This window comes from Streptococcus sp. HMSC074F05 (assembly GCF_001808725.1).
GTDB lineage: Bacteria > Bacillota > Bacilli > Lactobacillales > Streptococcaceae > Streptococcus > Streptococcus parasanguinis_I.
This window is the reverse complement of record NZ_KV794411.1, coordinates 580,968-631,335: the sequence shown is the minus strand read 5'-3', so window position 1 is coordinate 631,335 and position 50,368 is coordinate 580,968. Positions and strand designations below refer to the sequence as shown.

Here is a 50,368-nt window from a genome sequence, read left to right as displayed (position 1 = left end):
CTAGGACTTTTGTCCCAGCCTCTTTTTTCGTCTAAAAAAGCATCTAGCAAAATTGCTAGATGCTTCAAAAACCACTATTTTTTAAACGTTTAGAACCTTATCCAAGAATTCTTTCAAACGTGGGTGTTGTGGGTTGTCGAAGATTTGGTCTGGTTTGCCGTCTTCGAGGAATTCACCGTCTGCGGTGAAGATGACGCGGTTGGCTACTTGGCGGGCAAATCCCATCTCATGGGTAACGATGATCATGGTCATGCCTTGCTCTGCCAACTCTTTCATAACGTTCAATACATCTCCTACCATCTCAGGGTCAAGGGCAGAAGTAGGTTCGTCAAAGAGCATAATATCTGGATTCATGGCAAGTCCACGTGCGATAGCCACACGTTGTTTTTGACCACCGGAAAGGCTGTTCGGATTGGCATCGGCTTTATCTGCGAGTCCAACTTTTTCCAACAATTCCATCCCGACTTTTTGAGCTTCTTCACGGGTCATCAGTTTGTGCTCTACTGGCGCAAACATAATATTTTCAAGGACGCTCATGTGAGGGAAGAGGTTGAAGTGTTGGAAAACCATCCCGATATTTTCACGGACTAGATCAACATTAGTTTTTGGATCGGTTAGATCATATCCATTAACTGTAATTTGACCTTTTGTAACTTCTTCGAGGAGATTGAGACTACGAAGGAAGGTCGATTTACCTGAACCGGATGGTCCGATAATACAAACCACATCTCCTTCATAGAATTTTGTTGAAATTCCTTTTAGGACCTCATTTTCACCATAGTATTTGTGGAGGTCATGGACATCAATTTTTAATTTAGCCATTAGTTAACCTTCTTTTCTAATTTTTTTGCAAATCGTGTTAGCAAGGTGATAATCACGAGGTAGAAGACGGCAAGGATCGCATACATCTTGAAACTTTGGTAGTTTCGAGCGATGATGATCTTACCAGTTTGGAAGAGTTCTACCAATCCGATCGCAGAAACGATAGTCGTATCTTTCAGGGCAATGACGAATTGGTTAACAAAGTTTGGAAGCATGAGTTTGGTTGCTTGTGGCAAGATGATCTTGCGCATGGTCTTGCCATAAGAGATCCCAAGGCTTCGGCTGGCTTCCATCTGTCCAATCGGTACAGCTTGGATCCCCCCACGAACAATTTCTGCAATATAGGCAGCAGCATTGAGGGAGAGGGCGATGGTACCTGCAACAAAGTCGTTGATTGGGGATTGATGACCTGTGACCGATTCAATCAAGTTTGGAATTCCCCAGAAGATGAAGGCGGCGAGGATCATGAGTGGGATCCCACGAATAACATCGACAAAGATCTCAGCAGTCCAGCGAAGCCATTTATAAGGGCTAACACTAAACATCCCAAAGATAACACCGATCACCATAGCAATGGCAAAAGAGAGAAGTGCAAGGGCAAGAGTGACACCCAAACCACTTAACAATTGTTTGTAGTTATTTTGAAGCAAGCCCAAGATCGTTGTTTCATCTACGGCTGTACTTGAAGTACTTGATTTGCTATCTGCTTTAAGATATTTATCGAGAATCTTTTGGTATTGACCACTTTTCTTCAAGTTTGCAAGACCGTTATTGAACATTTCGATCAATTCAGGATTTTCACCTTTTTTAACGGCAAATGCTAGTTGACCACTTGGAGTTCCTTCGATAGGTGTTTTGAATTTGCGTCCTTGTTTAATAGCGTATTTGATAACAGGTTCGTCATCCATGATCGCTGCAACAGAACCAGAATTCAAACTATCATACATAGAAGCTCCGTCAGAGAACGTTTTGATCTTGTAACCATATTTCTTTTGGTTTTCTTCAAGGAAGTTTTGTGAGGAAGTCCCGTTTTTAACGCCGACTGTCTTTCCTTTTAGGTCATCATATGAATCAATCTTGCTACTTTCTTGAACGGCTAGAATAGAATTGGCCGTGTAGTATGGTTCAGAAAAATCAAATGTTTCTTTCCGAGCATCTGTCACAGTCATCCCTGCGATCATTCCTTGCGCATGGCCGGATTGAACATCACTTACCGCAGCATCAAATCCAGGATTGTCAATCTCGATGGTAAATCCTTGGTCTTTGGCAATCGCCTTGATCAAGTCCATATCGATTCCTGTGTATTTGTTTTTTCCATTTTGGAAGACAAATGGTGCAAAAGATGAGTCACTTGAAATTACATATTTTGATTTTTTAGGAGTTGCTTTTTGACCAGCAGGAGTAGTTGTTTCTGGAACGGTACTGTTACTTGATGATTGGCTTTCACCTGTCCATTTCTTGATGATCTCATCAAGTGTTCCATCAGCTTTCATTTGAGCGAGGGCCTTGTTAAATTCAGTGATCAACTTTTCATGCTTACCGCCTTTTTTTACACCAAAGGCAAAGCCACCGACTGCTTCCCCGTCCATATTGATAGCTAGGTCCTGCCCCTTTTGGATGGCGTATTGAATAACAGGTTGGTCATCCATCACCGCATCGACCGCACCAGCTGATAAACTGTTGTACATGAGATCACCAGTATCAAAAGTCTTGATCTTGTAGCCGTACTTGTCCTTGTTTTTATCGAGGAAGCGTTGGGCTGCAGTTCCGTTTTTGACACCGACTGTCTTCCCTTTTAATTGGCTGTACTTCGTGATTTTATCGGCTTTCGTAGTCGCGATGACAACTTTTGTATCGTAGTAAGTATCAGACATGGTGAAGACTTTTTCACGTTCTGTTGTTTTGGTCATCCCTGCCATGATGGCATCCGCTTGACCAGCTTGAACTGCATTGACCGCTGCATCAAATCCCGGGAAGGATTTGTCCAAATTCCAGCCATTGATTTCAGCGACCTTGTCCAAGATCTCTACGTCAATTCCTTTATAGGTTTGATCTGAATCCTTAAATTCAAACGGTGCATATGCTGTGTCGAAAACGACCTTGATCGTTTCAGCATGAGCATGACCAGCGAATGCAACGAATGGAAATAAGAACAGCAAACATGCTAGTAATTTTTTCTTCATTTCTGTCTCCTTTTAATTCTTTTCTCTTTGGGTATTTGACCCATGAGCACATTGACCAAAGGATGGCCTAAAAAAAACAAATCATTCATACCAAAACGAGTATGAATGGTCTTATGTTTTTCTACAAAAGCTATTATATCAGAAAATAGTCTGCTTTGCAAGAAAAATCGGGTTTTCATGTTAGGTTTTCTAACATAAAACGATATTGCAGCTCTAGATTTTCTTTGCTACAATGGAACTATCAGATAAATGGAGGTTGATCATGAAGAAAGGAAAGATGATTCAGGATATAAAAACTAACACCTCATGGCCAGTTCTTATTTCTACACTATTTTATATATTTTTAGCCTCCTTCTTTATTGAAGGAGGCCTTTGGATTGGTAGTGAACTTGTGGGGCCATTTTCCTTAGTTATAGGTTTTCTAGTGGAGTTCTTTTCGCCAGGAAATGGGACAGCAAGTATTCAAGAATTTTTCTACCATTATTTTCTCTATTATGAGCTTTTCAGTTTTGTAATCATTCTGTTACTCTTTATGTTTTGGGTGAAGGTCATAGAGAAGAATGCCTTATCAAGCTTAGGCTTTGTAAAAAGAAATTGGCTCAAGTATCTAGGCTGGGGGATCATGATTTCACTTGTTCAAATGGGAGTGATCGCGCTTGTCTACCAAGTAAGTGGCATCGGGTCTTTTGTGTTAAATGAGCTCAGTTTAGAGCCCTTGTTTTTTATCCTAGGATTATTTCCATTTTGGCTTCTGCAAGGGGGGACGGAAGAAGTAGCGACGCGAGGTTGGCTTCTGACTCGGATTGCTGCAAGAACTAATCTGCCTTTAGCAATCGCGATTTCTAGTAGTCTCTTTGGCATTCTGCATATGGGAAATGCAGGAGTGACCTTCTTATCCGTTCTGAATATCATCCTCGATGGAGTGCTGGCTGGTCTGCTTTTTATCTATACGGATAGTATCTGGCTAGTGGTCGCCCAACACGGCACTTGGAACTATGTACAAGGAAATCTCCTTGGTTTTCAAGTCAGTGGCACAGGCGCAGATGCGTCTATCTTTAGCTTTACCATGGGATCTGGACCCGACTGGTTGACCGGAGGGACATTTGGAGCAGAAGGATCAATCATTACCACTTTGGTTCTTCTTGTATCCCTAGTGATTGTTTATCGCTTAGGGGAAAGGAAAGAAAGAGTTGATAATGAACAAGTGTATCATGATTGACTAGAATTGATGATAAAAATGAAGACCGGGACTTGAGCCCGGTCTTTTTCTATGTGAGGATTCTATCCCCAAAAGTCAGTGAAATATTGTCTATTGTGGTAAAATAAGGGAAGTATAATCAAAGGAAGAAAGTATGATTAATCGAGTAACAGATAACAAATTTAAACTAGTATCGAAATACCAACCGTCTGGGGATCAACCGCAGGCCATTGAGCAACTGGTGGATAACATCGAGGGTGGTGAGAAGGCGCAAATCCTGATGGGAGCGACTGGTACGGGGAAGACCTATACCATGAGCCAGGTTATTGCCCAGGTCAATAAACCGACCCTGGTTATCGCCCATAATAAAACGCTAGCGGGCCAGCTCTATGGGGAGTTCAAGGAATTTTTCCCTGAAAATGCGGTCGAGTACTTCGTATCTTACTACGATTACTACCAGCCAGAAGCCTATGTGCCATCGAGCGACACCTATATCGAAAAGGATAGCTCGGTCAATGATGAGATTGATAAACTTCGTCACTCCGCAACCTCAGCTTTGTTGGAGCGTAACGATGTCATCGTTGTAGCTTCCGTCTCTTGTATTTATGGTTTGGGTTCGCCGAAGGAATATGCCGATAGCGTGGTGAGTCTGCGTCCAGGTCTGGAGATTTCTCGTGATAAACTGCTCAATGACCTGGTGGATATCCAGTTTGAGCGCAATGATATCGACTTTCAACGGGGGAAATTCCGTGTTCGTGGAGATGTGGTCGAGATTTTCCCAGCTTCGCGTGATGAACATGCCTTCCGAGTGGAGTTTTTCGGGGACGAGATTGAGCGGATTCGGGAGATTGAAGCTTTGACAGGCCAAGTTCTGGGAGATGTGGACCACTTAGCAATTTTCCCAGCTACTCACTTCGTGACCAATGATGACCATATGGAAGTGGCCATTGCCAAGATTCAGGCGGAACTAGAAGAGCAGTTGAAAGTCTTTGAAAAAGAAGGCAAGCTCTTAGAAGCCCAACGTCTAAAACAACGGACCGAGTATGATATTGAAATGCTGCGGGAGATGGGCTACACCAATGGGGTCGAAAACTACTCTCGTCACATGGATGGCCGGAGTGAAGGTGAGCCTCCTTACACTCTCCTTGACTTCTTTCCAGAAGATTTCCTCATCATGATCGATGAAAGCCACATGACTATGGGACAGATCAAGGGCATGTACAATGGAGACCGCTCGCGCAAGGAAATGCTGGTCAACTATGGTTTCCGTTTGCCGTCTGCTCTGGATAACCGGCCACTGCGTCGTGAGGAGTTTGAAAGCCATGTCCATCAGATTGTCTATGTGTCTGCGACACCAGGCGACTATGAGATGGAACAAACCGATACCATCATCGAGCAGATCATTCGTCCGACAGGTCTTCTCGATCCTGAGGTGGAAGTGCGTCCGACCATGGGTCAAATGGACGACCTCTTAGGTGAGATCAATGCGCGTGTAGAACGTGGAGAGCGGACCTTTGTCACCACCCTGACCAAGAAGATGGCAGAAGACTTGACCGACTATTTCAAGGAAATGGGTGTCAAGGTCAAATACATGCACTCGGACATTAAGACCTTGGAGCGGACGGAGATTATTCGAGATTTGCGTTTGGGTGTCTTTGATGTCTTGGTCGGGATTAACCTCCTTCGCGAAGGGATAGATGTACCGGAAGTAAGCTTAGTTGCCATCCTTGATGCGGATAAGGAAGGATTCCTCCGTAATGAACGCGGCCTCATTCAAACCATTGGTCGTGCAGCCCGTAATAGTGAGGGTCACGTGATCATGTATGCGGACACCATGACCCAGTCAATGCAAAAAGCCATCGATGAAACAGCCCGTCGTCGGAAAATCCAGATGGCTTATAATGAAGAGCATGGTATTGTACCACAAACCATCAAGAAGGAAATCCGTGACCTGATCTCTGTTACCAAGGCGGTGGCCAAAGAAGAGGACAAGGAAGTAGATATCACCAGTCTCAACCGCCAAGAGCGCAAGGAACTGGTCAAGAAACTGCAAGGTCAAATGCAAGAAGCTGTCGAAGTGCTTGATTTCGAGTTGGCAGCGCAAATCCGCGATATGATGTTGGAAGTCAAGGCTTTGGATTAAGGAGGTGATAGAAATGAATGAAGCTTCATTAACAACAATTATAAGTGTATTAATTCCTAGTATAATTTCAATTGTAGGTTTTAGGGTAACTTATTACTCAATGAAACAAAGTTTTCAAAATGAACTTAAGCGTAATAGGGATACTTTAGCTTTGGATAATATGTCAAAAATACCGTATAGAGTTTTGTCGCTTTTTGATGAGATGATTGAAAATAATTCTTTAAAAAATACTAAGGATAAAGAAAGAAAACAAGAAGAAAATTTGAAAAACTTTAAAGAGATAATGAATATAATATACTCATACGGTTCAAAAGAGTCTATTAAGATTGTTTCGTTAATGCAAAAAGAAAACTATGAGGCCGCAGTTACACAAATTAATCAAAACGAATATCGAACGATGGCGATTTTTGTGTTACTTGCCACACAAATTAAATATGATGTTACTTCTGTTGCAGTTAGCCCTAGATATTGGTTTATAATGAAGTTGAAAGATTTTGACTCACAACAAAATAGACTTTCAGAAGCAACAAATAAATTAATAGGGGAGCTAGGGTTAGATGACAACTTTAGGATGTGAAAATTTTAAAAGGGGCATCAAAGATTTACGTATTTCACTTGGCAATGTTATTGTTGGCCGGGATGTGAACACCGCTAGCATGCGAGAACAGCATCTCCAGAAGGTAGCAGCAGAAGTGAAGAGACTTTGATCAGAGATGGGTTACTACTGATAAGTTAGTGTCTTTAGTTGTATTTTGAATAGGTTTTAGTTAAACTATTAATATTATCTGTAAAACATAGGAATGATTCAATATGCTACTTTTTATCTATATGATCTATGTCATTTTTTCACTATCAAAAATGAAAAGAGAAGGGAAAAGAGTCTCAATTCTTACGAAGATTGTCGTCTTTGGTTTATTGGTTTTATCATTGATTATGATGTATTTCAGTTTTTTGGCATTTTTATTTTCTCCTTTGCCATTTTTTGGCTTTCTAGCCTCTCTTGTTCTTGGCGGCATGATGCTATCTCTGAAAATTGTTATTGCCCTTGCATTACTATTGTTATCACTAAGTCTATTATTAGACAGCAAAAAAAGTGATCCGGATACGCCTCTAATTGATCATTGGCTACGGTTGGCAGTCCATATTCTGTTGATCATAATCTAAGATAAGAAGATTACTGTTTTTTTAAGCTTTGAACCAATGTTTACATAGGAGAGCTCAATTATGGGAAAGTATTTGTACCTGTTTAGGATCCTGTATCTTATTCTTTTACTTTTCATGCTAGCTAATTTTCTTTTAGGATTCTTTGGCTACGCATTTACTCCACTTCTTTGGAATCCCTGGCTGTATCTTGGAGCAGTGACGGCTATTAGTCACATTTGGTATCGTTTCTATCGAAAACATACTCCAAATTGGAAGAACCTTGTTAGTGTTCTTTTGAGTCTCTTTGCTATGGTGATTCTAGTATATTTCATTGAGTTGTTCTTTACCTTTGATGTCCATGGTCCGGTGACGATTCACTCGGAATATTATTTAAAAGAGAAGTCAATTGTCTTTCATAGAGGCTCCCTTTTAGATGCCTTCGATGAATACCATGAGCTGGTGAATCCCTTTGTCATGAAAGAAGAGATACAAAAGAATGTTTATGTTGATTAATTGTTAATATCATAGAAAGGAAATTTATGTCACGCGAAACATCTACCATTTTAACAAATCTATGTCTGATTGAAGACTGTTCAACGAATAAAGTAGTCCTCCAATACCGCTCACCTGAAAAGACTCACTGGGCTGGCTATGCTTTTCCAGGTGGCCATATCGAAGAAGGAGAAAGCCTTGTAGAATCCGTCATTCGTGAAATCTACGAAGAGACAGGACTTACAATTACAAATCCAAAACTGGTCGCAGTCAAAGACTGGCCACAAGATGAGGGCGGCCGCTACATCGTCTTTTGCTACAAAGCGACAGAATTTACAGGCCAGCTAAGATCGTCTGAAGAAGGAGAAGTTTATTGGGTTGAGAAGGATCAATTAGAAAAGTTGGACTTGTCCTACGATATGCTTCCTCTGCTGGAAGTGATGGAAGACCCGGACTTGTCTGAGTTCTATTATCGCAAACGGACAGACGATGATTGGGAAAAATTAAGATTTTAAGCAAAGGGCTAGAGGTATCTAGCTTTTTTGCTTGCAAGGTAAAAGAAGTAAGAATATTCCATTCGTGCTTGAATCTGCTTAAAAAAAGTACTATAGTATAAGCATAAAATACAATTGTAATCTTTCATACTGTGAATAGAAAGAAGGCAAGATATGAAATTACAATTTAGAATCCTTATAGGAATTTGCTTCTTGATCGGTGCCTTAGTCTTTGCCTTTCAAAAGGAATGGTTATACGCTTTGCTGTTGCTTTTGGTTGGGGCTTCTTACCTTTATAAAGGAGTGCGTCGATGAAGAGTGATTGTTTAAACATCAAGGGGCTAAACGTTTGGTATAAAAAAGGCAAGCCCATTATAAAAGATACGAATTTGCTTGTACCCAATCATTCTGTAGTCGGGTTGATTGGTCGAAATGGAGCAGGGAAGACAACCTTGCTAAAAGCTTTAAGTAGTGTCTTTGATCATCGGCAGTATGCAGTTGAGACTGTTACCATAGAAGACAAGGCGACCTCTTTTCATACGAATTTCTATAAGAGCCGTACCTATACAGTTTTTACTGAAAACAATAGTTTTTTAAACTGGGATTTTGTTCACTATTTTAATTTTGTCTGTCGTTTGTATCATCGAAAGAGAGATGAAAAGGTATTGCAGGACCTGATTTCAGGTTTTCATTTTGAAGAATTTCTCAACACCGATATCGGTAGTTTGTCAACGGGAAATAAGAAGAAAGTCTTCTTGATCACAGCTTTTTATCTCAAACCTCCCCTCCTTATTTTGGACGAACCATTTGATGGCCTTGATTTTGATGCGACAGAATTTCTATATGGTTTACTATTGCAGTATAAAGAAGAAGGCGCTATTCTGATGAGTTCGCATATCGCAGAGAGTATTGTTCGGGTGTGTGATACAGCTTATACTATTGAAGATGGTCACCTAGACGCGATCAAATCGAATTTAGAAGATTGGTTTCATGACGTCAATCGTCAGAGGGGGTAGAGCATGCTACTAGCTATTTTTAGAGATTTGGTTTCCAAAAATCGGCTCTTCTTGTTCTTGACTTCCTTAGCCTTTGCTCTTTATTACCATGTTGTTGGGGGCAAATTTTCTACGAGCTTTCAAGTCTTATTGATCAGTACGGCTATTGTCACTGCTCTATCAACCTTTCAATTGTTGTATTCCTACTTTTCGATGGACAGGGTCCAGGCCTATTACCAGCTTCCGTTGTCTCTCAATCGTTTCAAAGGTTCTTTTCTGACGGTAACCTTTCTTCTCAATTTGTTAGAGCGCGTGCTGTTATTGATCCTCTTTTTGGGAGTCCAGTTAGACCTGCCACAATCCTTTAAGCTTGTCCTCCTATCTTTACTGGTGGTATTGAGTGTGTTTTATGTCTTTATCCAGTTCAATACAAGGCCCAGTTTTCTAGGAGGGGTGCTCATTTTTGTAACGACTGCTCTTACAGTCTCTTCTTTATGGGTCCAACAAGTGTCCTATATGATCTTACTGTCAGCCCTCCTTGCTGTCTTGATTTTTAAAAATGAGGACCTGGTCGCGATTTCAAAAAATGATCAGTTGCTCGTCGCAAAGAGAAGAAGTGGCAATTATTTTTGGATTTCCTTGTTTCAAGAGCGCTATTTTTCCATCAATTTTGTCTTTACTCTCATCTTCCTCCTTCTCATTCTGATACAGGATTACGAGGCTCCATTAAAAATCATCATCCTTTTAACAATTGCTTCTGTCAATACGCCATTAACCACTCTCATTTCTGCGGATAAAGATTTGATTGATCATGTTAAGTCTCTTCCTAAGAGTCGGTTCTTTTACCTGATGTATTACCGTGTATTGCTGACTTATTTCTTATCTGTTAATCTATTTGTTGCTCTTTTATTAAAAATGGTGGTCATGCCTGACTTGGGGATCCTATTTTTACTAGGTATGATGATTCTAGCAGTGGTTGAAGCTGTTTTGCACTTACTGATTGAAATCTATTTTCCTTTAAGAAAATGGAATTTAAAGAGAGAATGTTGGAAGCACCCAAGAAAATACATTGTTCCTAGTATCGTCTTCTTACTTAGTTGGAGTCTCCTTTTCTGCTTCTAAGGAATTGCCCCTTTGCTTGTATCTGCTTCTTAATTGTAGTATGATAGAGGAGTTGAAAAGATGCTAGAAAAGGTGACAAGTATATGAAAGATTTTCACTTTGATGCAATTGCTGCATTTGAAAATTACGAAATCGAAAAGATGAGAGATGGCCATGTAGTGGTGACAACCAAGGTCGTGGAATCATCGCTCAATTATTATGGAAATGCGCATGGAGGCTATCTCTTTACCCTGTGTGACCAAGTCAGTGGTTTGGTCGTGGTTTCTCAGGGGGTCGATGGTGTGACCTTGCAATCCTCTATCAATTACTTGAAAGCAGGGCGTCTGGGTGACGTCCTCACGATCCATGGCGAATGTGTCCACAGTGGACGGACGACTCGCGTTGTGGATGTGGATATTACCAATCAAGACGGTGTCAATGTCTGCAAGGCAACCTTTACCATGTTTGTTACGGGAGTGAGAGATGAATCCGCACAAGTACGCATTTAAAAATTATATTTTTGATTTTTATGGAACCTTGGTTGAGATCGAAACCGATGAGTCAAGTCCAGTTTTATGGGATACCATGGCTCAGATTTACCAATCCTACGGGGCAAGTTACACAGGAGAAGGTCTGCGCCTGCGTTATAGAGAGTTGGTGCAACAAGCTGAAGAAGACTTGGCCAAGAAAAAACAAGTTGCCCATCCTGAGATTGATCTGACGGTCATTTTTGTGCAATTGTATTTAGAAAATCATCCTAGTGGAAACAGTGTTGCCCACCTCAAAGAGTGGGGACGTTTGATTGCACGGACTTTCCGTGTCCTTTCTCGCAAACGATTGGAGCTTTATCCTCACACGAAAGAAGTGTTAGAGGATATGAAAGCTGCAGGTTGCCGGATCTATCTCTTATCCAATGCCCAAGCAGATTTTACCGATCCTGAGATTGATTTAGTAGGCTTGGGAGAACTTTTCCATGCCATTTACTTGTCATCAGATGCAGGTATTCGCAAACCTCAGCCAGAGTTCCTCTTGGAAGTCATCAAAGAGCACCAGTTGAACCCTGAGAAAACGGTTATGGTGGGGAATGATTTTACAACAGATGTTGCTGTTGCCCAAAGTATCGGGATGGAGAGTATCTTGATCAATACCTTCCCATACTCTGATGCTGAACTGCGCGAGAAGAATCAAGCAGGCGTGCGCGTGATTCAAGACATTCAAGAATTGCAGGAAGATTGAAAGATATCATCTATGTAAGGAGACCAAGTTGCCTCCTTTTTTTGAAAATCCTACAGTCGAACAGGATTTGTCAAATTTTTGCTTTCATGGTATACTATGAAAGTTAATTTGAATAAGGAGATAAAAATGAATAACTTACCAAACTGTCCAAAATGTAACTCTGAATATGTCTATGAAGATGGAGCACTCTTGGTGTGTCCAGAGTGTGCTTATGAATGGAACCCAGCTGAGGTCGAAGAAGAAGAGGGTGTCGTAGCGATTGACGCCAACGGAAACAAATTGGCTGATGGCGATACGGTAACCTTGATCAAAGATTTGAAAGTCAAGGGTGCACCGAAGGATTTGAAACAAGGAACGCGCGTGAAAAACATCCGTATCGTAGAAGGCGATCATAACATCGATTGTAAGATTGATGGCTTTGGCGCAATGAAACTCAAATCAGAATTTGTGAAGAAGATCTAAAGAACAGTACACAAATTAATAGAGTTGTTTAAGTTTATAATGGAACTTTCCGCTGTGAGAGAAGTACTTGAAACAGTATTGATTCAAGTACTCGGGAGTTTTGAAACTTTAGGTTCAAAACTAATTGAACACGGGCTACGGATTCTGTCAAAAAGATAAGTTCTCCTAGAATCGAAAGATTCTGCGTCAAACTTCCTATTTTGACTTTATCCGTATACGCCCTTTGTATCTTAATAAGTCATGGAACTTCGAAGAAGTTCGCTGACGTCCGTCTTCACTTAAGGAAAGTTCCTGATAAAACTGAAGGGCCTAGCCCCTTTTCTTTCAGGAGAATACTATGAAATTCAAACTATTGTTTAGCTATCGTTTTCTATTGTTTATCTTAAGTGTGCTCGGCGTTTATCTGCAACTGACCAAGCATGGTGGCTTTGGTATGATGCTTTATTACACCATTTTATCCAACATGTTGGTCATGTTCTTCATGGGAGATATGGTTTGGCGCATGCTTCGTGGTCGTTCGACCCAGACCCAAAGCTACCTTCGCATGAAGGGGGCAGTGACCATGGCTATTATGATTACCTTTGTCATCTACCACTTTATGTTGGCGCCTCTTGCGACACCTGAGAAGTTTTACCGCTTGGAAAACTTCCTCTGTCACTACATTGTTCCCTTGATGTTCTTCTTTGACACCCTGGTGATTGATAAACCAAAACAATACCATAAGTCGGATCCATTAGCTTGGACCCTGCTTCCCTTGCTCTATATGGTCTTTGCTCTTCTCAACGGTTTGGTCCTTAAGTGGCCAGTTCCAGGTGCCAAAGACAGTCCTTTCCCTTATTTCTTTATCAATGTCAACAAATACGGTTGGGCTTTTGTGGGCAAATGGGTGGTGATCATTTTTATTGCTTACCTCTTGGCTGGCTATGTGCTCTATGGGATCAAAAATATCAAGCGAAAATCGGCTGTTTCTTAGTAAAAACCGAACGTTATTCGGACGAAAAGTCATGTTTTTAAATTTTTTTGAAAAATGTTGAGTTTTTTCTTGCATGTCGTTTGAAACTGTGATATAGTTATCTCAATTAAATAAATCCTTTAATCCTGTCCCGTGAGGCAGGCAAGGAGACTGTGAAAAACAATGGCTAGGACCATAGGGCGAGACTCTATCCTCTTAGACCATTCATTTGCTGAACCTCCTTGAAAAAGGAGGTTTTTCTTTTACAACTAAGGAGGACTGAATGAAAACCAAAGAAGTCGTTGATGATTTGACGATGAAGCGGGCCATTACCCGCATCACCTACGAAATCATTGAACGAAACAAAGATTTAAGCCAGATTGTGCTGGTGGGAATCAAGACGCGCGGTGTTTACATTGCTCGCCGGATCCAAGAACGCCTCTCCCAGCTGGAACAAATTGATGTCCCTGTTGCAGAACTCGATACCAAGCCTTTCCGAGATGATATGAAGGCGACAGAAGATACAACGGTGTTACCAGTTGATATCGCTCATAGAGAGGTCATCTTGATCGATGATGTCCTCTATACAGGTCGCACGATTCGCGCTGCCATTGATAATCTGGTCAGTCACGGTCGTCCTGCTCGAGTAAGTCTTGCAGTTCTAGTCGACCGTGGGCATCGGGAGTTGCCGATTCGTCCGGACTTTGTTGGGAAAAATATCCCGACCAGTAAGTCAGAGGAAATCATTGTCGAGATGGTGGAGCTAGACGGCCAAGACCGCGTCCTCATCAAAGAAGCTTAAATAAATAGTAAACCATTCACATTATAAAAGGAGAATCAACATGTCTGAAAATCAAATCGCTCTTAAAAACCTTGTCTCAATGGAAACTCTTACCAATGAAGAAGTAATGGCTTTGATCAAGCGTGGGATTGAGTTCAAAAACGGAGCTAAAGCATCCTACGAAGACCAACACATCATCTCAAACCTTTTCTTTGAACCTTCAACTCGTACCCACAAAGCCTTTGAAGTGGCAGAGTTGAAATTGGGATGTGATCTCCTTGACTTTGATGTAAAGACAAGCTCTGTGAACAAAGGGGAAACACTTTACGATACAATCTTAACCATGTCAGCTCTTGGAGTGGATGTCTGTGTCATCCGTCACCCTGAAGTGGACTACTACAAAGAATTGGTTGAAAGTCCAACGATCACTGCCTCTATCGTCAATGGTGGGGACGGTTCAGGTCAACACCCAAGCCAAAGCTTGCTTGATTTGATGACCATCTACCAAGAATTCGGTCACTTTGATGGCTTGAAAGTTTGTATCGCTGGGGACTTGGATCACTCACGTGTGGCAAAATCAAACATGCAAATCTTGAAACGTTTGGGAGCAACTCTTTACTTTGCAGGTCCAGACGAATGGAGAAGTGCGGAATTTGAAGACTATGGAACCTTCGTCACTATCGATGAAGTCATTGAAGAAGTGGATGTGATGATGTTCTTGCGTGTGCAACACGAACGTCATGATTACGAATCACTCTTCTCTAAAGAAAACTACCACCGTCTTCATGGTTTGACACAAGAACGTTATGATCGTATGAAAGATACAGCCATCTTGATGCACCCAGCACCAGTCAACCGTGACGTTGAAATTGCGGACCACTTGGTAGAAGCTCCTAAATCACGCATCGTAGAACAAATGACCAATGGTGTCTTTGTCCGTATGGCCATCATTGAAGCCGTCCTTAAAGGTCGCGGAGCAAAATAAGATAACTGATAATTCATTGAAAGGAAAGAAAGAGGACAGAGTAGATCACTACATGGAATCTGACTTTCCTTTTTTTGAGGAACTATGATAAAATTGGACTAGAGTAAAAGAAGGGAGGGGTTCGATGAAACGATTATTGGTCCTAGAGGATGGGACTGTATTTGAAGGAGAAGCCTTTGGTGCAGATCTATATGTGACTGGTGAGTTGGTTTTTACCACAGCCATGACAGGTTATCAAGAATTGCTCACGGATCAGGCTTTTAGTGGCCAGATTCTCTCCTTTACCTTCCCGGTTATTGGCGCAGCAGGGATCAATCGGGATGATTCTGAATCCATTACACCCACTTGTTTAGCGGTAGTGGTTCAGCATCTGGTGGAGATGCCGAGCAATTGGCGGCAGCAGATGACCTTGGATGAATTCTTGAAGCGAAAAAAAATCCCTGGTATTGTAGGGATTGATACCCGACAGGTGGCAAAAATTGTCCGCAAGTATGGACGGATGAAGGCAACTGTTATTAACAAGGGGGATTCGATCGAGCATATCTTGGATCAGTTGCGAGCGACAGTGCTTCCAAAAGACCAAGTGCGTCAAGTCTCGACCAAAACGGCCTATGCTGTACCTGGTTTTGGAAAGAGTATTGCCTTGATTGATCTAGGGGTCAAGCACTCTGTTTTACGTCAGCTGAGTCAAAGGGACTGTAATGTGACAGTCTATCCCTATGATATCTCTTATGATGAACTGATGGAGCAGCAACCAGATGGGGTTATTTTATCCAGTGGGCCAGGCGATCCCCATCAGGTGAAAAAACTATGCCGCTTGATCAAAAAGCTCAATGGTCAGATTCCGATCTGGGGTATGGGCTTGGGAGCTCAGTTGTTGGCACAAGCTTACGGCGCTGATCTGGCCCCTATGGAAGTCGGACATTTTGGCTTGAACATACCTGTGCGTGAAATTGCGACAGGAAAAATCGAAATAACCAGTCAAAATCACCTGTATAGTATAGCACGCGATAGCCTGCCCCATGATTTATTGGTCACGCATGAAAACGTCAATGACCATAGTATTGAAGCTTTTCGTCATCGTTACCAACCGATTTTAGGGGTTCAATTCCAAGTGGATGCGAGTCCAGGTCCAAGGGAAAATCTCTATTTTTACGATGAATTTTTAGAGTTGATTGATGCCAAAATTCACGAAAGTAGAAGGGAGAAGGAATGATGAAACAAAACCAGAAATTGCTTCTCCTGTGTGGAGATTCTTATCAGGATTTTAGCCTTTTGGCTGCGGTAAATGAAGCACAAAAACTCAATGCTAAGGATGGGAATGCTCTTGTCCTTTACTTGGGCGAAGAAAATGCTATCACCCAAGAAGCTGCAGATATAGTTGTAGTTAGTAAGCTCAAGCTGGATGCTCTTAGGACGACTCTTCTTTCTTATACTGGATCTCGCTTGCTCTTAGCTTTCGCGGACAAACAGATTTTGAATCTCTTGTTTCGTTTGGAAGAAACTGGATTTTTCAAAGAAGCATCGATCTTGATTGTCGGGACAAGTCTCCAACGCTACCGTAATTTTTACCAACAGGCAGATCAACGACGTCTCTTTCAAGAGCTGGGCTATCAGGTACCTGCTTCAGCACTGGTTAGTTCGGTTCGAGAAGCTATCGAGTTTTCTGAAGGCATTCAATTTCCTATTATGATCTGGCCAGTAGCGAGTAAGCAAGGGCAAGGGCGAAAGATTGCTCATAACCTGGATGATTTATGCGAAGCTGTAGAAATGGGACTTTCGGTCTCTCCAAGTCAGCAGTGTTTGCTAGAATTTTCGACTTATGGCTTTAAGGAACTGGATTTTGTAGTCATGCGGGATCGCGAAGACAATCACTACCTGGCTGCCTCTATTGAAAGCATTGATCCTGTTGGGATCCACTCCAGTGACTCTTACCAATTCATGCCAGCGGTCACTCTGACTGACCGTGAGTTTCAAAATCTTCGTGAAGCGGCGATCCACATTAGTCGCTATCTGAAGCTGACAGGAGCCATTTCCATTAAGTTTGCCTTGGATCCGACGAGCTACGCTTTTTATATCTTAGAGGTTAATCCATTTGCTTCAGATAGCATCTCGATGGCCTCTATGGGCTTAGGCTATTCCTTGTTTGAGCAAGGAGTAGAGTTGCAATTAGGGTGGTCTCTCGAGCATTTGCCTCATCCCTTATTAAAGGATTTAAAGGCTGTTTATGAACCGAGTTTGGACTATATCTTCTTTAAGATCCCGATTTTTTCTGATGCTGCTAAAAATGCCCGTCTCAATACCCAAATTCACTCTTATGGCGCAGTTTATGGATTTGGGAAGAGAATTGATGAGGCTTATCAACAAGCCCTAGAAACCATTAAAGACAAGAACTTGCTGACCATCCTTCCTGAAGAAATGAGCGATGATGAATTAATCCAGAAAATTGCTCGTCATATGCCCCACCGGCTCTTCTATATCTTAGAAGCCTTGAAACGTGGTTTTGAGTTTGAGGAACTCTTGGATTTGAGTAAATTAGCACCTGTCTATTTGCAGGTTCTAGCCAATCTTGTAGCGATGGACAAAGAAGAAGTTGCAACAAGCCCAGCCTTTCTTCCGGTTGAGCCATCAGCTGGCTTATATGAGGTACGAGCGGGTGCAGCCTATTATCTGACCCAGAATGGAACCAATGAATCATTGGGTTTGGACGCTGCTTGTGTCTTGGTGGATGATTTAGAAATCTGCGATGAGCGTTTTTACCAAAAGGTGAGAAAGCAAGTGAAAGAGCTGAAAGAAAAAGGACAACAGGTGATCTTACTCACGAATCGTCCTTTTACAGAATCTTTGGCAGATAAAGTCTATTATCTTCCTATTAATGAGACAAACCTTCACCTGATTCAGAATATTGATCAGGTCAAAGATATTGTCAAGCTCTCTAATAGATAATAAAGGATCCGGACAATCTATCCGAATCCTTTTTTGTTTCTTATTTTTTGGTCACAATACCGATAATGGTATCAACTGCGCGTTCCATGGTTTGGAGACTTACGTATTCAAAGCGACCATGCATGTTTTCGCCACCGGCAAAGATATTAGGTGTTGGAATCCCCATAAAGGAAATTTTAGAGCCATCTGTACCACCGCGGATCGGTTCAATGATTGGAGTGATTCCAAGATCTTCCATGACTTCCTTAGCAAGGGTGATTGGTGTCATATCTTTTTCAATCACTTGCTTCATGTTGTAATACTGATCTTTGAGGGTGAGGAGAACGCGTTCGCTACCGAGCTCCGCATTCATCTGATCGGCAATAGATTTCATAAGGTCTTTGCGTTTCTCAAAGCTTTCTGTTTCAAAGTCCCGAATGATATAGCTAGCACTTGCTTCCTCGACAGTTCCATCGATGTTCATCAAGTGGTAGAAGCCTTCATAGCCTTCGGTTAATTCTGGACGTGCTCCTTCAGGGAGTTTGTTATGGAAATCAATGGCCAATTGAAGAGCGTTGATCATTTGACCTTTGGCTGTACCTGGGTGGACATTGCGTCCTTTGAAGGTGATTTCAGCCCCAGCTGCTGAGAAGGTTTCGTATTGAAGCTCTCCGAGAGGACCACCATCAACAGTATAGGCAAAGTCTACATCAAAATCCTCTGCATCAAATTGATCTGCACCGACTCCGATTTCTTCATCTGGACCAAAGCCGACACGGATTTCTCCATGTTTGATTTCAGGATGAGCTGTCAGGTATTCAATAGCTGTCATGATTTCAGCGATACCTGACTTATCGTCTGCACCCAGAAGAGTAGTACCATCCGTTGTGATCAAGGTTTGTCCCTTGTAGTTGTTCAAATGAGCAAAATCAGCTGGATCGAGTGTGAAACCAGAGTCACCAAGGGTAATGACACCGCCATCATAATTCTCAACAATTTGTGGATTGACATTTTCGGCATTGAAGTCAGCGGTATCCATGTGAGAGATAAATCCAATCTTGCGAGTAAAGCTTGGATCGTTAGCTGGAAGTGTTCCAATAGCATAGCCGTTTGGCAAATAGTAGACGTTTTGAAGACCCACGCGTTTCATTTCAGGGATCAAGACGTTTGTTGCAAAATCAACTTGTGATTGGGTACTTGGAGTGGTTGTAGAATTTTCGTCTGAACGTGTGTTAACCTTTACATAGGTAATAAAACGGTCCAACAAATTTTGGTATTTCATGATCATTCTCCTTTTTCAGTTTCAATTAATTTGTGAATAGCATGGGCCACGCCATCCTCATCATTGGTCAGGGTGATGAAATCTGCGATTTCCTTGACAGCAGCATTGCCATTTCCCATAGCGACGCTGTAACCAGCAAAACGTAGCATTTCAAGGTCATTGTTTGCATCTCCAAGAGCCATGACCTGGTCTCTCCTGTAGCCTAATGTTTGGCTTAATGCTTGAAGAGCAGAAGCTTTGCTCGCACCTTTTGGCAAGATTTCAAACAAGATATCCTGTGAACGAACAGTGTTAAACTCGGCCTCTAATGCAGCCTCGTTCTGAGCTTGGAAGGCATCAATAGCAGAAGGATCTCCTACGTACATGGCTTGAAAAATAGGAACAAGGTTGGGCAGATCCTCTTCAGAGACAAGTGTCGGTTTAGAATTAACAATGCCCGCATCCATCGTGACAAGTTCACTGGCTTCAGGTGCGACCACTAGGTAGTGATCTATGTCAAATAAGGTTAGCTGGACATCTGTATCTTCCGTCAAAACATGCAACCGGTGCATGTCCTCAAGGCTCAATTCTTCCTTGCCAATGATTTCCCAATTCTTAGTAGACAAGGTTGTACACCCGTTATTGATAATCATATAGTAGTTGCCATCAGGGAGTCCAATCTCTTCAAAGATAGGCCGTACACCCGCTAAGGGGCGCCCCGTACAGATCACAATATCATAGCCGGCTTCATGGGCCCGGTGAAGAGCTTCAATATTGCCTTTAGATAGAGTCTTATCCTCATGCAAAAGAGTTCCGTCCAAGTCAATCGCGATTAATTGAATCATTTGATTTCCTCCAAATCAAGAGGAACAAAGCCATCAATCACTTTTCCAATCACCCCAGGTTCCTCATCTAGTGGAATGATTTGATCACTATATTTCTTATTGAGGGAAACCAGTCGAATACCGTTGGCCTCGCGAAATACCCGTTTGATCAACGTTTGCCCATCAAAATCAATGGCATAAATAGCCCCTGCCTGATCGTAGTAGGTTTGCTTGATTAACACAACGGCCCCTTTTTCGTATTTAGGCTCGAGGGAATCCGTATGAATCCAAAAAGCCAAATCGTAAGGAATCTTTTGATCAAACCACACGATATCAGCTTGCTTCTGATTTTGGTATGCTGCAAAAGAATCATAGACAGAATAAGAGTGGTATTGCTTTTCAATCTTCTGTCTTTCTTTTTGATGGGTCAAGAGACTTTTTCCATAAGAGAGAAGATTTTCTTGATTTCCTTCATCGAGCTGTTTATATAATCGTTCAATCTCTGAATCAATGACTACAAAATCATTGCGCAATCGAGGGTCAATATCAGCAACTGCTACCTGGAAAAAGGCTGCAATCTTCTCTAAATTTTCGGGAACGGGAAGAGAAGTTCCTTTTACATATCCAGTCAGGGTACTTGCAGGGATTCCAGTAATACGAGATAATTCGATCTGCTTTTTCCCTTGTTCTTTCAGTAATTCTCTAATCTTTTCCGATATAATCCGTAATGCCTCTTTGTCTTGAGGGCTTGCTTTTCCACGACCTCTGGCCAACGTACTCACCTCCTTGTATTTACCCTTACTATTATAATGAATTAAATCGAAAAAGTAAATAGAAATCCCTGAAAAATGCGAAAAAAGATGAATTTGATCTAAATCGGATTTTCATTTTGAATTTTATCAGATATTCCTTTACTTTTTGAGGAAAATGATCTAAGATAATACCATAGGGTTCATGGAGGTGAAGGTATGATTCGTACTGTTCAAGTCAAAGATGCAGGTCAAATTAGAGATTTATGTCACCAAGCATTGGGGTATGATTCGACCCTGGAGAAAGTGGCAGCTCAGATTGATAAATTTAATTCGCCAGATTCGGATCATTTTTGCTTTGTTTATGAAGAGGACCAAACAGGCCATATTCTTGCCTATGTGGAGGCAGAAGTCTATGAAAGTCTCTATAGTGACGCTGGTCTAAATATTTTGGGTCTAGCGGTTTTTCCATCTGCTCAAGGACGTGGGATTGGTCGCCAATTGATGGAGAGAGTTGAAGAACTTGCCAAAAGCAAGCATTATGCTTTTATCCGTTTAAATTCCGCCTCTCATCGAAAAGAAGCCCATCTCTTTTACGAACGAATAGGTTATGAGGGAAATAAAACGCAGAAGCGATTTTTGAAAATAATGAATTAAGATAGGCAAAGGCCTATCTTTTTTGTTATAATGAAGAGTACGATTAAATTTACTAGGAAGATGATTATGCCAAACTTTGAAGAATTAAAAAAACGACAAGAGAAGATTCGGAACTTCTCGATCATCGCCCATATTGACCATGGAAAGTCAACCTTGGCCGATCGAATTTTAGAAAAAACCGAAACCGTGTCTAGTCGGGAAATGCAAGCCCAACTTTTAGATAGTATGGACTTGGAACGGGAACGTGGGATTACCATCAAGCTGAATGCCATCGAGTTGAACTACACGGCTAAAGATGGGGAAACCTATATCTTCCACTTGATTGACACACCAGGACACGTGGACTTTACCTATGAGGTTTCGCGGTCGCTTGCTGCCTGTGAGGGAGCCATTCTTGTGGTGGATGCCGCTCAAGGGATTGAAGCTCAGACCCTGGCCAACGTTTACTTAGCACTGGACAATGATTTGGAAATCCTTCCAGTCATTAATAAGATTGACTTGCCAGCTGCAGATCCAGAACGTGTGCGCACAGAAGTAGAAGATGTCATCGGCTTGGATGCTAGCGAGGCAGTCCTAGCCTCTGCCAAGGCTGGTATTGGGATTGAAGAGATTTTGGAGCAGATCGTTGAGAAAGTTCCAGCACCGACGGGTGATGTTGAAGCCCCTCTTCAAGCCTTGATCTTTGACTCCGTTTATGATGCCTATCGTGGGGTAATCCTTCAGGTCCGAGTGGTCAATGGAATGGTTAAACCAGGCGATAAGATCCAGCTCATGAGCAATGGCAAGACCTTTGATGTCACAGAAGTTGGGATCTTTACTCCTAAAGCAGTCGGCCGTGATTTCCTTGCGACTGGAGACGTTGGCTATATTGCGGCCTCTATCAAGACCGTTGCGGATACCCGTGTCGGGGATACGGTAACCCTAGCGACCAATCCAGCAAATGAGCCACTACATGGATACAAGCAAATGAATCCAATGGTATTTGCTGGTCTTTACCCGATTGAATCCAACAAATACAATGACCTTCGTGAAGCCTTGGAAAAATTGCAATTGAATGACGCCAGTCTTCAATTTGAACCGGAAACTTCTCAGGCCCTCGGTTTTGGTTTCCGTTGTGGTTTCTTGGGTCTCCTTCATATGGACGTTATCCAGGAGCGTTTGGAGCGTGAGTTCAATATTGACTTGATTATGACGGCACCGTCTGTTATCTACAAGGTTAATTTGACAGATGGAGAAGCACTGGATGTCTCCAACCCATCTGAGTTCCCAGATCCAACCAAGATCGCTTCGATCGAAGAACCGTATGTCAAAGCCCAAATCATGGTGCCACAAGAGTTTGTTGGGGCTGTCATGGAATTAGCCCAACGCAAACGTGGGGACTTTGTGACCATGGACTACATCGATGAAAATCGGGTGAATGTCATCTATCAAATCCCACTAGCTGAAATTGTCTTTGATTTCTTTGATAAATTGAAATCCTCTACTCGTGGCTATGCGAGCTTTGACTATGAGTTGTCTGAATACCGACCTTCTAAATTGGTTAAAATGGATATCCTTCTCAATGGCGATACTGTCGATGCCCTCAGCTTTATCGTTCACAAGGACTTTGCCTATGAACGTGGTAAGTTGATCGTTGAGAAACTCAAGAAGATTATCCCTCGTCAACAGTTTGAAGTGCCTATCCAAGCGGCGATCGGTCATAAGATCGTGGCCCGTACAGATATCAAGGCCCTTCGTAAGAACGTCTTGGCTAAGTGTTATGGTGGGGACGTCTCACGGAAACGTAAGCTTCTTGAAAAACAAAAAGCTGGTAAGAAACGGATGAAGGCAATTGGATCTGTAGAAGTACCACAGGAAGCCTTCTTATCTGTCTTGTCAATGGATGAAGAATAACAATGAGAGAGTGGGACAGAAATCGGTAATTCGTTAGAATTCGATTTCGTCGTCCCACCTCCGCACAGTTGAGTAGGACTGTAAAAGCTGATGAAAGCAGCGTAGTAGAGCCCACTCAACCACTGCGTCTTGCTCGACAATCCAAAAATAATTGAGAGGCTAGGACTTTTGTCCCAGCCTTTTGTTTTAGGTTCAAAAGAAATAGACTGAATGAGAAAGGTTCCATCAGATGTGACACTTATCCTATTTTAAAATACCCACTTTCATGGTAGACTAGAAGAAAGAAAACGTTATCAAGGAGGTTGAGCATGAAACACAAATTATTGACCGCATCACTGACGATTCTTTCTATCTGCACACTAATGGCTTGTAGTCACACCACTCAAAAGGACACAGCAGCTTCTTCTACAAAAGAAAGTAGCAGCAAAGTCGAAAAGCAAACAAGCAGCTCTTCGTCAAAGGATACTGCTTCTACAAAGAAAACCACTTCCAGTCAAGAAACCAAGCGGATTGGAAATGCAGATTATGGATACATCGATATTCCAAGTAAATGGTTCAAGTTCACGGATATCGATGGGACAGAAGCTGTCCAGTATACGGATGGGAGCGGCTATAATATTGTCACCTTGAATAGCTTTACGCGGGAAAAGGCCAAAGTTCCTGCGGATATCGAGTTTAATGCAGAATTTCTAGCTAAGAAACTGGCCGTAATGTGGCAAGATAACCAGGATGTTGATAAGATGACGGGAGCGCGGACTAAAGTCGCAGGTCTGGACGCTTACCAGCTTCAAATTATCATGAAATCTGGTCAATACCTGATTACTTGGGTCTTCCAGAAGGGTGAAAAAGTGTATACCATTTCTTTTGAAGGGGATGCAGAAACCTTGAAAACCTTTATCCCATACATTGAAGACACTTGGAGCCTAGATGGAACAGGCGCTGTAACGGATTGATGAAGAGAGGCTAGAATCATTTCTAGTCTCTTTATGCTATAGAAATCGCACTTTCAAATCCTAGAAAATCATGGTAGACTAGAGGAAAGTAAATACATCATTGAGGAGAGAATATGAAAAATAAGTTCCTACTCGCGTCTGTTACGTTTTTGTCTGTTGTAAGCCTTTCTGCTTGTACTAGTCCAAAGAAAGCGTCTAGTAAATCATCGGTAGCATCTAGTTCCGCTAATGTGGTGAGAGAGACAACAAATTCAAGTAGTAATGTAGAGAAAAAAATTCCAGATAGTGATAAGGGGAATGTGAAAACGAAACGAATTGGATCAGCAGATTATGGCTATGTCAATATTCCAAGTGACTGGAAAAAGAATGATAGTATCCAAGTCGGAGATAATATTCAGTATACAGATAAAAACGCCTTCAATATTATTGTTTTAAATGCTGCCACTAGAGAAAAAGCAAATGTCCCTGAAGGAGTGGAATTTAATGCAGAGCTAATAGCTCAAAGATTGGAGAGTAGGTGGAATGATTATAAAATTGTTGAGAAAATGACAAAATCTACGACGACTGTTGGAGGAAATGAGTCGCTTAAAATACATATTTTTCTCAAGTCAGGCCTGCAGGTTGCTGGTTGGGTATTCCAAAAAGATGATAAGGTTTATTTGATTGTTGTTGAAGGATTTGAGAAAACAATAACTCAATTTACTCCTTATGTCGAAAACACTTGGAGCCTAGATGGAACAGGTGCTGTAACCGATTAATTAAGTGAGATAGATCGCAAGATCTATCTTTTTTCACAGTCTTTGTGGTATAATGCTTCTATTGTTTAGAAGAGGAAATAGAGGATGACACAGGAAATTGATATTGAAAAATACCATCAGTTAGCTCTCCAAAAGCAAAAGGAGCACCGCAAGGTATTGGCGAATCTCAAGAAGAAGCCACCTAAGAATTTAGATAAAATAGCGCAAGAAATCCACGATGAAGTTTTCCAAGAAATCGATTGTACGGCTTGTGCTAATTGCTGCAAAACCTTAGGGCCCGATTTTAAGGAAGCGGATATCACGCGGATCGCCAAATATTTCAAGATGAAGCTTCCTGCCTTTGAGGCAGAATTTCTTCAAGTTGACGAAGATGGGGACAAGGTTTTTAAATCCATGCCTTGCCCCTTTCTTGGTGGGGACAATCTCTGTTCCATTTATGATGTACGCCCAAAAGCTTGTCGGGAATTCCCTCACACCGATCGCAAGAAGATCTATCAGATCAACCATCTGACCATCAAAAATACGCTCACTTGCCCAGCTGCTTATTTATTTGTAGAAAAATTGAAAGATCGTTTGTAATGGCATATAAATTTTTACTTTTTGATTTGGACCATACCTTGTTGGACTTTGAATCTGCTGAAGAAACAGCCTTGACGCAGATGTTAGAAGACATGAATTTTTCAGATGTAGAGGCCTTTAAAGATTACTACAAACCTATGAACCAAGGGCTCTGGAAGGATTTAGAACAAAAGAAGCTCACCAAACAAGAACTCGTGGATAGTCGGTTTGCGATTGGGTTTGCCCACTTTGGGATCACGGTTGATGGGGCCGAGATGGCTCTTCGCTACCAAGATTACATCAGTCTTCAAGGGAAGTCATTCCCAGGGGCGGAGGACTTACTGGCACGACTTGAAAAAGCAGGTTACCAGCTCTATGGTGCAACGAACGGAGTGACTGCCATTCAAGAAGGACGCTTAGCTCATTCTTCCATCGCGCCTTATTTTAAAGAGGTCTTTATCTCTGAACAGCTTCATACTCAGAAACCAGAACCTGCATTTTTTGACAAAGTAGGCCAACTGATTCCAGATTTTAGCAAGGAAGAGACCCTCATGATCGGTGATTCTTTGACAGCTGATATCGCAGGAGGGAATGCTGCGGGGATTGCTACCGTTTGGTATAATCCAGATCACAAGGAAAATACCAGCCAAGTAGTGCCAACTTATGAAGTTAGCACCTATCAAGAAATCGTCGATTTACTGATAAAATAAAAAATTTTAAATACTGTCAAGTTTTTTTCTTGACAGGTCTATGAAATGTGTTATAATAGATCATGTGCTAAATAGCTTGTCTATTTCACCGAAAATTAAAATATAGAAAAGAGACTTATAAAAATGGCAGTTAAAATTCGTTTGACTCGTATGGGTTCTAAGAAAAAACCTTACTACCGTATCAACGTAGCAGATTCACGTTCACCACGTGATGGTCGTTTCATCGAAACAGTTGGAACTTACAATCCACTTGTTGAAGAAAACCAAGTAACTTTGAAAGAAGACCGCGTTCTTGCATGGTTGGCTGATGGAGCTCAACCTTCAGATACAGTTCGTAACATCCTTTCAAAAGAAGGTGTTTTGAAGAAATTCCACGATTCTAAATTCTCAAAATAATCATAAAGTAGGTTGATGTATGGATACGATTGAAAATCTTATTATTGCAATTGTGAAACCCTTGATTTCACAACCGGATGCCTTAACCATCAAGATCGAAGATACTCCGGAATTCTTGGAGTACCACCTTGACCTTGATCCTAGCGATGTTGGTCGTGTAATCGGTCGAAAAGGTCGCACCATTTCTGCGATAAGAACGATTGTCTACTCTGTCCCAACTGAAGATAAAAAAGTAAGAATCGTTATTGACGAAAAATAAAAAGGCGGGACAAGGTCTCGCTTTTTTTTGCAAGGAGAAGGAATGAGAGATTTAACAGTCAGACAACTAGAGGAATACTTACTTGATCATTATCAACAATCTAGAACAGAAGAAGGACTTTTTATCAAACTAGTAGAAGAAGTTGGAGAAGTCGCTGAGGTTTTAAATGGACGTTCAGGTAGAAAAGAGGGGGTCCAAGATTCAAACGAGGAATTGGCAAAGGAGTTGGCAGATATCATTCACTACACAGTGGCAATTGCAGCTATTAACCATATCGACCTAACGAAGACCATTTTTGAAAAAGACAAGAAGGCAGCCATCAAGTATCAGCATGAACAAGATTTGGAGCAGTTTCTAGCAGAAAAGAGCATTTGAGAAAATCCCTTGAACGTGATAAAATAAAACCTAAGAATGTTAAGTGAATGGTTGTTCAGAAGGAGTTATTTTGATATGAACCGATTTGAAGTATCTACAAAGATTGGTTGTCTATCTGTTACTTATAAAAAGGGAAATAAAATACTAGTTTGTTTAAATGGTGCTGGTTTGATACCAAGTTATGAAAATTTCCTACCAATACTTGAAAAACTTCCTTCCTCAATAGGTTACTTAACGATTGATTTTCCGAATACAGGTAGGAGTCCGATTCATAGTCAAACAGGACTTAATTTGGATAATCTTGTTGAAGCGGTATACGAAATCCTGAAGGGATTGGAAATTTCCAATTATATACTTTGTGTTCATAGTTTAAGTGGTGTTTTGGCTTTAAAGTTAATGAGTAAACCAATTAAGTGTCAAGCTTTGATAGCAATTGAACCGACAACAAAAAATATAATGTTTGCTGATTTTAAAAAAAATCCTTATCCAGAAATGGAAGAGCAAATGAGAATGATCGAAGAATGTGGTCCGGAAAATTATTTTAAGGGGCTAACTCAAGCAACATTTGAACCTGAAACTGAAAGACTGATTTGGGAATTGATGGAAGAAAAGGGCTTAGAATTGGAAAAGCAAGTTCCTGGATTTCAGATATCTGTAAATATTACCGCTGAAGATTTTGATAGTTTGTCCTTACCAGATAATATTCCTGTTTTCGTATTTTGTCAGGCGTATAGAGAAAAAGAGTACAGAGATTCAGAATATTGGAATTCTAATACAAAACTCATTCTAGGTGGAAACCACCACTATCTACACTGGTCAGAATCGGAAAAAATTGTAACTCTTATTAGAGAACTGTAAAGATAAATTAATTAAAAGAGGAATGTAGTGAAATCATGAATTACTTTAATGTTGGGAAAATTGTCAATACCCAAGGCTTACAAGGAGAGATGCGGGTCTTGTCTGTGACAGACTTTGCGGAAGAGCGTTTTAAAAAAGGAGCAGAGTTAGCTCTCTTTGATGAAAAGGATCGTTTTGTCCAAACGGTGACCATTGCCAGTCACCGCAAGCACAAGAACTTCGACATCATCAAGTTTAAGGATATGTACCATATCAATGCCATCGAGAAATTCAAAGGCTTTAGCCTCAAGGTTGCTGAAGAAGACTTGACGGATTTGGAGGATGGCGAGTTTTATTACCATGAGATCATCGGCCTTGATGTTTACGAAAATGACCAACTGATCGGTCAGATCAAGGAGATCCTGCAACCAGGTGCCAATGATGTCTGGGTGGTCAAACGCAAAGGAAAACGTGACCTTCTCTTGCCTTATATCCCACCAGTGGTGCTCAATATCGATATCCCAGGAAATCGGGTGGATGTAGACATCTTAGAAGGGTTAGATGATGAAGATTGATATTTTAACCCTCTTTCCAGAGATGTTTTCGCCTTTGGAGCACTCGATTGTCGGCAAGGCGCGTGAAAAGGGACTTCTCGAGATCAACTACCATAATTTCCGTGAGAATGCGGAGAAAGCGCGCCATGTGGACGATGAACCCTATGGGGGCGGGCAAGGCATGCTTCTACGAGCGCAGCCGATCTTTGATGCCTTTGACGCCATTGAGAAAAAGAATCCGCGCGTGATCTTGCTGGATCCTGCTGGTCGGACCTTTGACCAAGACTATGCTGAAGAGTTGGCTCAGGAAGAAGAATTGATCTTTATCTGTGGTCACTATGAGGGCTACGATGAGCGGATCAAGACCTTGGTGACAGATGAGATTTCTCTTGGAGATTATGTTTTGACAGGTGGCGAGCTAGCGGCCATGACTATGATTGATGCGACGGTGCGCTTGATTCCGGAGGTGATTGGAAAAGAGTCCAGTCACCAGGATGACAGTTTCTCCTCTGGTCTTCTAGAATATCCTCAATACACACGGCCATATGAATACAGAGGAATGACGGTTCCCGATGTCCTCATGAGTGGTCACCATGAAAATATCCGTCAATGGCGCCTCTATCAGAGTTTGAAAAAAACCTTAGAACGTCGTCCAGACTTGCTAGAAAACTATGAGTTGACAGCAGAAGAAGAGAAGATGTTGGAACAAATTAAACAAGAAGACTAACAGCGTCAGCTGTTTTTCTTTTGCCTCAAAAATTTATGAAAAAAACTTTTTAAACCTACTAGTTATTGGTAACAAAATGTGGTATGCTAAGGGGTAGAGAAACTTCAAGAAAATGATTAAGTTTTGGGGGTGAGTTTAATGGGAAAGAAATTAGGAAAATCGGTTTTCACGACAGGGATTGCAGCAACAACAGTCCTATCTGGTATGTTTCATCACAAGGCTAGTGCCGAAGAGGTGAAGCAAAATGAAAATGCAGAAACCAACAGCACGGAAGTAGTCGAGAAACCAATTACAGTTGATGAGTTGAAGCAAATCACAGCTCAAAAAGGCCAAGTGGTGAAAGATGTCCACTACCAAGAACAAAAAGTGATCGATGCTCAAACGGAAGTCAAGGCTGCTGGACAAGAACTGGAAGAAAAGAAAGCAGAAGTGACGGATGCGGAAAACCTCATCGCAACAACTTCGGATGCCCAAGTTCAGAATGCAGAAAATGGCGTCAAGGTAGCTCAAGCCTATGTGACCATCGAAGAAAATAAGGTTCGAGAAGCAGAAGCTGCCCATGACCAAGTCGTAGAAGCTGTTCGTCAACAGGAAAATCAAGTTACTGCTCAGGAATCTTTGGTCGATGTAGCACAAAATGAATTGAACCAAGCCAAGGCACCGATTTCAAATGATGAGAATGTGCTCAACCAAGCTTTGTTGGAGCAAAGTCAAGTCGAGCAAAGTATCCGAGAATCTCAGAATTACCTCGCGACCTTGCAAGCGAGTCAGCAAACTGGCTCAGATACAGTGGCTCAAATTGAGAGCGATATTCAACTGGCTCAAACACGTCTGACAGATTTGAAAGCGGTCATCGCAACCAAGGAAGCAGAATTGGCTGCCATAGAACAAGCGGCAGCGAACAGCCCTGTTCAGTTGAGTCAAGCGACTTATGAAGGTTATTTGCAACACTTAGCTGACAATGGCAATGAAGCTGCAGCAAGTGCTTTAGCCCTCTACAAGCGTGGTCGGGAAGAAGACGGCTTAACAGTTGGAGAGTCTGGATCTTTGCAAGCCAACCTCCGAGCACTTGAAATTGCGGATGCTATTAATAGCTATCGTCGCAACGCCGGCTTGCCTGAATTGGAGCTGGATCCTTATTCCCTTCCTGCCAGCCAAGTACAGTTAGAATACTTCAAGAAAGCTAACTGGCATATGTTTAAGTATTTGCCAAACGAGAACATTGCATATGGCTTCTCACCTGCTGGTGCGGTTGACTTTTGGTACAATGAAAAAGCGGCTTATCAAGAAGTTGCGGCTCAATATGGTCTACCAACTGACGAAACTCAAATCGATGCCAACGATATCTATATGAAGATTGGTGCTGAGGCCTTTGCTAAGGTTGGTCACTATCTCCAAATGGTAGACAACAAAGCGACAGCTTTATCAGTCGCTTATGACCCAAGTAATGCCATGTCAGAAGCAGCTTTCTTACACCGCCCTGTCAATTCAGCAGTGTCAACCAGTGCACTCGCTTACCAATTGCGTCAGGGGGCTGGAGCTACGACGACAAGATCAGATGTGAAAGCAAAATCTGATGAAGTCGCTAATCTCAAGCTGGACAAGGCCAATCAAGAGTCCCAAATCATTATCTTGCAAGGCAAATTAGAAGATGCCCGTCATACTAATTCGAATGTGGCAGTAGAGATGGCCAATGTCCAAAAGACCATCCAAAATTACAAAATTCTTCTTGTCAGCAAGGACCATGCAGTTGAAAAAGCAAAAGCGACTCTTGATGTATCTCGAGGTCGGATTGAAGCAGCTATCCAACCAAAAGAAGCAGCGCTTCAAAAAGCGAAAGATTTGTTAGCAGCTGCGCGTGAGAAATTAGATCTTTTAAAAGCAGAAGAAGCAGAAAAAGCCCAAGTCGTTCAAGAAGCGCATGAGGGCTTGAAGGCAGCGCAAGAACGCTTGGTTGCTGCTGAAAAACGTCTTTCTGACTTTAAAAATGCTCCAGAATTATTGGTCAAAGCCCAATCAGTTTTATCAGCTGCGGTGGCTAATTTAGAAAATAAAAAAGAAAAATTAGAAGCCGAATTCACTACTCTTCAATCTTATCACAGTGTCGTGGAACTGTTGAATTCTCAATATGAAGATCTAGCGTCACGAATGGATCCAGCTATTTTAGAAGCAGCAGATATGCCAATGGATATCCGCTCAAGCAATCCAACCACTTTTTCGGATAGACCAACAGTTCTTCCAACAGGTACCAATAGTCCGCAAGTGCAAGCACCAAAAGCTACTCCAGCTCCGAAACAAGAAGCCAAAGTAGAAGAAATCAAACCCAAAAAAGAAAACAGCCAAGCTGTGGCAAGTGCAGATTCTTCCAAATATGCAGTAGCAACAACAGGTGTAGTCGTTGGGCTACTTGCTGGATTGTTTGGTTTCAAGAAAAAGAAACAATCTTCAAATAATGATTAAGACATACTGAGAATAGAGTGGATGCATAGACACTTTATTGCTTAAAATCTTTAAAGGAAATTTATGAGGGTGGGACAAGAACTCATTTAACAAAATGAGTTCTTTCCTGCTTTTTTTATACACTTTTGATTTTTTTGAAAGAAAATGATAGAAAATGATAAAAATTGTTGACATTTTTTGAAGAAAGAGTATAATGGTTTTTGTAATCGATTGCAAAAGGAGGAGAAATGCTCAAATCTGAACGAAAACAATTTATCCTCGAAAAGGTATTAAAGGAAAAATTTGTTTCCTTAGAAATCCTTGTGCAAGAGCTGGGAACGTCTGAATCAACCGTTCGTCGAGACTTGGATGAGCTAGAAGCTGAAAGCAAACTTCGCCGGGTTCACGGCGGTGCGGAAAGCCTGCATTTTCTTCAAGAGGAAGAAAGTAATAAAGAAAAATCTATCAAAAACATTCAAGTCAAGTCAAAAATTGCGGTAAAAGCAGCAGAGTTGATCAAAGATCATGATGTCATCTTTATCGATGCTGGGACGACTAATGAACTCTTGGTACAAGAAATTGTCAATCCAACGGTAACTGTGGTGACCAATTCGATTCACCATGCGACTAAGTTGGTCGAGCGAAATGTTCCGACGGTCATCATCGGTGGGAAGGTAAAATCTTCTACAGATGCTAGTATCGGAGGGATCGCGCTCAATCAAATCGGTCAGTTGAATTTTGACAAGGCCTTTCTTGGAATGAATGGAATCGATGATGAATTTTACAGCACTCCAGACCTGGAAGAAGGATCTGTCAAGCGTGCGATTATCGAAAATGCAAAAAAAACCTATATCCTAGCGGATAATTCGAAAATTGGGGTGACATGCTTTGTCAAAGTGGCTCCGATCAAGCGCGCCATGATTATCACCAATCAATGTGAACCGCAACGATTAAAGGTTTTAAAAGAAAAAACGGAGGTTATAGAGGTTTGATTTATACAGTAACACTGAATCCAGCCATTGACTATATTGTTCGTCTCGATCATGTAGAGACCGGGGCCGTCAACCGGATGGCTTCGGAAGATAAATTCGCCGGTGGTAAGGGGATCAATGTTAGTCGTGTCTTGAAGCGGCTCGATATTGAGAACACAGCGACAGGGTTTATCGGTGGTTTCACAGGACGCTTCATTGAAGATGTACTGACTAGTGAAGCCATTTCAACCAACTTTGTGACAGTGGATCAGGATACCCGGATCAATGTCAAGATCAAAGCTGATCAAGAAACAGAGATCAACGGGAACGGTCCAGAAGTGACAGAAACTCAGTTGCAAGAATTACTCAGCATCCTATCAAGCTTAACAGTAGATGATGTGGTAGTCTTTGCAGGATCTGCCCCATCTTCACTTGGAAATGCTGTTTACAAAGAATTGATCGCAGCAACTCGTGCGACAGGTGCACAAGTCGTTTGCGACTTTGAAGGGCAAACCTTGATTGATTCCTTGGAGTTTAATCCGCAATTGGTTAAACCAAACAACCATGAGTTGGGTGATATTTTTGGCGTTACCTTGACGGAATTGCCAGAAATCGAACGCTATGCCAAAGAAATCTTGGCCAAAGGAGCACAAAACGTCATTATTTCCATGGCGGGTGATGGTGCTCTCCTTGTCAGTCCAAGCGGCACTTACTTCGCAAAACCAATCAAAGGGCAAGTGAAGAATTCAGTCGGAGCTGGAGATTCTATGGTAGCAGGCTTCACTGGTAAGCTCGCAACGACAGGAGATGTCATCGATGCCTTCAAATGGGGAGTGGCTTGTGGAACAGCGACCACTTTCTCAGATGATTTAGCGACAGCTGACTATATTAAAGAAACTTATGAAAAAGTAGAGGTAGAAAAACTATGAAAATTCAAGACGTTTTAAATAAAAACGTGATGTTGTTTGATCTTCAGGCAACAGATAAAGAGGGCGTGATCAATGAGATGGTCCAATCGCTCGTTGATAATGGTGTGGTGACAGATTTTGAAACCTTCAAAACTGGTATCATGAACCGTGAAGCACAAACTTCAACTGGTTTGGGTGACGGAATTGCTATGCCGCACAGCAAAAATGAAGCTGTCAAGGAAGCAACAGTCTTGTTTGCAAAATCAAACAAGGGTGTTGATTACGCCTCTCTGGATGGTCAACCAACAGACTTGTTCTTCATGATCGCAGCTCCAGAAGGAGCAAACGACACTCACTTGGCGGCCCTTGCTGAACTGTCTAAGTACTTGATGAAACCAGGATTTGCGGATAAACTTCGCCAAGCAAGCACACCTGAGCAAGTGATCGCAGCCTTTGATGCGGAAGAGCAAGTAGCTGCAGCAGAAGAAGCGAAAAAAGCAGAAGCAGTCAAAGAAGCAGCTTCATCTGACAAACCTCTTATTGTTGCTGTTACAGCATGTACAACTGGTATCGCCCACACTTACATGGCAGAAGAAGCCCTCATCAAAAAAGGTGAAGAAATGGGTGTTACGGTCCGTGTTGAAACCAACGGGGCATCTGGTGTCGGCAACCGCTTGACAGCTGAAGAAATCGCCAAAGCTGAAGGGGTCATCATTGCGGCAGATAAAGCGGTTGAAACCGCTCGTTTCGATGGCAAAAAATTGATCTCTAAACCAGTCGCAGCTGGTATCCGTCAGACAGAAGAATTGATCCAAACCATCTTGGACGGCAAAGCAGATGTCTTCCACGCTGAAAATGCTGCCCAAGCTAGCGCTAGCCAAGAAAAATTGAGCTTGGGTGGAGCCTTCTACAAACACTTGATGAGTGGGGTTTCTCAAATGCTTCCATTCGTTATCGGTGGTGGTATCTTGATCGCCCTAGCCTTCTTGATTGACCAAGTTCTTGGTGTTCCTCAAGATCAATTGTCTAGTCTTGGTTCTTATCATGTATTAGCAGCACAATTTAAAACAATTGGTGGTGTAGCCTTTGGCTTCATGCTTCCTGTACTTGCAGGTTACATTGGATTCTCAATCGCTGAAAAACCTGGTTTTGTAGCAGGGTTTATCGCTGGATCTATTGCTAGCTCAGGGTCAGCATTTGGAAATATCGCCTACGGTGCTGCTAAAGGTGAATTACCAGCAGCCGTATCATCAGGTTTCCTTGGAGCTTTGGTAGGTGGTTTCCTTGCAGGTGGAGTTGTTCTCTTACTTCGCAAAGCCCTTGCAGGTCTTCCACGTTCACTCGATGGTATCCGTTCAATCCTTCTCTTGCCATTGCTTGGTGTTGGTTTGACAGGATTCTTGATGTTCCTCATCAATATTCCAATGGCTGCTATTAATACTGGTCTTAACAACTTCCTTTCAAGCTTGTCAGGTAGCTCAGCTGTCCTTCTTGGACTTCTCGTCGGCGGTATGATGGCTGTAGATATGGGTGGACCAGTTAACAAAGCCGCTTATGTCTTCGCTACAGGTACACTTGCTGAATCTGTTGCTTCAGGTGGTTCTATTGTTATGGCAGCTGTTATGGCAGCTGGTATGGTTCCTCCATTGGCAGTATTCGTAGCAACAGTCTTGTTCAAAGATAAATTCACACAAGAAGAACGCGATTCAGGTTTGACAAACATCGTTATGGGTCTTTCCTTCATCACAGAAGGTGCCATTCCATTCGGTGCAGCTGACCCAGCCCGTGCCATCCCTAGCTTCATTGCAGGTTCAGCATTGACAGGTGCCCTTGTTGGTCTTGCAGGCTTGAAACTCATGGCTCCTCACGGAGGAATCTTCGTTATCGCCCTTACTTCAAACCCACTTCTTTACATCTTGTTCGTATTGATCGGTGCTGTCGTAAGTGGTATCTTGTTCGGATTGCTTCGTAAACCTAAAAACTAAACCTATCTATAAGGTTGGGGACTTCCCGACCTTTTTCTATACTCAAAAACACCAACTAGTGATGAAGTTGCGAATCTCTATAGATTTCGATATGATAGTAGAAAGCATTTTTTCTTGGAGGATCAATGAGAAAAAAGAAGAAATACCTCATCTGGGGGATAATAGTAATTGCCCTGTCAGGAGTGGCCATTATCTGTTCTAAATATCCAAACTTGTTTTCAATTAATAGTCATCAAGTAAAGCAAGCCAGTCCCAAGGAACAACAGTTAGAAGAGGTAAAGAAGCATGCGAAAGAAATTGAAGATTTTGTGAAATCTTTAAGTCCTAAAGTTGAATCTGTCCAGATTGCTTGGGATGAAACACAATGGGAAGAAGTAGGAAATGGTACCCCTCAGAGCGGCGGTCAAGTCCTTCGAGTTTTTGGAGGTTTTAACCACATCCAAAATTCAAGTTGGAGTGTTTTGGTTTATTTAAAAGACACTAAGAACGATGATACAGATTCTGTTGAAGGAATTGGTAGCGGTGGTCCACTTCGTGTAGAAGGAAAACTTTTTGACGAGTAGCCTTTTAAAAATTTTTAGCAATTTATTAGATTTATAATAGAAATGGAAAAAGATAAATGAAAAAGAAAATAATTTTTGCTACTTCGTTAGTTCTAGCAATTGCAGTCGTTGTTTTTGGACTATTTACCTATCAACGTCACCAAAAACAAGAAAAAGCTAAACAAGAACGTGAGAAATATGAAAAATATGACTACTACACCGGTATATGGGAAATCGATTCCTATAAATTTTTGGAGGATGGTAAGTGTGTTGCAGTTCATTGGAAGTCACTGACTCCTAAGGAAGATAAGGTATTTGCCAAGTACCATCCAGATGAAGAAGAAAATTTATTAGGAGCTCATGGAGCATCTAATAAGCGTTATATTGTTCGTACCTATTTCCATAATTCAACCTATAGATGGACACAGAAGTTACCTAAAGAGGACCCCGATGTTTATTTTGCTCTATCTATTTATCGAATTAGAGATCAAAAGTTAGAAGGAAGTCAGGTAGATCTCTATAAGTTGGTGGAAGAATATAATTCGAATTATGTTCCAGAAAAAACAGGAGGTATTGAAGAAATTAATGGTAAAGATTATTTACCGATAAAAGTATATAAATTAGACTCGAGGAATTCAGGGACTAGACAACTTTGGCTAAATCTCGAAACGAAGAAAATTGAGTGGGAGGATTCAAAAGAACAAAGACATCCGGAAACTCCTTCTGTTGATTTAGGACAATTAAAAGTTACTCTAAAAAATACCACGAAAATATATCGAACTACTAATGCATATGATGACTCATATCAGAATCAACTAACATTCTTTCCTAATAATTTAAAGAGAAGCGTACTGGAAAAGTCCGATCCAAAAGCCTATCAATTACTCCGTAAAAAAGATTCTCAATTATATATTTTGCTTGATGCCAAATTACATTATGACGAGGTTTACGGCAATGTCCAACAGTTTATTGAGCTGTACAAACTCTTTGTTCCCGCCAATACAAATCTTTATGAAGGTATTACAATTCCAGCAGAATTGAGTAAAGATGGACAGGTCCATCAAGTGAATACCAAAGAAGAGTTTGAGAGATATTATGATGTGGACAAAGATAATGAACTAACTAAGCAACGTAGAGTTTTGGTAGAGCAGTAGTAATTTAAAGAAAGGTCCGGAAACCCTGGTCTTTTCCTCTTGTGCTAGTGAAAAAATCACCTCAGTCGGCGTTGGTATCTTGAGCTGAATTATGATATAATAAGCCTATCGCATATTTTTAGGAGAATAAAAATGGATATTCAACGTGAAAAAGAATTTGTCAGCCAATACCACTATGATGCTCGTAATTTTGAGTGGGAAAAAGAAAATGGCATCCCTGAAACAAAAGTAGATGTAAACTTTCAATTGATCAATCGTGATCAAGAACAAAACACGACTTCTTTGATTGTCATCTTGAGCTACATGATTGTTTTTGATGGTTTTGTGATCAGCGGAACCATCACTCAAATCAACCACTTGTTTGGTCGTTATGTCAATGAACCAAGTGAATTCAGCAAAGACGAAGTGGAAGAATTGGCTCGCCCTTGCTTGAATATGCTCAACCGTTTGACTTATGAAGTCACAGAAATTGCCCTCGATTTACCGGGTATTAATTTGGAGTTTTAATCAATGAAATTAGCAGTGATCACGGATTCGTCTGCCTATTTAACGCAAGACGTGCTCCATCACGACGACTTATTTATTTTAGAGATCCCGATCTATATCGATGGGGAGTCTTATGTTGAAGGGAAGAACCTGACACACGATGAGTTCTACCAAAAGATGGCTGCGTCTAAGGAATTGCCAAAGACTAGCCAGCCGAGTGTAGCAGAGTTAGAAGAAGTCCTATCTGGTTTGACAGCAAAGGGCTATACGCATGCTCTTGGTCTCTTCTTGTCATCAGGCATCTCTGGTTTCTACCAAAATATCCAATATTTGAAGGACGAATTTGAAGGCTTGACCGTCGAATTTCCGGACTCAAAAATTACCAGTGCTCCTCTAGGAATGATGACAGAAGACTGCTTGAAATGGGCTGGTGAAGGCCGTTCCTTTGATGAGATTGTGGCCAATGTCCAACACCAGATCGATGGTACCTCTGCCTATATCATGGTGGATGATTTGAACCACTTGGTTAAAGGTGGTCGTCTGTCAAATGGGGCTGCCATTCTTGGGAACCTCTTGAGCATCAAGCCTATTCTTCATTTTAATGATGAAGGTGTGATTGAGGTCTTTGAGAAAGTCCGGACGGAAAAGAAAGCCATGAAACGCTTGGTAGAGATTGTTGTATCAGATATCGCAGATGGTCATTACCAAGTCTTTGTCATCCATGCCAATGTCCCTGAAAAAGCAGAAGCACTTCGCCAACTGCTCATTGAAGAAGGAGTGGAAGGTGATATTCCTTTTGCTACCTTTGGAGGGGTGATTGGGACGCACTTAGGTGACCATAGCTTAGCAGTCGGGTATATCCCCATCGTTTAAGGAGAATTCTATGTCAATTAAAGTCATTATCGCGGGTTTCAAGGGAAGAATGGGACAAGCAGCCTACAAGATGGTTTCAGAAGATCCTGAGCTAGAATTAGCCGGCTTGATCGATCCATTTACTGATGAGACAGAGGTTGCAGGAGTCCCTGTCTTTAACCGCAAAGAAGATCTTGTGGGTCTAGAGGCAGATGTTTGGGTGGACTTTACCATGCCCAAGGTCGCTTACGAGAATACTCGCTTTGCAATTGAAAATGGCTTTGCGCCTGTTGTGGGAACGACTGGATTCACTCCTGAGCAGATCCAAGAATTGACAGACCTTTCACGTGAAAAGGATTTGGGTGGCTTGATCGCGCCGAACTTTGCCATTGGAGCCGTACTCTTGATGCAATTTGCAGCGCAAGCAGCCAAGTATTTCCCGAATGTGGAAATCATTGAATTGCACCACGATAAGAAAAAAGATGCACCGAGTGGAACAGCAATTAAGACCGCTGAGTTGATCTCTGAGAAGCGCGAGAAGATCCAGCAAGGTGCAGCAGATGAAGAAGAGTTGATGCCTGGGGCAAGAGGGGCAGAGTTTGAAGGGATGCGCATCCATTCGGTTCGATTGCCTGGCCTAGTCGCTCACCAAGAGGTGATTTTTGGTAGCCAAGGCGAAGGGTTGACTCTCCGTCATGATTCCTATGATCGTGTTTCCTTCATGACAGGAGTAAATCTAGGGATTAAAGAAGTTGTCAAGCGTCATGAGCTTGTTTATGGTTTGGAACACTTACTATGAGATTAGAAAAGATGCCTTCTGAGTTTCAGGAGGCTTTACCAATATTAGAGAAGATTAAAGCAGCTGGTTTTGAGGCTTATTTTGTTGGGGGATCTGTCCGAGATGCCCTCTTGGATCGTCCCATTCACGATGTCGATATCGCTTCCTCCTCTTACCCAGAAGAGACCAAGGCGATTTTTGATCGCACAGTAGATGTCGGTATCGAACATGGGACCGTCTTGGTCCTTGAAAATGGTCAAGATTATGAAATTACGACCTTCCGGACGGAGGATGTCTATGTAGATTATCGCCGTCCAAGCTCCGTGTCTTTTGTACGCTCGCTAGAAGAAGACCTCAAGCGTCGTGATTTTACGGTCAATGCCTTTGCCTTAAATGAAAAAGGAGAAATTGTTGACCTCTTTCATGGACTAGAAGATTTAGAAAACAAGGTCCTTCGGGCGGTTGGGCTCCCTCATGAACGGTTTAACGAAGATGCACTCCGGATCATGCGAGGCTTTCGTTTTCAGGCCAGTCTCGGTTTTGAATTAGAAGAGGCGACCTTTGATGCCATGAAGGAGTGTGCGCCCTTACTAGAGAAGATTTCAGTAGAGCGCACCTTCATCGAGTTTGATAAACTCTTGCTTTCACCATACTGGAGACAGGGCTTGGAGGCCATGCTTGCAAGCGGTGCTTATCACTATCTGCCAGAGATGAAGGATCGTAAAGAAGCGATTGAGCGTTTGTTTGACATAGAGCTGGAATATACCTTTTCAACTTCTGAGCAAGCCTGGGCTGCTTTGGTCTTAGCACTAGAGATTCAAGATATTCCAAAATTCTTTAAGAAATGGAAGACCTCTAGAGAATTCGCCAAGACGGTGGAGCAGATCGTGGAGATTCTAAAGCTCCGAGAAAAAGGCAGTCTAGACAAGCGTGCCTGCTACAAGTATGAGAAACGTTTGTTACTGGTTGCTGAAGAGCTCCGTGAAGCGTATGCCTTGAGTGTGGATTATTTGGCCATTGAGCGCGTTTATGATAGCTTGACCATTCATGATAAACACGAGGTTGTGGTCAATGGCGGTATGTTGATCAAAGAATATGGTTTTCAACCAGGTCCAGCCTTAGGAGAGATTTTGACAAAAATTGAATATGCTATTGTCGATGGGGAACTGGCTAATGAGAAAGAGGCCATCATCGCCTATATCCAGCAAGCAAAAGAGGAGGAAAAATGAGCGATTTTATTGTCGATAAATTAACCAAATCTGTCGGAGATAAGACCGTCTTTCGTGAGATTTCCTTTATCATTCACGACTTGGATCGGATCGGATTGATCGGGGTCAATGGGACTGGGAAGACCACTCTGTTAGATGTATTGTCAGGTCGCTCTGGCTTTGATGGAGATGTGAGTCCTTTTTCTGCCAAGAGTGATTATACGATTGGTTACTTGACGCAGGAACCTGACTTTGATGATCAAAAAACGGTTTTGGATACGGTGCTATCTAGTGATTTGCGCGAAATGCAGCTGATTCGCGATTATGAATACTTGATGGCGAATTACCGAGAAGAGAACCAAGCCCGTCTTGAAAAGGTCATGGCGGAGATGGATTCGCTTAATGCTTGGGAAATCGAGAGTCAGGTCAAGACAGTCCTTTCCAAACTTGGGATTGAAGACCTGAATGCCAAAGTTGGGGATCTATCTGGGGGCTTGCGTCGTCGGGTGCAATTGGCCCAAGTTTTGCTGTCTCACCACGACCTGCTCTTGTTAGATGAGCCGACCAACCACCTAGATATTGATACCATCGAATGGCTGACCAATTTCTTGAAGAACTCTAAGAAAACCGTGTTCTTCATTACCCACGATCGCTATTTCTTGGATAATATCTCGACTCGAATCTTTGAGTTGGATCGAGGTGGCTTGATCGAGTATCAGGGCAACTACCAGGATTATGTCCGCTTAAAGGCTGAGCAAGATGAGCGTGATGCAGCCCTTCTTCATAAGAAGCAGCAACTCTATAAGCAGGAGTTGACCTGGATGCGGCGTCAACCCCAGGCGCGTGCGACCAAGCAACAGGCGCGGATCAATCGATTCCATGATCTCAAGCAAGACTTGTCTGGTCAAAGCAACCAGACGGATTTGGAGATGAACTTTGAGACCAGCCGAATCGGAAAGAAAGTCATCGAGTTTAAAGATGTGAGTTTTGCTTTTGAAAACAAGCCGATTTTAAAGAACTTTAACCTCTTGGTGCAAAACAAAGACCGCATTGGGATTGTCGGGGATAATGGCGTCGGCAAGTCCACCCTACTTAATCTGATCGCTGAGCGACTCCAGCCTCAGTCTGGGCAAGTCATTATCGGAGAAACCGTGCGGGTGGCTTATTTCTCACAACAGATTGATGGTTTGGATGAGAGCAAACGCGTGATTAATTTCCTCCAGGAAGTTGCTGAAGAAGTGAAGACGACCGTTGGGACGACTTCGATTGCTGATCTCTTGGAGCAATTTCTCTTCCCACGTTCCATGCACGGAACCTTGATCGAAAAACTCTCCGGTGGTGAGAAGAAGCGCCTCTTTCTTTTAAAACTCTTGATTGAAAAACCCAATGTGCTTCTTCTCGATGAGCCAACCAATGACTTGGATATCGCTACCTTGACGGTTTTGGAAAACTTTCTTCAAAACTTTGGAGGGCCAGTCATTACCGTTAGCCATGATCGCTATTTCCTAGACAAGGTCGCAAGCAAGATCCTGGCTTTTGAAAATGGGGGCATTCGTGAGTTCTTTGGCAATTATACGGATTACCTGGATGAAAAAGCCTTTGAAGCAGCCCAGGTAACGGCTAGTCACAAGGTTGAAAAAGAGAAACCTGTTAAGCCAAAAGAAGAGAAGAAACGCATGAGCTACAAGGAGAAGCAGGAGTGGGCAAGCATTGAAGCAGATATCGAAGCCATTGAAAATCGGATTGCAGAGATTGAAGTGGAGATGAATGAAAACGGCTCTGACTTTGGCAAATTGTCAGCTCTTCAAAAGGAATTGGATCAGGAAAATGAGCGACTACTTGAGAAGTACGATCGCTATGAATATCTGAGCGAATTAGATGAATAAGGAGGCCCTATGAATCAATTGAACCGGATATCCCTTGGGATTTCAGCCACTATTTTTACCATTATCGGTATCGTCTTGTTTATCAATCCAATTGAGCACATTGGCTCGTTTAGCTGGTTGATATCTTGTGGCTTCTTTTTAATCTCCCTTTCGCGTTTTTCACGCTATTACCGATTGCGTCAGGCTGGTATAATTCAGCAGCAACAGCTCTTTCACAGTATGGTCGCCTTGGTTTTTGCGGTCTACTTACTGCTTTATGGCTACAAGACCTTGCCGATTGTCTTTCCAGTCACTTTAGGAATTTGGCTGATCTACCGTTCGATTTTAAACTTCCGAAAAGCCAATTTCTACTCGAGGAAGGTTGAGGAACTGTCCAAGCGTTATATTTTCTTTGCCTTGCTACAGCTCTTCATCGGCTTATTCTTAATCGTTAGTCCGCTTTCGATTAGCGTCTTTCTATTAAATATTATTGGCTTGATTTTCCTCATTTTAGGATTTCAATCTTTTATTCTCTTGTTAAAAAGTTAAGAAAAGTTACGTGCAAACCTTTGCGTTTGATAAAAAGTCTGATATAATAGAACTGTAAGTGTTTACAAGTTTGAAAGGAGTTACAGATGTCTAAAAAAATTATTGGGATTGACCTTGGAGGAACTTCCATCAAGTTTGCTATCCTCACTTTAGATGGGGAAGTTCAAGAAAAATGGTCTATTAAAACAAATATTTTGGATGAAGGAAGTCATATTGTAGAGGATATGATCGAATCGATCGCTCATCGTTTGGAAATGCTTGGGCTTGATGCTTCTGAATTCCAAGGAATCGGAATGGGATCGCCTGGTGTTGTTGACCGTGAAAAAGGTACAGTTATCGGGGCCTACAACTTGAACTGGAAGACCCTTCAACCAGTTAAAGAAAAGATCGAAAGTGCTCTTCATATTCCATTCTTCATTGATAACGATGCCAACGTTGCTGCTTTGGGTGAACGTTGGAAAGGGGCTGGTGAAAACCAACCTGATGTTGTCTTCATGACACTTGGTACAGGTGTTGGCGGTGGGATCGTCGCTGAAGGTCGTCTCTTGCACGGTGTGCGTGGAGCTGCTGGGGAACTTGGTCACATCACGGTTGACTTTGATGATCCAATCCAATGTACCTGTGGTAAAAAAGGCTGTCTTGAAACGGTTGCCTCAGCAACTGGGATCGTTAACCTCACTCGTCGTTACGCCGATGAGTACGAAGGGGACTCTCAATTGAAAGTCTTGATCGACAACGGTGAAGAAGTGACAGCTAAAACAGTCTTTGATCTAGCAAAAGAAGGCGATGCTCTTGCATTGATCGTCTACAGAAACTTCTCACGCTACCTTGGACTTGCTGCAGCCAATATTGGTTCAACCTTGAACCCATCTAAGATCGTTATCGGTGGTGGGGTATCTGCGGCTGGAGACTTCCTCTTGGATGGCGTGCGCAAGGTCTTTGAAGAAAACTCATTCCCACAAGTACGTGAATCAACCCAATTGGCGCTTGCTACATTGGGAAATGATGCGGGTGTCATTGGTGCCGCATCTCTAGTATTACAATAAGATTAAAAGGAGATTTGCCTCTCCTTTTTTTCTATGTCCTATGATATAATGAAGGCAAAACTGGATTCAAGGAGAGTATATGACAAAAGCAGATACAATTTTCAAAGAAAACATTCGAAAAATCATGGAAGAAGGTGTTTGGTCTGAACAGGCCCGACCTAAGTACAAGGATGGCAGAACGGCCAACTCCAAGTACATCACGGGAGCCTTTATGGAGTTTGACCTCTCAAAAGGCGAGTTTCCTATCACGACCCTTCGTCCCATCGCGATTAAATCAGCCATCAAAGAGATGCTCTGGATCTACCAGGATCAGTCGAATAGCTTAGATCTGTTAGAAGACAAGTACAATGTCCACTACTGGAATGACTGGGAAGTAGGGGATAGCCGTACCATCGGTCAGCGCTACGGAGCTGTTGTCAAAAAGCATGACATTACGAACAAGATCCTCAAGCAATTAGAAGCCAATCCTTGGAATCGCCGCAATATTATTTCCCTCTGGGATTATGATGCCTTCGAGGAGACGGAAGGACTCTTGCCCTGTGCTTTTCAGACCATGTTTGACGTACGGCGCGTGGATGGAGAGATCTATCTAGATGCAACCTTGACCCAGCGTTCGAATGATATGTTGGTAGCTCACCATATCAATGCCATGCAATATGTAGCCCTACAGATGATGATTGCCAAGCACTTTGGCTGGAAGGTTGGGAAGTTCTTTTACTTCATTAATAACCTTCACATCTATGACAATCAATTTGAACAGGCTGAAGAGTTACTCCGTCGGGAGCCTTCAGATTGTCGGCCACACTTGGTTTTGAATGTACCAGATGGAACCAATTTCTTTGACATCAAACCAGAAGATTTTGAACTGGTCGATTATGATCCAGTGAAGCCACAATTGAAGTTCGATCTTGCCATTTAGTAATAAATCAAGGTTTTTTGATACCTTGATCAATTGGTAAAATCCTTTTAGAATTAAAACAATTTTAGCTAAAAATTTTTACTCATTTTTGAGTCAATATGTTTTGAAAATCGTTCGGATTTTGTTAAAATAGATAAGGTTTGTAAAAACTAAACAATTTTAAAAAGAATGTTAATTTATAGATAAATATGGAGGTCCATTAGATGGGGAAAGACTTATTTAATGATCGTATTAGCAGATTCTCAATTCGTAAACTGAATGTGGGGGTTTGCTCAGTACTATTGGGAACACTTGTTATGGTTGGTACAGCAGCAAGTGCAGCCGCAGAAGAAAATACAAATACGACAAGTGAAAGTGTAGCAGCAGTTGCAACAGCATCAGAAGCGCCTGAAGCGTCAACAGCTACAGCAACTTCAGCAACATCAACAGCTGCAACGACATCTACTTATGATGCAAACGCAGCAATCACTGCACCAGAGACTTCAACTGCTGCAGCAACATCAACAGCACCTGCTTCAACTAGTGAAGCAAGTAGCACAAGCACAGCAGCTTCAGCAACATCAACTGCTACAGCTACATCAACCGCTGCAACACCAAAATTAGAAGCAACTACGCCAGAAAATAATGCTGCACCTGCTTCAACATCTGCAGATAAAAAAGAAGCACCAACTCTTTCAGCTGGACAAGGTGTAACAGCAAATAATACTGTAACAACGGAAGAGACAGCCAACACTTCTCGCCGTCGTAATCGTCGTGCTGTCGGTGACGCAAATGATTCAAACTTGATTGGCGATGACGTTGTAGATGCAACTTCAACTCCAAAAGTTGAAAAACCAGGCTTTACTACAAATGTAAGTGCCGCAGACCTTGCTAGTCAAATCTCCTGGTTAGACTTTGGTGATGTAGCCAACTGGACAGGAACAACGACGACATCGAGTGGGAATCTTGCCCTTCAAGTTGGTGCTACCTATACTAAGGAAATTATGCCGGGTTATGTGGTTACCATCAAAGTAAAATCTTTGAAACCCTTCCAAGCGACTGAAATCTACAAAAAGCGTTTAGAAGACCGAGGAGCGACGGCTGCTGAAAAAGCAACCTATGATCCAAATGCAAAAAATGGTTATGTGAATGGAAATGGAAATCAGTCGTATACTATGCCAGCATTTAATGCCGGTGAAGAAGCTAAAGTTATAGCAAATGCTCAAACCCGTTGGACAGAAATAATAGGTGAAGGCATCAATACTGGGACTAAAAAAACAACCATCAGTTCCGAGTTTGACGGTGGGAATATCGGTGTTCAGTTTGATGTTTCTGCAACCTTCCGTGGAAAAGTGGTCAAACCTGCCATTGTCATGGCGGATGGTGAGTCCGCTAACCCTGGTGAATTGGTTATGTTCACCACAAACGGACAAGGTTGGCAACATATTGGTGAGTGGTATAAATATGGAAATAAATCTACTAAAACTTATATTCCACAAGATACAGACAATTTATTTGGTTCAAACCCTATAACTAATATAGATGGCTTGAATTTCTATGCGGTGAACCTTAATCAACTTCGTAATAGTACTCAAGTCGGACCAGACAAAAAAGCAGTTGCTTGGAAATATTATGGAAGTGCCGATTTAACAACTGCAGGTCTCGGAACGGGAGTCTTCGGACCAAATATTTCTGCAAGTAGTGTTGCTGTTCCCCTTGTTATGACACGTGGGGCTTCTGAAGTTGGTTTATATATCGCTTCAGGTGGGAAACAGGCAGCTATGCTTGGCTTCTTCCCGCTTGATGAAGGGGATGCACCGGAGTCTTATGGTAAGGCTATCCACTCTATCGCAACCGTTGATGGGATAACAGGTAAGAAAGTTAACCAGCCTTATCTTGGTCACTTAAGCCCAGATATGGATGAAAACAATACCCTTGATTGGACTGGTGATGACAAGGCGACCACTGCGGATGAAGGCATCGACCAATTACTTCCAAATGATCTCAAAGGAAAAACCAATGAGTTGATCAAGATGGACCGTACCAAACCAGGTAATTATAAGATTTCTGTTGAAGCCCATACGGATGGAGCAGCAAAAGCTAACATCTATGGTTGGATAGATTTCAACCAAAACGGAACCTTCGATGAAGATGAACGGTCTGATTTAACAACTATTACCCAAGATGGGACGGCTACGTTAAAATTTACAAAGAGTAAAACCTATATTGATCCTAGTGTCAATGAATTGGGTGTTCGGATCCGTATCGCAAAGAATGATAAGGAGATTGAAAGCCCAACCGGTATGGCCTTGTCAGGGGAAGTTGAGGACTTCAAGACTCAAATCACCCACCCACCAAAAGGAGAATTCAAAGAAACAAGTGGTCTTCAAGGGGCGAAGCAAACTGCAACTGTAGCCTTTACTGCTCGAGGTTTGCAAGGCTATAGCTTAACTGAGCCAGCTAAAATTGACGAAACAATTGAACCTTACATTGTTGATTCTAATGGTAACAAAGCTACTTTAGATGCGGAAGGTTACTATGTCGTGCCAGGTCAAGGTAAATACAAAGTTACTGGTAATGGTAAAGATGTAGATGTGGAATTCATCCCAGAAGATCACTTCCTTGGAACAGCTGACGGTATCTCTATCCGTCGTACAGACAGCAATGGCTACGATACAGGTTGGTCTACAAAATTCCCAGCTGATGAAGCCAATGTAGATACTGTTTTGAATACTATGGATGGTCTTTATATCCCAACTGTTACACCAACGGAAATTGAAGGGGTAGATAAGACTTCAACAGATGTCCAAGGTGCGACTCAAACTGGTACACCAACCTTTAACACAACTACAACTAATGCAAATGGCGAAAAGATCTCTGTCACTCCAAGCTTGGAATACCCTGCTAAATTGGTGGACCCAGCGACTGGTCAAGTAACCAATGCAACCTCTGTAACAGTAGCAGGCGAAGGAACATACAGTATTGATGATGCTACTGGTAAAGTAACCTTTGTTCCAGAACCAGGATTCACAGGTACAGCTCAAGGTGTTACCGTATCTGTAACAGCTCCTGTCGGAAAAGATAAAGACGGTACCGTCCGTGATGAATACATTAAGACAGCTACGGCTAAGTACACTCCAACTGTAACTCCAATTACCATCACTCCAACAGACAAGGTTTCTGAGGACATCCAAAACGTTCCACAAACCCAAACACCAACCTTTGATTTGAGTAACGACAAGACTGCTGAAATCACTAGCAAGAAATTGGTGGATCCCGCAACTGGTCAACCGACTGATGAAACAACTGTAACAGTAGCAGGAGAAGGTAGCTATACTATCGACCCAACGACTGGAGCAGTAACATTTACGCCAGAAAAAGACTTTGTTGGTACTGCAAAAGGAGTAACTGTTCAGGCAACTGCTACTATTACAAATGCTAATGGTAAGACTGCAACCATTACTTCAGATGCGACCTACACACCAACTGTTGTGCCAGCAGTTCCAACTGCAAACCCTGCAACTTCAAAAGATATCCAAGGTGCGACTCAAACCGGTACACCAACCTTTGCAGGAAAAACTGTTCAAGTAAATGGTGAAGATAAAGCTATTACCATTAAAGACAATAGCTACACATTGCTAGATAAAGATGGTAACGAAGTTTCAACGACACCAGCTTATGCAGCAGACGGTACAACCGTGATCGGTAACTTCACAATTGACCCAGCAACTGGTCAAGTGACCTTCACACCGACTGATAAATCTTACACTGGTGCAGTGACACCAGCCAAGGTTCAAGCTGAAAGTTCTAACGGTATCAAGGTAGATACAACCTACACACCTGAAATCGTTCCTGTCACACCGACAGCAACTCCAGCTGAAACAGAAGATATTCAAGGTGCTACACAAACTGGTAAACCTGAATTCAAGGGTGGAACAGTAACTGTTGATGGTGTTGAGAAAACTGTAGCTATCAATGAAGCCGTTCCAGCAACCTTCGATGATGGTTCAACAACCAAGACTGTTGACGGTGTAGGTACTTACACAGTAGCTGCAGATGGAACCGTAACCTTCGTTCCTGAAAAAACATTCATCGGTACAGCGCCAGCCGTAACGGTTGTTCGTGAAGACATGAATGGAACTAAGGCTTCAGCGACCTACACACCAACCGTAACTCCGGTAACACCAACTGCAACACCAGCTGAATCAACAGGTGTTCAAGGTGCGACACAAACTGGTAAGCCTGAATTTACTGCAGGTAACAGTCGTGTTCCAATGAACGATGATGTTGCTGCAACATTTGACGATGGTTCAACTACTAAGACAGTTGATGGCGTTGGTACTTATACAGTAGCAGCAGACGGTACTGTTACATTTGTTCCAGACCCAAGCTTTACTGGTACTGCACCAGCCGTAACCGTTGTTCGTGAAGATAAGAACGGAAGCAAAGCTTCTGCAACTTACACACCAACTGTAAATCCAGTCACTCTTACTCCAACAAATAAAGTTTCTGAAGACATTCAAAATGTTCCTCAAACTGAGACTCCTACATTTGCTTTGAGTGATGATGAAACTGCTCAAATTACAAGTAAGAAATTGATTGACCCTGCAACAGGTCAACCAACAGATGAAACAACTGTAACAGTAGCAGGTGAAGGAACTTACACAATCGATCCAACTACAGGAGCAGTAACCTTCACACCTGAAAAAGACTTCGTCGGAACTGCAACTGGCGTGAAAGTCCAAGCGACTGCAACAATTACCAATGCAGACGGTAAGACTTCAACTATCACTTCAGATGCAAGTTACACACCAACAGTTGTAGCAGCTGTTCCAACAGCTAATCCAGCTACATCTAAAGATATCCAAGGTGCGACACAAACTGGAACACCAACCTTTGCAGGAACAACTGTTCAAGTAAATGGTCAAGATAAAGCGATCACCATTAAAGATAATAGCTACACACTTTTGGATAACGATGGTAATGAAGTAACTAGCACACCAGCTTATGCTGAAGATGGTACAACTGAAATTGGTACTTACTCAATTAATCCAGCAACTGGACAAGTAACCTTCACACCAACTGACAAATCATATACTGGTAAAGTAACGCCTGTTAAGGTTCAAGCTGAAAGCTCAAACGGCATCAAGGTAGATACAACCTACACACCTGAAATTGTTCCAGTAACTCCAACAGCTACACCAGCTGAAACAACGGATATTCAAGGTGCTACTCAAACTGGTAAACCTGAATTCAAGGGTGGA

The 50,368-nt window shown here is 42.1% G+C and carries 48 protein-coding genes and 1 pseudogene; 44 read left to right on the top strand and 5 right to left on the bottom strand.

Going from position 1 to position 50,368, the window contains the following annotated elements:
* Positions 1-81 precede the first annotated feature (81 nt).
* Positions 82-822 carry an amino acid ABC transporter ATP-binding protein gene (locus HMPREF2685_RS06805; RefSeq protein ID WP_003007564.1) on the bottom strand — a complete coding sequence of 247 codons (741 nt, stop codon included), beginning with the start codon at positions 820-822 and terminating at the stop codon, positions 82-84.
* The gene (locus tag HMPREF2685_RS06800; protein WP_070466058.1) at positions 822-3,005 is read right to left on the bottom strand and encodes an amino acid ABC transporter substrate-binding protein/permease; all 2,184 of its coding nucleotides are present in this window, start codon (positions 3,003-3,005) and stop codon (positions 822-824) included. The genes HMPREF2685_RS06805 and HMPREF2685_RS06800 overlap by 1 nt, the downstream gene beginning before the upstream one ends.
* Positions 3,006-3,267: 262 nt before the next feature.
* Between HMPREF2685_RS06800 and HMPREF2685_RS06790 the strand changes: the two genes are divergently transcribed.
* The 17 genes and pseudogenes from HMPREF2685_RS06790 (at position 3,268) to HMPREF2685_RS06715 (ending at position 17,933) form a co-directional block, all read left to right on the top strand.
* The gene (locus HMPREF2685_RS06790) at positions 3,268-4,224 is read left to right on the top strand and encodes a CPBP family intramembrane glutamic endopeptidase (protein ID WP_070466054.1); all 957 of its coding nucleotides are present in this window, start codon (positions 3,268-3,270) and stop codon (positions 4,222-4,224) included.
* 133 nt (positions 4,225-4,357) lie between these two features.
* Positions 4,358-6,346, top strand: coding sequence for an excinuclease ABC subunit UvrB (gene uvrB, locus HMPREF2685_RS06785; protein ID WP_070466053.1), 1,989 nt, complete (start codon positions 4,358-4,360; stop codon positions 6,344-6,346).
* Between the two features lie 13 nt (positions 6,347-6,359).
* Entirely contained in the window at positions 6,360-6,923 is a 564-nt protein-coding gene (locus HMPREF2685_RS06780) for a hypothetical protein (protein WP_070466051.1), read from the top strand.
* Positions 6,924-6,936: 13 nt separating this feature from the next.
* Positions 6,937-7,053 (top strand): annotated as a pseudogene (locus HMPREF2685_RS10935) (flavodoxin family protein); the annotation flags it as partial.
* Between the two features lie 103 nt (positions 7,054-7,156).
* Complete coding sequence (locus HMPREF2685_RS10745; protein WP_070466049.1) at positions 7,157-7,510, top strand: diacylglyceryl transferase; 354 nt, start codon at positions 7,157-7,159, stop codon at positions 7,508-7,510.
* Between the two features lie 114 nt (positions 7,511-7,624).
* The gene (locus tag HMPREF2685_RS06770) at positions 7,625-8,002 is read left to right on the top strand and encodes a hypothetical protein (protein WP_261710356.1); all 378 of its coding nucleotides are present in this window, start codon (positions 7,625-7,627) and stop codon (positions 8,000-8,002) included.
* A 26-nt stretch (positions 8,003-8,028) separates the two neighbouring features.
* Positions 8,029-8,496, top strand: a complete 468-nt coding sequence (locus HMPREF2685_RS06765; protein ID WP_070466046.1) for an 8-oxo-dGTP diphosphatase — start codon at positions 8,029-8,031, stop codon at positions 8,494-8,496.
* Between the two features lie 290 nt (positions 8,497-8,786).
* Positions 8,787-9,491 carry an ATP-binding cassette domain-containing protein gene (locus HMPREF2685_RS06760; protein ID WP_070466044.1) on the top strand — a complete coding sequence of 235 codons (705 nt, stop codon included), beginning with the start codon at positions 8,787-8,789 and terminating at the stop codon, positions 9,489-9,491.
* 3 nt (positions 9,492-9,494) lie between these two features.
* Complete coding sequence (locus HMPREF2685_RS06755) at positions 9,495-10,592, top strand: hypothetical protein (RefSeq protein ID WP_049523394.1); 1,098 nt, start codon at positions 9,495-9,497, stop codon at positions 10,590-10,592.
* A gap of 83 nt (positions 10,593-10,675) precedes the next feature.
* The gene (locus HMPREF2685_RS06750) at positions 10,676-11,080 is read left to right on the top strand and encodes a PaaI family thioesterase (protein WP_061590603.1); all 405 of its coding nucleotides are present in this window, start codon (positions 10,676-10,678) and stop codon (positions 11,078-11,080) included.
* Complete coding sequence (locus tag HMPREF2685_RS06745; protein ID WP_061590602.1) at positions 11,055-11,807, top strand: HAD family hydrolase; 753 nt, start codon at positions 11,055-11,057, stop codon at positions 11,805-11,807. The genes HMPREF2685_RS06750 and HMPREF2685_RS06745 overlap by 26 nt, the downstream gene beginning before the upstream one ends.
* Before the next feature lie 126 nt (positions 11,808-11,933).
* Entirely contained in the window at positions 11,934-12,269 is a 336-nt protein-coding gene (locus HMPREF2685_RS06740) for a zinc ribbon domain-containing protein YjdM (protein WP_003016288.1), read from the top strand.
* Between the two features lie 337 nt (positions 12,270-12,606).
* Positions 12,607-13,242 carry a Pr6Pr family membrane protein gene (locus tag HMPREF2685_RS06735; protein ID WP_070466042.1) on the top strand — a complete coding sequence of 212 codons (636 nt, stop codon included), beginning with the start codon at positions 12,607-12,609 and terminating at the stop codon, positions 13,240-13,242.
* Positions 13,243-13,504: 262 nt separating this feature from the next.
* Entirely contained in the window at positions 13,505-14,023 is a 519-nt protein-coding gene (gene pyrR, locus HMPREF2685_RS06730; RefSeq protein ID WP_003001719.1) for a bifunctional pyr operon transcriptional regulator/uracil phosphoribosyltransferase PyrR, read from the top strand.
* Positions 14,024-14,063: 40 nt separating this feature from the next.
* Positions 14,064-14,987, top strand: a complete 924-nt coding sequence (locus tag HMPREF2685_RS06725; protein ID WP_003007497.1) for an aspartate carbamoyltransferase catalytic subunit — start codon at positions 14,064-14,066, stop codon at positions 14,985-14,987.
* 124 nt (positions 14,988-15,111) lie between these two features.
* Positions 15,112-16,203 carry a carbamoyl phosphate synthase small subunit gene (locus HMPREF2685_RS06720; protein ID WP_070466040.1) on the top strand — a complete coding sequence of 364 codons (1,092 nt, stop codon included), beginning with the start codon at positions 15,112-15,114 and terminating at the stop codon, positions 16,201-16,203.
* Positions 16,200-17,933 (top strand): ATP-binding protein, encoded by a 1,734-nt coding sequence (locus HMPREF2685_RS06715; protein ID WP_070466038.1) that lies wholly within the window; start codon positions 16,200-16,202, stop codon positions 17,931-17,933. The genes HMPREF2685_RS06720 and HMPREF2685_RS06715 overlap by 4 nt, the downstream gene beginning before the upstream one ends.
* A 40-nt stretch (positions 17,934-17,973) precedes the next feature.
* Here the strand turns inward: HMPREF2685_RS06715 and pepT are convergent, their stop codons facing one another.
* Genes pepT through HMPREF2685_RS06700 form a run of 3 tightly spaced genes read right to left on the bottom strand, consistent with a single transcriptional unit; the run spans position 17,974 to position 20,770 of the window.
* Complete coding sequence (gene pepT / locus HMPREF2685_RS06710) at positions 17,974-19,194, bottom strand: peptidase T (protein ID WP_070466036.1); 1,221 nt, start codon at positions 19,192-19,194, stop codon at positions 17,974-17,976.
* A 2-nt stretch (positions 19,195-19,196) separates the two neighbouring features.
* Entirely contained in the window at positions 19,197-20,018 is an 822-nt protein-coding gene (locus HMPREF2685_RS06705) for a Cof-type HAD-IIB family hydrolase (protein WP_070466034.1), read from the bottom strand.
* Positions 20,015-20,770, bottom strand: coding sequence for a LexA family transcriptional regulator (locus HMPREF2685_RS06700; protein WP_049486142.1), 756 nt, complete (start codon positions 20,768-20,770; stop codon positions 20,015-20,017). The genes HMPREF2685_RS06705 and HMPREF2685_RS06700 overlap by 4 nt, the downstream gene beginning before the upstream one ends.
* Before the next feature lie 195 nt (positions 20,771-20,965).
* On the opposite strand from HMPREF2685_RS06700, the gene HMPREF2685_RS06695 reads away from it, so the two are divergent.
* The 27 genes from HMPREF2685_RS06695 to HMPREF2685_RS06565 all read left to right on the top strand — a co-directional run.
* The gene (locus tag HMPREF2685_RS06695) at positions 20,966-21,403 is read left to right on the top strand and encodes a GNAT family N-acetyltransferase (protein WP_070466032.1); all 438 of its coding nucleotides are present in this window, start codon (positions 20,966-20,968) and stop codon (positions 21,401-21,403) included.
* 66 nt (positions 21,404-21,469) lie between these two features.
* Positions 21,470-23,296 carry a translation elongation factor 4 gene (lepA, locus tag HMPREF2685_RS06690; protein ID WP_070466030.1) on the top strand — a complete coding sequence of 609 codons (1,827 nt, stop codon included), beginning with the start codon at positions 21,470-21,472 and terminating at the stop codon, positions 23,294-23,296.
* Between the two features lie 308 nt (positions 23,297-23,604).
* Positions 23,605-24,249, top strand: coding sequence for a hypothetical protein (locus tag HMPREF2685_RS06685; RefSeq protein WP_070466028.1), 645 nt, complete (start codon positions 23,605-23,607; stop codon positions 24,247-24,249).
* A 113-nt stretch (positions 24,250-24,362) separates the two neighbouring features.
* Positions 24,363-25,007 (top strand): hypothetical protein, encoded by a 645-nt coding sequence (locus HMPREF2685_RS06680; RefSeq protein WP_070466026.1) that lies wholly within the window; start codon positions 24,363-24,365, stop codon positions 25,005-25,007.
* A gap of 84 nt (positions 25,008-25,091) precedes the next feature.
* Positions 25,092-25,586: a YkgJ family cysteine cluster protein gene (locus HMPREF2685_RS06675; protein WP_003001664.1), complete on the top strand. Its 495-nt coding sequence runs from the start codon at positions 25,092-25,094 to the stop codon at positions 25,584-25,586.
* On the top strand, positions 25,586-26,275 hold the full coding sequence (locus tag HMPREF2685_RS06670) for a pyrimidine 5'-nucleotidase PynA (RefSeq protein ID WP_070466023.1): 690 nt from the start codon (positions 25,586-25,588) through the stop codon (positions 26,273-26,275). The genes HMPREF2685_RS06675 and HMPREF2685_RS06670 overlap by 1 nt, the downstream gene beginning before the upstream one ends.
* A gap of 123 nt (positions 26,276-26,398) precedes the next feature.
* Entirely contained in the window at positions 26,399-26,671 is a 273-nt protein-coding gene (gene rpsP, locus HMPREF2685_RS06665; protein ID WP_006596292.1) for a 30S ribosomal protein S16, read from the top strand.
* 19 nt (positions 26,672-26,690) lie between these two features.
* Positions 26,691-26,930 carry an RNA-binding protein KphA gene (gene kphA, locus HMPREF2685_RS06660; protein WP_003001620.1) on the top strand — a complete coding sequence of 80 codons (240 nt, stop codon included), beginning with the start codon at positions 26,691-26,693 and terminating at the stop codon, positions 26,928-26,930.
* Between the two features lie 42 nt (positions 26,931-26,972).
* A complete protein-coding gene (locus HMPREF2685_RS06655) occupies positions 26,973-27,305 on the top strand; it encodes a MazG nucleotide pyrophosphohydrolase domain-containing protein (RefSeq protein ID WP_003001737.1) in 333 nt (110 codons plus the stop codon).
* Positions 27,306-27,380: 75 nt separating this feature from the next.
* Entirely contained in the window at positions 27,381-28,163 is a 783-nt protein-coding gene (locus HMPREF2685_RS06650) for an alpha/beta fold hydrolase (protein ID WP_070466021.1), read from the top strand.
* Between the two features lie 35 nt (positions 28,164-28,198).
* Positions 28,199-28,717 (top strand): ribosome maturation factor RimM, encoded by a 519-nt coding sequence (gene rimM / locus HMPREF2685_RS06645; RefSeq protein WP_014713408.1) that lies wholly within the window; start codon positions 28,199-28,201, stop codon positions 28,715-28,717.
* A complete protein-coding gene (gene trmD / locus HMPREF2685_RS06640) occupies positions 28,707-29,423 on the top strand; it encodes a tRNA (guanosine(37)-N1)-methyltransferase TrmD (RefSeq protein WP_070466687.1) in 717 nt (238 codons plus the stop codon). Before rimM ends, trmD begins: the two co-directional genes overlap by 11 nt.
* A 138-nt stretch (positions 29,424-29,561) precedes the next feature.
* A complete protein-coding gene (locus HMPREF2685_RS06635) occupies positions 29,562-31,883 on the top strand; it encodes a CAP domain-containing protein (protein ID WP_070466020.1) in 2,322 nt (773 codons plus the stop codon).
* A 227-nt stretch (positions 31,884-32,110) separates the two neighbouring features.
* Entirely contained in the window at positions 32,111-32,854 is a 744-nt protein-coding gene (locus tag HMPREF2685_RS06630; RefSeq protein WP_070466018.1) for a DeoR/GlpR family DNA-binding transcription regulator, read from the top strand.
* Entirely contained in the window at positions 32,851-33,762 is a 912-nt protein-coding gene (gene pfkB / locus HMPREF2685_RS06625) for a 1-phosphofructokinase (protein WP_070466016.1), read from the top strand. Before HMPREF2685_RS06630 ends, pfkB begins: the two co-directional genes overlap by 4 nt.
* On the top strand, positions 33,759-35,726 hold the full coding sequence (locus HMPREF2685_RS06620; protein ID WP_070466014.1) for a PTS fructose transporter subunit IIABC: 1,968 nt from the start codon (positions 33,759-33,761) through the stop codon (positions 35,724-35,726). The genes pfkB and HMPREF2685_RS06620 overlap by 4 nt, the downstream gene beginning before the upstream one ends.
* A 125-nt stretch (positions 35,727-35,851) precedes the next feature.
* Complete coding sequence (locus HMPREF2685_RS06615; RefSeq protein WP_070466012.1) at positions 35,852-36,289, top strand: hypothetical protein; 438 nt, start codon at positions 35,852-35,854, stop codon at positions 36,287-36,289.
* Positions 36,290-36,345: 56 nt separating this feature from the next.
* Positions 36,346-37,422: a hypothetical protein gene (locus HMPREF2685_RS06610; RefSeq protein ID WP_070466010.1), complete on the top strand. Its 1,077-nt coding sequence runs from the start codon at positions 36,346-36,348 to the stop codon at positions 37,420-37,422.
* A gap of 132 nt (positions 37,423-37,554) precedes the next feature.
* A complete protein-coding gene (locus tag HMPREF2685_RS06605; protein WP_003001888.1) occupies positions 37,555-37,929 on the top strand; it encodes a DUF1149 family protein in 375 nt (124 codons plus the stop codon).
* A 3-nt stretch (positions 37,930-37,932) separates the two neighbouring features.
* Positions 37,933-38,781 carry a DegV family protein gene (locus HMPREF2685_RS06600; RefSeq protein ID WP_070466009.1) on the top strand — a complete coding sequence of 283 codons (849 nt, stop codon included), beginning with the start codon at positions 37,933-37,935 and terminating at the stop codon, positions 38,779-38,781.
* Positions 38,782-38,791: 10 nt separating this feature from the next.
* Positions 38,792-39,559, top strand: a complete 768-nt coding sequence (gene dapB, locus HMPREF2685_RS06595; RefSeq protein ID WP_070466007.1) for a 4-hydroxy-tetrahydrodipicolinate reductase — start codon at positions 38,792-38,794, stop codon at positions 39,557-39,559.
* The gene (locus tag HMPREF2685_RS06590) at positions 39,556-40,767 is read left to right on the top strand and encodes a CCA tRNA nucleotidyltransferase (RefSeq protein WP_070466005.1); all 1,212 of its coding nucleotides are present in this window, start codon (positions 39,556-39,558) and stop codon (positions 40,765-40,767) included. Before dapB ends, HMPREF2685_RS06590 begins: the two co-directional genes overlap by 4 nt.
* Complete coding sequence (locus tag HMPREF2685_RS06585; RefSeq protein WP_070466003.1) at positions 40,764-42,632, top strand: ABC-F family ATP-binding cassette domain-containing protein; 1,869 nt, start codon at positions 40,764-40,766, stop codon at positions 42,630-42,632. The genes HMPREF2685_RS06590 and HMPREF2685_RS06585 overlap by 4 nt, the downstream gene beginning before the upstream one ends.
* 9 nt (positions 42,633-42,641) lie before the next feature.
* Positions 42,642-43,160, top strand: coding sequence for a hypothetical protein (locus HMPREF2685_RS06580; protein WP_070466001.1), 519 nt, complete (start codon positions 42,642-42,644; stop codon positions 43,158-43,160).
* Between the two features lie 86 nt (positions 43,161-43,246).
* A complete protein-coding gene (locus HMPREF2685_RS06575; protein WP_049483614.1) occupies positions 43,247-44,206 on the top strand; it encodes an ROK family glucokinase in 960 nt (319 codons plus the stop codon).
* Positions 44,207-44,285: 79 nt separating this feature from the next.
* On the top strand, positions 44,286-45,125 hold the full coding sequence (locus tag HMPREF2685_RS06570; RefSeq protein WP_070465999.1) for a thymidylate synthase: 840 nt from the start codon (positions 44,286-44,288) through the stop codon (positions 45,123-45,125).
* A 203-nt stretch (positions 45,126-45,328) separates the two neighbouring features.
* Positions 45,329-50,368, top strand: a 5,040-nt coding sequence (locus HMPREF2685_RS06565) for a CshA/CshB family fibrillar adhesin-related protein (RefSeq protein WP_148130462.1), incomplete at its 3' end; no start/stop codon positions are given.

Coding starts and splice junctions, on each gene's coding strand:
- HMPREF2685_RS06805 (WP_003007564.1), bottom strand. CDS start 822: ATGGCTAAATTAAAAATTGATGTCCATGACCTCCACAAATACTATGGT.
- HMPREF2685_RS06800 (WP_070466058.1), bottom strand. CDS start 3,005: ATGAAGAAAAAATTACTAGCATGTTTGCTGTTCTTATTTCCATTCGTT.
- HMPREF2685_RS06790 (WP_070466054.1), top strand. CDS start 3,268: ATGAAGAAAGGAAAGATGATTCAGGATATAAAAACTAACACCTCATGG.
- uvrB (WP_070466053.1), top strand. CDS start 4,358: ATGATTAATCGAGTAACAGATAACAAATTTAAACTAGTATCGAAATAC.
- HMPREF2685_RS06780 (WP_070466051.1), top strand. CDS start 6,360: ATGAATGAAGCTTCATTAACAACAATTATAAGTGTATTAATTCCTAGT.
- HMPREF2685_RS10745 (WP_070466049.1), top strand. CDS start 7,157: ATGCTACTTTTTATCTATATGATCTATGTCATTTTTTCACTATCAAAA.
- HMPREF2685_RS06770 (WP_261710356.1), top strand. CDS start 7,625: ATGCTAGCTAATTTTCTTTTAGGATTCTTTGGCTACGCATTTACTCCA.
- HMPREF2685_RS06765 (WP_070466046.1), top strand. CDS start 8,029: ATGTCACGCGAAACATCTACCATTTTAACAAATCTATGTCTGATTGAA.
- HMPREF2685_RS06760 (WP_070466044.1), top strand. CDS start 8,787: ATGAAGAGTGATTGTTTAAACATCAAGGGGCTAAACGTTTGGTATAAA.
- HMPREF2685_RS06755 (WP_049523394.1), top strand. CDS start 9,495: ATGCTACTAGCTATTTTTAGAGATTTGGTTTCCAAAAATCGGCTCTTC.
- HMPREF2685_RS06750 (WP_061590603.1), top strand. CDS start 10,676: ATGAAAGATTTTCACTTTGATGCAATTGCTGCATTTGAAAATTACGAA.
- HMPREF2685_RS06745 (WP_061590602.1), top strand. CDS start 11,055: ATGAATCCGCACAAGTACGCATTTAAAAATTATATTTTTGATTTTTAT.
- HMPREF2685_RS06740 (WP_003016288.1), top strand. CDS start 11,934: ATGAATAACTTACCAAACTGTCCAAAATGTAACTCTGAATATGTCTAT.
- HMPREF2685_RS06735 (WP_070466042.1), top strand. CDS start 12,607: ATGAAATTCAAACTATTGTTTAGCTATCGTTTTCTATTGTTTATCTTA.
- pyrR (WP_003001719.1), top strand. CDS start 13,505: ATGAAAACCAAAGAAGTCGTTGATGATTTGACGATGAAGCGGGCCATT.
- HMPREF2685_RS06725 (WP_003007497.1), top strand. CDS start 14,064: ATGTCTGAAAATCAAATCGCTCTTAAAAACCTTGTCTCAATGGAAACT.
- HMPREF2685_RS06720 (WP_070466040.1), top strand. CDS start 15,112: ATGAAACGATTATTGGTCCTAGAGGATGGGACTGTATTTGAAGGAGAA.
- HMPREF2685_RS06715 (WP_070466038.1), top strand. CDS start 16,200: ATGATGAAACAAAACCAGAAATTGCTTCTCCTGTGTGGAGATTCTTAT.
- pepT (WP_070466036.1), bottom strand. CDS start 19,194: ATGAAATACCAAAATTTGTTGGACCGTTTTATTACCTATGTAAAGGTT.
- HMPREF2685_RS06705 (WP_070466034.1), bottom strand. CDS start 20,018: ATGATTCAATTAATCGCGATTGACTTGGACGGAACTCTTTTGCATGAG.
- HMPREF2685_RS06695 (WP_070466032.1), top strand. CDS start 20,966: ATGATTCGTACTGTTCAAGTCAAAGATGCAGGTCAAATTAGAGATTTA.
- lepA (WP_070466030.1), top strand. CDS start 21,470: ATGCCAAACTTTGAAGAATTAAAAAAACGACAAGAGAAGATTCGGAAC.
- HMPREF2685_RS06685 (WP_070466028.1), top strand. CDS start 23,605: ATGAAACACAAATTATTGACCGCATCACTGACGATTCTTTCTATCTGC.
- HMPREF2685_RS06680 (WP_070466026.1), top strand. CDS start 24,363: ATGAAAAATAAGTTCCTACTCGCGTCTGTTACGTTTTTGTCTGTTGTA.
- HMPREF2685_RS06675 (WP_003001664.1), top strand. CDS start 25,092: ATGACACAGGAAATTGATATTGAAAAATACCATCAGTTAGCTCTCCAA.
- HMPREF2685_RS06670 (WP_070466023.1), top strand. CDS start 25,586: ATGGCATATAAATTTTTACTTTTTGATTTGGACCATACCTTGTTGGAC.
- rpsP (WP_006596292.1), top strand. CDS start 26,399: ATGGCAGTTAAAATTCGTTTGACTCGTATGGGTTCTAAGAAAAAACCT.
- kphA (WP_003001620.1), top strand. CDS start 26,691: ATGGATACGATTGAAAATCTTATTATTGCAATTGTGAAACCCTTGATT.
- HMPREF2685_RS06655 (WP_003001737.1), top strand. CDS start 26,973: ATGAGAGATTTAACAGTCAGACAACTAGAGGAATACTTACTTGATCAT.
- HMPREF2685_RS06650 (WP_070466021.1), top strand. CDS start 27,381: ATGAACCGATTTGAAGTATCTACAAAGATTGGTTGTCTATCTGTTACT.
- rimM (WP_014713408.1), top strand. CDS start 28,199: ATGAATTACTTTAATGTTGGGAAAATTGTCAATACCCAAGGCTTACAA.
- trmD (WP_070466687.1), top strand. CDS start 28,707: ATGAAGATTGATATTTTAACCCTCTTTCCAGAGATGTTTTCGCCTTTG.
- HMPREF2685_RS06635 (WP_070466020.1), top strand. CDS start 29,562: ATGGGAAAGAAATTAGGAAAATCGGTTTTCACGACAGGGATTGCAGCA.
- HMPREF2685_RS06630 (WP_070466018.1), top strand. CDS start 32,111: ATGCTCAAATCTGAACGAAAACAATTTATCCTCGAAAAGGTATTAAAG.
- HMPREF2685_RS06620 (WP_070466014.1), top strand. CDS start 33,759: ATGAAAATTCAAGACGTTTTAAATAAAAACGTGATGTTGTTTGATCTT.
- HMPREF2685_RS06615 (WP_070466012.1), top strand. CDS start 35,852: ATGAGAAAAAAGAAGAAATACCTCATCTGGGGGATAATAGTAATTGCC.
- HMPREF2685_RS06610 (WP_070466010.1), top strand. CDS start 36,346: ATGAAAAAGAAAATAATTTTTGCTACTTCGTTAGTTCTAGCAATTGCA.
- HMPREF2685_RS06605 (WP_003001888.1), top strand. CDS start 37,555: ATGGATATTCAACGTGAAAAAGAATTTGTCAGCCAATACCACTATGAT.
- HMPREF2685_RS06600 (WP_070466009.1), top strand. CDS start 37,933: ATGAAATTAGCAGTGATCACGGATTCGTCTGCCTATTTAACGCAAGAC.
- dapB (WP_070466007.1), top strand. CDS start 38,792: ATGTCAATTAAAGTCATTATCGCGGGTTTCAAGGGAAGAATGGGACAA.
- HMPREF2685_RS06590 (WP_070466005.1), top strand. CDS start 39,556: ATGAGATTAGAAAAGATGCCTTCTGAGTTTCAGGAGGCTTTACCAATA.
- HMPREF2685_RS06585 (WP_070466003.1), top strand. CDS start 40,764: ATGAGCGATTTTATTGTCGATAAATTAACCAAATCTGTCGGAGATAAG.
- HMPREF2685_RS06580 (WP_070466001.1), top strand. CDS start 42,642: ATGAATCAATTGAACCGGATATCCCTTGGGATTTCAGCCACTATTTTT.
- HMPREF2685_RS06575 (WP_049483614.1), top strand. CDS start 43,247: ATGTCTAAAAAAATTATTGGGATTGACCTTGGAGGAACTTCCATCAAG.
- HMPREF2685_RS06570 (WP_070465999.1), top strand. CDS start 44,286: ATGACAAAAGCAGATACAATTTTCAAAGAAAACATTCGAAAAATCATG.